Genomic DNA, 57,671 nt, shown 5'->3' with positions numbered 1-57,671 from the left:
CGATCATTGCCGTTAGCGCTAATCTTTCAATGACCGACAAGCTCGAGTGCTTGTCCGCTGGTATTTGTGATGCTTTGGCTAAACCGCTAAAAGCCAATGATTTAACGGCCTTGATAAACAAGTACTTTCCTAAAGCCTAATTATGGCGCTAAGCCATTGACTGCATTAGCCATTTCACGGGTAATACGATAAGCTAAGATTATCCTTTACCAGCTGGAATTGCTTATGAATGATACCTTACACCCTGCGCCGAAATGGTTCGCTCCTGTTGCCGTTGTAGCCCTGATCTGGAATTTAATGGGCGTCATGGCCTATTTGATGGGCCCAGTCAATAATGCTGACGTTATGTCCAGTCTTTCTGATGCGCAACAAGCATTTTATCAAACCATGCCAACGTGGGCTATGACTGCCTTTGCCATCGCCGTATTTGCCGGCAGCTTAGGCTGTTTAATGCTCGCTCTGCGCAAACGACTGGCGATTATTTTATTGTTGCTCAGTTTACTTGGCGTGATTGTGCAAAACGTACATACGTTTATGCTCAATGATGGCGTCGCTATCTTTGGACAATCAGCGATGGTCATGCCTTTATTGGTGATCATTATTGCCGTCGCCCTATTGTATTTGGCTAAACACGCCAATCAAAAAAACTGGCTCGACTAATATTACATGAGCTAGCAAGACTATAACCACCTAGCAATATTTATCCCCGCTAAATCGACGGTATTTACAGGACTAGGTTGGTAAGGCTAGTTTGGCGAATCTAGCTATACATTTTTGCGCTATTATCAAAAGTGCATTATTAATTAACTGTATTACTAATTAACGTAATATTTAAACGAGATAACTGGAATAAATGCCTCAATAACTTTTTAGATAAGAAAACACCAGTCGTTATAAAACCGAGCGTCATTGCATCTGAATTAAAGTGATGGTTGGGCCAAAGGTTTGTAAGGTATTAAAGAAGAGTATTCTTGTGAAAAATACTATCAAAAAAATTAGTATTGGCTTACTCGCATCAATGATGCATTAGCTTTGCTTGTGCAGCAGAGAAATCCAATTCTAAAGATCTCGCACAAGAGATTGCCACCCCCTTAACGACGATGGTTATCGTGCCTATTCAAATAGAGTACAACGACAATATCGGCCCTGAGGATGATGGAACCAGAACCACGATATTTGTCCAACCAATCATTCCTATTGAGCTTAATGAATATTGGAACTTAATAACACGTACTATTTTGCCAATTATTAAGCAGGACGATATTTTCCCAGGTGCGGGATCACAAAGCGGTATTGGTGATGTCTCTGAAAGCTTATTCTTTTCGCCCACTAAGCCAACCGACAATGGTTGGATCATGGGTTATGGGTTATGGACCGTATGTTCAGCTAGATACCGCAAGTGATGACTATTTAGGTTTTGACGAGCACGGTATCGGTGGTTCTTTTATCGCATTGACCGTCGATGGCCCTCGCACTTATGGTTTCCTAGCCACTCAGTATTATTCTGCTGAAGGAAGTATCGGTGACAGTTACAGTAATTTTTTTATTCAACCGTTTTATGATTACACCACCGAAGCTGCGATGACAATTGAATTGACCTCTGAGTCCAATTACAACTGGAATGAAGATCAATGGTCAATCCCTTTAACGATAACCGCTTCACAATATTTCGAAGTCAGCGGCCAACCCATTTTAATTGGTGGAGGTTTTAAATATTGGCTTGAATCTGCGCCAGGTGATCCCGAAGGATTGTCATTGAACTTAAATTTGTATTTGCTGTTTCCTAAATAGCGCACATTTTGTTTCAAGGGGTCAGATCACTTGTTTCAAGGGGTCAGATCACTTGAAACTAATAGTTTCCGCTTTGTGCCATTTGGAGTCGTTCATATATAGAAAGAATTCACCGTCATCCCATCATGCCTTTGGATGGGATCTCCCTTCGTTTCGAGGTGGCTTTGAGGGGCCGTTTTGTGCCATGAACTGCCGTTCAATGTAACTTATTAAACAATCAGTGTTAGCAAAATAAAAGTTGTCACAGAAATCAATAAAACTTTAAGTGATACAGGTAACTTTAATGGATTCGCTTTCTTTTTCTGCGATGCTTTTTCAAACTCCTTGAATTTGTCTTTTTGAAAAATTATCTGATAAGCACCATAAATAAAAGTGAACAATATCACTACTGATGTTAGAAAAATTGAGGTCGAATTCACAGAGCCAAAGCTTGTTACACCAACCCAATAAGATATTTCAGACTCTGATGTTGATTGAAGTATCTGATAACCGAGAGCGACAGTTAATAATAAAAATATCACGAATATTTTTATCAGAAATATAGTCGTTAACTTCTTATGGTTTTTAGACAATGCCACTACTAAGTTCCATTTTGATTATAGTAACCTGCTATCGCTCACTTGAGCCTTTAAGGAAATATTACTTTCCCATCTTTATCAAAGTGATGCGTAGGTATTTTTAAATTCATATCGCTATCACTTTTCGAATTAAATAGCCTGCCAGTAAAGTCATATTCTAAACCAAAACACTCATCCAACAAGCCACCATTTTCATGAACGTTTCGATATTCTATTGCCGCCTTACCTTTAGGTTTGAAACTAATAAAGCACCCTTTCGGTGTGACACAATCAAAAATAAAAAATTCTTCATTTTGGGAGCGAAGTGAAGCGTCTGATTCAGCGTACTTTTCTTTTAAATGCTTAATATCTTCGGGTGTTCTTCGGTATACACATATATTAACATCGTTAAATACCGTTCTTACTAATTGCCCATGAGGTAATTTAGGGGCGTTAAGAGAGTTCTCAGCAGCTACGTTCGAGCTTAAAAAGACCGTCGCTGATAATGCCGTCCATAGTAATTTTTTCATGTAACTCCCTCTTGATTTCAACGTCCGAGTATCGCTCAAACCGGACGTCACCTTCCGCCACTTTAAAAATATACTGTTGAAACTATGCTCGCTATAGAGCCATGTCATTGTCTTGCTTAAAGCAATAAATAGCAGATAAATGCCACCAGCATGGCAACCACAAAACTTAATATCGCCCCTTCTCTCACCATCTGGCCTATAGTAATTTTGCCTGTGCCATAGGCAATCGCATTTGGCGCCGTTGCCACCGGCAACATAAAGGCACAACTGGCACATATGGCTGCTGGGATCATAAATACTTTGGCATCAAAACCGGCAGAGAGAGCCGCCACAGCCAGTACTGGCATCAACAAGGTCGCCGTCGCTGTGTTACTGGTGATTTCGGTTAGATAAGTAACCACCCAGCAAATCAGCAACAACATTACAAGCAATGGAAGATGCGCTAACGAGGCAAGCCAGGTTCCCAGCATATCGGATAAACCTGAGGCAACAAAACCTTTGGCAATAACAATACCACCAGCAAACAACAATAGCATATCCCAAGGGATTTTCTTCGCCGTCTTCCAATCAAGCAAACGGCCTCCTTTGCCATTACTGATAGCAAACATCAGTACCACAGCGGCTAAAGCGACAGTGCTATCGCCGATACCTGCACCGTCTATAAGACCGCTCCAGCCACCAAACGGCTCTTTTCGAAAAATCCAGGCCAAGGCAGTCAAACCAAACACCCACAAAGTACGGGATTCTTCAATGCGCCACGCCCCTGGTTTTGGCAAGGTAATGGATTCATTGAGTTTCAAGCCGCGAGTTAACCAAACCGCCATTAACGGTACCGCCAAGAACACTACTGGTACACCAATTTTCATCCATTCTAAGAAACCAAATTCCTGACCGGTATGCTCTTCATAGATGCCGGCGAAGATTACATTAGGCGGTGTACCGATTAAGGTTCCCACGCCACCTACACTTGATGCGTAAGCAACACCAAGTATTAACGCTATCTTTAGGCGTTCATTATCAACGTGAGCCAATAAGGCCATGGCCATTGGCAACATAATCAATACCGTTGCGGTATTTGAAATCCACATGCTTAATATGGCGCTGGTTAACATAAACCCTAATACCAAACGACGTGCGCTAGACACGCCAATAAGGTTTACCATGTACACCGCCAATCGCTCATGCGCCCCGCTCTTTTCCAACGCTTTCGACAGCATAAAGGCGCCCATAAGCAATAGGATCACATGGGAGCCTAATGCCGATGCCGCGCCTTTGTGATCAAGCACGCCAAAGATAGGAAGCAATGCAAATGGAATAAGCGATGTCGCAGGAATAGGCAGTGCTTCAGTAACCCAAAATACCACGGTCAATAACGTGATCGCCGCGGTGACAGACGCTTCATGGGTTAAGCCGGTGCTGAGTAAGCTAAAGTAACAGAGCAGCGCCAATAAAGGCGCAATAAGTAACACTAGTCTGGATTTCATTGGTTTGTTTTTAATTATTTTTATATTTATCGGTGCCAACGGTTAAACCATTGCATTAAATGCCTGTAACTGTTGTCGACATGATTGCCATACAGCATCATCACCAAGTGATGACCACGGACGAGGTGTTGTATTTAACATCAGCTGAATTCGTTGCACTGACATAAGGTCGGAAGCATTGATACTCGCTTGCTCAATGGCTGCAATTGCACCTTGGCGATTATTACACACCAACAGCATATCACAACCCGCCGTCGCTGCCGCTTCACAGCGTTCGACAAAACCACCGACACCTGTAGCGCCTTGCATTGATAGATCATCACTAAACAGCACGCCATCAAAGCCCATTTGTTGGCGTAAAATATCCTGTAACCAGAGACGCGAAAAACCAACAGGGTGTTGATCAACGTTTGGGTAAATCACATGCGCAGGCATCATCGCATCAAGCATGCCTTTGTCATTGAGCTGCTCAAAGGTTTGAATATCCTTGGCAAATATTTGTTGTTTACTGCGCTTGTCAATCGGCATGGCAATATGTGAGTCTTCTTTAACGCTGCCGTGGCCTGGAAAGTGTTTCCCTGTGGCTTTCATACCGGCTAGATGCATGCCAACAATAAATGCATCGCCAAGTGCGTTAACTATGGCGGGATCGCGATGAAAACCGCGGTCACCGATCACTTCAGATACATCATCAAGATCTAACACCGGCGCAAAAGAGATATCGATACCGCTCGCTTGTACCTCGCGGGCCATCAAATATCCCATCGCTTGAGCAAACTGTTGAGATTTTTGCAGCGCTTCAGCTTGATCACAAATTTGTGCAAAGCTTGGAAAAATTTTTCCCATCGCAGGGATAGCTGAAAAGTCCTGTCGAAAGCGTTGTACCCTGCCGCCCTCTTGGTCCACGGCAATCAATAACTTGGGGTTAACCTGCTTTATGGCACGGGTTAACTGACATAACTGCTCGATGTCAGTGAAATTTCGGGAAAACAAAATAAGGCCACCAACTTTAGGGTGCGCCAAAATGTCTTTGTCTTCAGCGTTTAGCTCAACGCCGTCAACATCAACCATCAATAATGCCATGTTTAATCTCGGGTAATCGGAGCGCCAACACCTGACGCGACGTAAGGAATAATGCGTTTTATTACACCTGCCACATCAACTTTATTGCCAAAATCATTATCGGCGATATCGATCAATGCAGCAGACGATGACATGGTGAAAACCACGGTGCCCATTGTGAAATGCAGACGCCAGAATATTTCTTCACGGGTCAACTCTGGATAGGCTTTTTCAACCGCAATAACAAAATTATCGATGATGTGCGGGTAATTGGTGGTAATAAACCAACGTAAAAAGCCCTGACTATCGATATAGCTTCGTCCCAATAACTGTAAGAAGATACTGGTGCCGTTCTCACGAAACTCATTCAATGATAACAACGGTTCAACAAATGCCTCAAACACGTCATTCAATGACGGCTTAGGGGTTTGTTGGTTTACCGCATTCAATGACGCCACTAAAGGTGGATTCAGCTCATCGAGATAGCGTTTCATTAACGCTTTAATCAATTCTTTTTTAGAACCAAAATGATAATTGACCGCGGCCAGATTTACCTCTGCTTCACTGGTGATCTCTCGTAGCGAAGTTGATGTAAAGCCTTTATCAGCGAACAGGATTTCAGCTGCATTTAATATTTTTGTTTTCGTATCCATGGGTGCGCTTATTCTGTTATTTAATTTGTGAAACGACCACTAGCGGCCTAATTCAAACACCTGTTTAAAATGACAGGAAGCACTATTTCTGTCAAGTTTTATGTGCGCCTATCCGAGCTTAAAACACGATATGCTTTTTTCTATCAGGCAAGCAAAATTCAATTGAAAAAAATCGTACAAATATTAAGCAAAAATATACACAGCAACCATACTTAGTAAATCAGTGTTAAATCTGGTTTTAAATAACCGAACACGTTCTCCCTGGACCCAATGGCTCGATCTGTCAATATTGCCAATGGGTCTTTTTTTGTGCCTAACGCTTTAACCTCCATCACCATTATCCTATACTCATTGCGTCTAATAAAAATAGCTTGGCGTCCCGCTTCTACTATGACCACCAATGGGTTATCAACAATAACTCACCGAGATGACCAAGCATAACGAAAACATCAGGATACCTATGAAATTAATCAAAAGTTCTCTGGCGATAGTCATCGCTTCAGCACTTGCAACTACTGCATGTTCTGACGACACCGATAAAGTTGTAAGCAAAGCACCTATCGCTGCAAAAGCCGACCAATCAACCCAAGCAGACACCTTGCAACCTGTGGCAGAATTCCTTGTCGAAACCGAACAAGAAATGACGCGTTTAATTAATGAATCGTCGAAAATTGAATGGGTTTACCAAAATTTTATTACTGAAGATACCGCTGCATTAGCGGCGAGCGCAGGTAAAGAGTACTCTGAAGCAGGCGTGCGTTTTGCCTTACAAGCGGCTAAATATGATGGTCAACAAGTAAGCGCTGAGCAACGTCGAAAACTTGATATTTTAAAACAAGCGTTGGTTTTACCGGCACCTCAAGACTCTAAGAAAAGTGCCGAGTTGGCGAAAATCGCCTCAGATTTAGGCGGCATGTATGGTAAAGGTACGTACACCAACGAGGCAGGCGAAACATTCAATTTAGGTCAACTTTCAAAAGTGTTAGCAGAGTCCCGAGACTATGACGCACTGCTTGAAGCATGGCGCGGTTGGCGCACCGTAAGCCCAGAGATGAAACCATTGTTTGAACGTGAAGTCAAACTCGCTAATGAAGGTGCTCAAGGCTTAGGTTATAGCGATTTAGGCGCGATGTGGCGTTCAAATTATGATATGCCAGCTGACGAGTTCGGCCAAGAACTTGATCGCCTTTGGGGCCAAGTCAAACCACTTTACGATGCCTTGCATTGTCACGTACGCGCCAAATTAGGTGAACATTATGGTGAAGACAAAGTTCCTCAAGGTGGACCAATTCCAGCACATTTATTGGGTAATATGTGGGCACAAAGCTGGGGCAATGTTTACGATTTGGTCGCACCTGAAAACGCCGATCCAGGTTATGATGTCACTCAACAATTGCTTAAGCACAATTACAGCGAATTGGATATGGTCAAAGGCGCGGAGAACTTTTTCACGTCGCTAGGTTTTGCGCCACTACCAGACACATTCTGGCAACGTTCACTGTTTACCAAACCACAAGATAGAGACGTGGTATGTCACGCGTCAGCTTGGAATCTAGATTCGCAAGACGACATCCGAATCAAGATGTGTATCCAAAAAACAGGTGAAGAGTTTTCTACTATCCATCATGAGTTAGGTCATAACGTCTATCAACGCGCCTACAAAGTTCAATCCGTGCTATTTCAAAACAGTGCCAATGACGGATTTCATGAAGCTATTGGTGATACCATCGCTTTATCTGTAACCCCAGCCTATTTAAAAGAAATTGGATTAATTGATACCGTACCGGATGCCTCAAAAGACATCGGCTTATTAATGAAAATGGCGCTTGAGAAAGTGGCCTTTATTCCATTTGGTTTATTGGTTGATCAGTGGCGCTGGAAAGTATTTAACGGTGAAGTTACAGCTGAAAACTACAACACCGCATGGTGGCAATTACGTCAACAGTATCAAGGTGTTGGTGCACCAATTGCACGTGCTGCTGACGATTTTGATCCAGGTGCCAAGTACCATGTACCAGGGAACGTGCCATATTCACGTTATTTCTTGGCCCATATTCTTCAATTTGAATTCCATAAAGCGTTATGTGAAGTGGCCGGTTATGAAGGCCCTATCAACCGTTGTTCTATTTACAACAACAAGGAAGCCGGTGCTAAATTGAATCAAGTATTGGAAATGGGCTCTAGCCAGCCTTGGCAACAAGCGCATAAAATCTTAACCGGTAGTGAGCAAATGGATGCCAGCGCCATTTTAGACTACTTTGCTCCACTAAAAGCATGGTTAGACCAACAAAACCAAGGGCGTCAATGTGGTTTCTAAGCTAATCTAATCGTTTGATTATTTTTATCTAATCAAAAGGTGCCCTTTGGCGCCTTTTTTGTTGTCCTAATATATTGACTTCACGTCAGTCTATTTCACACTTAGTAGGTAACACCTCATCATTTGGGTTTGTCAGGATGACGAACCTTTGGCGATAAAACACCATGACAAGGAGGTCTGAATGACCAACACTAGCGAAGCAAAAATAACACACACAGCGACATCTAAACCTGCAGCCAAGACAATGACTCTTTTGAGCGAACATCAATGCCATATAATTGCTGGTGGTTTTAGCGGTAGCAGCTATACTGTGCCGCAACCAGATAGTCCTGAACTCGATGGCAGTCAGTTAGAAGACACGAATAAATTATCCGGTGACATGCGTGGTCGTCATTAATATCGCGCGTTAGGTAGATGTTTATATCCATAAAAAAGCGCAGCTGATGCTGCGCTTTTTATTTTGATTATGTATCGCTTGTCTTGCCATTCAGGTTTATTTACAAAGACGTTATTTGCAAACAAGACTTTAATGAAACTGAACAGTTAAGTTTTCAAGCGATATACCACCTAATTCGATGGCCGTCCTTTAAATTTCGTGGACAGGATGCAATTCAGGAAGATCCAATTCAAACACGGCTTTTTGTTGAGCTAGCTCAAAACGCCAGTTCTCTTTAATATGCTGTTGTGTTTGCACATCTTCAAAGTCATGAAAAGACTGATAGCCAAAGCCTACTTGCACTGTGCCTTGGTTTTGTTGGATATCGGCTGAGTCAACGTTGAAACTGTCCATGTCAACGACAGCCTTAGGACAAAATTGGTTAGACACACGCGCTAAACGCTCAACAAAATCGTCTTTTAAAGACAAAAGTTGTTGGCAAATCACATCACTTACCGTGTTCTTACAGTTTACATCGTGACCTGATAGGTCAATTTCGACTCGCATTTTATCCATTATGGTTTTCCCCAAACATAATTCAATTGTTGCATTATTAGCTAGCGCTATTTATAGATTCGCTCGTTATTTATTTTCTCGAGCGTTTATTGGCTACACGGCGATCCTAACATTGTTTTAACGGCCAATGGAATGGCGAATGAAAACTTTCATAAAACAGATCATTTATCTATCCGTTCACAATTAATTACACTGCAGGTCAGATAAAACCTGATGAAAACCTGATTTTTCTCTATAAGAATTTTATTATAAATCGAAGAAACAAACACTTAGCTGACAATAAAAAGCTTTTAGATTCCTCGCAATATCCATGTCCAGTTTTTAGCAATCTATGCCTACAATTAAAAGTGTTCAAAAGGAGAGGAAGAAACATGACCAAACGTATCTTAATTACCGTATCTGTTGTGTGTGCCTTCGTGGCGTGTTATTCCCTGGAAAGTGCGTTTGTTTCCTCGGTTGTTGGACTAGGAGGTTAAAGGATAGACCACTTCATCTTTCATCAAAGTTCACTGCAACGTGCTAGTTGCAATTAAGTTAACTTAGAGCAGGTATTCCCTGCTCTTTTTTTGTCTGGATTTTATTGCACGCTTGGTGCTGAGAGATGTTTAGGTATGACTAGATGTCGTATGTCGAAAATACTATTTGGTACCAAAGATCTTATCGCCCGCATCACCGAGCCCTGGCAAGATATAGCCATCCTCATTGAGTTTGTCATCAATTGCAGCAGTATAAAGCTCTACATCGGGGTGATGTTGCAGCAAAGCATCTATGCCTTCTGGCGCGGCAACTAAGACTAAGGCAATGATTTTGCGGCACCCACGTTGCTTAAGCAGATCAATCGTTGCCACCATAGAGCCACCCGTCGCTAACATAGGGTCAATAACCAAAGCAACGCGTTCATCAATCTCGCCGGCAAGCTTCTCGAAATAAAACACAGGCTCTAACGTTTCTTCGTTACGATACATGCCTACCACGGAAATTCGAGCATTAGGAATAAGTTTTAATACGCCATCCATCATGCCTAGACCCGCTCGAAGAATCGGCACCACGGTGACTTTTTTGCCTCGAATTTGGTCGACCTCTATCGGCCCATTCCAACTCTCAATCTTGGTTTTTTCTAAGGCAAAATTTTTGCATGCCTCGTATGTAAGTAAGCAACCAACTTCCGATGCTAGCTCACGAAAGTCCCTAGTACTGATGCCATCACATCGCATCAAGCCAAGTTTATGGCGGATCAATGGGTGATCAACTTCAACAACGGTCATTTGCTTTGTCCCTTTTTTACACGCGAATATCTTTCAGTATGGTAGAAAAGCAGTGAGGATCAACGCCTGCATTAAGAAAGCGCTTACAGTTACTGAATGAGCTTGCTAAATCTAAACCCAAGATGATACGGCAACACATTGATAATATACACTTTCAGCACAAGAAAAGAATAGCAAAACATATTTAACCGACGAGCTAGATTAATAGCTCACCCAAGCTAGATGGTCAGTTACCAATAACAACTTTAAAAATCTGAACTAAACTCTTAGTAGCTTTTAGCAACTTTATCTATTTTAGTCGCTTTGTATGTTTGCAAGGCTATTTAAGCCCGCTAACGCTTAACACCATAGCCAACAGAAAGATGAGAGACATTCAATGAAAGAAATCACCCCCCAAGGTGTCGGTATACGCTTCATATTTGCCTTAATATTGGTTTTATTGACCTATAACCCGAGTGGCTTTTCGTTTGTCCATTGGGCGGCAAACGCGGGCTTTGCACCGTTGGTTTTACTGGCCGGTGTGGCGTTATTGATTGGTTGGATCATTTATATTCGAGCGACCCTGCGCTCTCTTGGTACGATTGGTCTAATTTTAGCTGCGGTATTTTTTGGCGCCTTGGTATGGCTATTTATCTCCTGGGGCTGGATCAGCTTACAAGAAGCCGGTGGCTTTACCTGGGTAATATTAATCATATTGGCAGCGATTCTAGCCATAGGTATGTCGTGGTCGCACATTCGTCGCCGTATGTCAGGGCAAATGGATACTGACGACGTATAACTTACTAACTGAATACATGACCGTTAACCATATTCACAATACTTGCCTGATCGTCTAGGTGTTGTGTCACTGTTGACACTTGATTTTAACCTACAGAATCACCAACAAAGGGGTTACTGCGACGCTCTTCGCCAAACGTGCCCATAGGACCATGTCCAGGTATAAAGCGAACATCATCACCAAGTGGCCATAGTTTGGTTTTAATGGCGTTGATCAACGTGGCGTGATCGCCTTTTGGAAAGTCGGTGCGACCAATTGAGCCTTTAAATAAAACATCGCCTACTTGCGCAAGTTTGCTGTCCCGGTGAAAGAAAATCACATGGCCGGGGGTATGCCCAGGGCAAAAATAAACTTCAAGGGTTTCCTCGCCGACCGTTACTGTATCGCCTTCTTCCAGCCAGCGATTAGTGCTAAACACACGAGCGCCAGGAAAACCAAATTGCTGAATCTGCTGCTCAAAAATATCAATCCAAAATTGATCGTCGCGATGAGGCCCCTCAATCGGAAGGTTTAATGTGTCGGCAATATCTTGCGTGCCGCCAGCGTGATCAACATGGGAATGGGTTAATAATAGTTTGCTCAGTGTTATTCCCAATGCGCTCACTTCTGCGAGCAGGCATTCCGTTTCACCACCAGGGTCAATAATGGCTCCTTGCATGGTTTGGTCGCACCAAATAATGGTGGCATTTTGCATGAATGGCGTAACAGGAACGATTTTATATTGCAGCATAATCTATATTTCTAGCAGTTATATTTCAGGTTTACTTTTAGCTGTCGATATACAATGAGTGCATTACAGCCAATTAACGGCAAACATGATAATAAGCCGCTTTCGCGCTGACCAGCACTTTTTACTTCGCAACAGCAAATTTTACTATCTGCGCATATTTTCAACAATTGAAGCCGGTTTATTTGCAAAGCATTAAGTTTTGCTTGCCTATTGGCGTTAAATTGTGTGTTATTGACAACTGCTTTATTACAATAACAAAAATAATTTTCATTATGTCAGTAACTAGAGATTCATTTCATTCAAGAATAGGCTTTGTCCTTGCGGCAGCCGGCTCAGCTATCGGTCTAGGTAATGTATGGGGTTTTCCGACGCAAGCAGCAAACAATGGCGGTGGCGCCTTTGTCTTGGTTTACCTAATCGTAACCGTACTCCTGGCGTTTCCGGCTCTATTTGCGGAAATATATTTGGGTAACCAAGCGCAAAAAAACCCGGTTGGTGCGTTAGAAGATGCCTGTCAGGACGTGTCTAAACGATTAGGCCGTTACGCCGGCTTATTTGGCTTACTTGGCGCCATCTTAATGCTAAGCTTTTATTCCATTGTTGCCGGTTGGATGTTGTCGCACGCTCTGTCTCCGTTAATGTCATTGCTGGGTTTTGATAGTGCCGCTGCGTGGCTAGCCGATTCTAGTGTTGCTCGTAACTTGGCGTTTACGCCTATTTTTATTGTGCTCAGTGCGCTAATCATTAATCGTGGTGTTCACAGCGGTATTGAACGTTGGTCATCACGTTTGATGCCGGTACTGTTTGTGTTATTGATAGGTCTGATCATATATATTCTACAGCAACCGGGTGCGAGCGAAGGTGTCGCCATGTACCTGACCCCTGAGTTTTCACAAATTGGCGATCCTAAATTAATCATCTCGGCCATGGGGCAAGCGTTCTTCTCCTTGTCGATTGGTGTCGGTGGCATGATGGTATATGGCTCTTATATGAAAAAAGACGCCGATATTGGAAAATTAGTGATTTCTATTGGTGCGCTAGATACTTTAATCGCTTTTTTAGCGGGTTTATTGATCATCCCAACCTTGTTTGTTGCCCAACATATGGGCCAGCAAGTGTTCATTGATGGTCAATTAATTGGTGGTCCACAACTGATATTCTCAACTTTACCTGCCCTATTTGATTCTATGGGCGACATAGGTATTTATGTGTCCTTGGTATTCTTTACACTGATGTCGATGGCAGCGCTAACATCAACCATTTCCTCAACGGAAGTACCTGTCGCCTATTTGGTTGAAGACAAAAATTATTCACGCTTTAAGTCAACATGTATTGTCTCGCTTATTGTATTGGCAGCAAGTATGACCTTAGTGTTTAACTTTGATAGCTTATTTGGCGCGGTGATCAACTGGGTAAATTCATTCCAGTTACCAATCATGGGTCTGTTCTACTTTATCGTCGTCGGATGGATTTATAAGCGCGGTAACAAGCTCGCAGATAAAGCCGTACTGGCAGAAAAGCCATGGTTAAAAATATGGGCAAACTACTTACGTTACGTCTGCCCTATCTTATTGACGATGGTTTTTATCAACGTCATTTCAAATATATAGATTGCGTTAGTAAAATTAATTGCTAACTTACGGCGCCAGATTTTCTAACATGCTGGCGCTTTTGTTGTCGCTGTCATTATCAGCCAAATCGACCTGTTCAATTTTAGTAAAGCGACTACTGATTTTATTCGCCGATGTGTGTATCTGTTTGACGTCGGTCGCTGCTTGGTCAATATGGCGAGCGAGATTATCAAATCGGTCACGAAAACGACTAAAGTCTCCACCAAGTTTGTGCAAATGCTCTTGAATGATGTGGACTTGCTGGCGGGTTGCTTCATCTTTTAACACACTGCGAACCGTGGTTAATACCGCCATTAACGTCGTTGGTGAGGTAAGCCATACGCGAGAGCGATAGGCCAACTCAACTAATTCAGGGAAATGAGCATGGATTTCAGCAAAAATCGCTTCTGCGGGTAAAAACATAATGGCGCCATCGGCGGTTTCATTGTTTATGATGTACTTGTCGCTGATGTCATTAATGTGTTTTTTAATATCCTGTTTAAATTGGTTTTGGTAGCCCTTGCGTTCGACGTCGCTGATCCCCACTTCTGTCATCTTACGATAGCTTTCCAAAGGAAACTTCGAATCAATGACGATGTTACCGGTCGGTTGTGGCAAAAATAATATACAATCGGCTATTTTACTGTTCGACAAGGTATGCTGAATAGCAAAGTGTTTTTCTGGTAGTACATTACGTATCAACGCATTCAATTGCACCTCACCAAACGCACCACGAGAGCGCTTATCGGCAAGTACTTCCTGTAAACTCACCACATTGGTCGATAGCTCAGTGATTTTACGTTGAGCATCATCAATTAGCGCCAGTCGCTTAACAATGTCATTAAAGGTTTTGGTGGTTTTATCAAAGCCTTCTGATAAACGCTTTTCAACGCCCGCTGAGATATCTTGCAAGCGTTTGTCTGTACTTTGTGTTAACTCGTTCATGCGCTTAGCCAGCACCTCAGCATTGGCCTGCATCGATTTACTGAGCTCATCGCGGTTTTGTGCGGTACTCTTTTGCAAGTGCTCAACCAATTGATTGATGGCATCTATTTGATTTTTATTAAACTGCTCTTTGTGACCAGCTAATTGCTCGGTTAAGGTCAAACGCAGCTGGGTTAATGCCTGTTGCGTCGCCGTGACAAAGGCGCTTTGTAACTGACTTTGTTGACCTGTCGCTTTATTAATTTGCTCTAACTTTTCCGCTAATATCGCGTTGTCTTTATCGCTTTGCCCTGCTTGGCTTTTTAGTTGCTTCAATTGCATCAGCACAAGCGTTAGCATGATTAGTAGCAGCACACTGGCTGCGCTGATGAGCATCAAAAACATGTCTGTCGTCATGAGGTTTTCTTCTTATCAAGTATCTGCTTACAGATACTGTTTATATTTACAGTTATTAAAGCACGAATCCAAGTTTATGAAAAGCCAATAAAAAATCCCGCCATAACTGAGCTATGACGGGATTTTATGTTTTGCTGATGAAATGACCTTATTTCAGATTCTTTTCCATCCACGCAAATACTTCGCGGTACCACTCTTTTAGGTTATCTGGTTTGCGAATATGATGATCTTCATCTGGGAACATCACCAAACGTGACTCAATACCTTTGCGTTGTAGGGTCGTAAACGCCCCTAAAGATTGACCGTACGGTACACGATAATCCAATTCACCTTGGATCACTAACATTGGCATCTTCCAGTTATCAACAAAACGTGACGGGTCAAACTTGTCGTAGTTTTCTTTAAACTGCCAATATGGACCTGAAAAGTCATGTTCTGGGAACCACAATTCTTCGGTCACATTATAAAAGCTCTTCATGTCGAACAAGCCAGCGTGGTTGATAACACAGTTAAAACCGTCTGACCAATTACCCATGATCCAGTTCATCATGTAACCACCGTATGATGCGCCTAACGCACAGGCTTTATCGCGGTTTAACCAGCTTTGTTTGTCAACGATGTAATCCATACCTTTTTGCAGGTCTTCTAGTGGTTTACCACCCCAGTCACCTGAAATTGAATCGGTAAATGCCTGACCGTAGCCAGTTGAGCCGTGAAAGTCGACCATGACCACGCCGTAACCTTGCGCTGCCCAAAGTTGTGCATTCCAACGATAGTGGAACATGTTACCAAAGCTGCCTTGAGGGCCACCGTGAACTAGGAACGCTATTGGGTATTTTTCACCCTCTTTGAAGTTTGCCGGTTTTACCCAGTAACCATGTACGTCTTCGTTGTTCCAGCCTTTGAATTTAAATTGTTCAAATTCGCCCATGCTGATGTTCGCTAACTTGTCTTTATTGACATTGGTTAACTGTTTTAAGCCATAGCCATCTTTGGCAATGCTGTAGACATCGGTTGGGTTAGCAATGTTGTGGCGAGTGAAATACAACTGATCGCCGGCAATCGATACATTACCGGCATAACCGTCGTTAAATACGGTCGTAACTTCACCAAAGTTAATGTCGATTGAAAATATTGATTGTTGGCCTAAATCTTGGGCAATGGCGATAACCGAGCGATTGTCTTGGTCAAACTGGAAGCTTGAGATTGAACGATCCCACAATGAAGCAACTTGTTTAACATCACCGCTGCGTAGGTCTTTGACGTTTAGCGTGTACTTGTCTGACTCATATACTGGTGTTTGCATTGCTTTCCATGCCAAGTACTTACCGTCAGATGAATACACTGGCATAGCATCCCAGGCTTTATTGGCTTCAGTCAGGTTACTGATTTTGTAGCTTGCTAAATCAACCTCAAAGATATCCCAGTTAGTGTGCCATGCGTGGTCAACCCCGGGTGCTTTGGCTGAAAACGCCAATTTAGCACCATCAGCGCTGAACGATATTTGTGACATACCGGCAAAGTCCGTATCCCAATCAGCCATAACATCTTTGGCTTCTGTGGTGACTTTGTTTTTGCTGATATCGGCGACAAAAATGTGCGAGTTAAAGTTATCAAGCCACACATCCCAATGACGCACCATCAGCTTGTCATAAGCTCGGGTATTGTGTTTTTTACTTTGTTCTTTGGCAATTGCTTCTTGCGTACAAGCAAAACTTTCACAACCTGGCATAACGGTAAACGCAAACGCTGCTTTGCTTTCGTCTTGGTTTAACTTGTAGCCTTCGACGTTCAGCGGAAAGTTGGTTATTTGACGCGCTTCACCACCGGTTAGTGGCAAATACCACAATTGTGATGAGCCATTGCGAGACGATAGAAAATACACGCCTTTGCCATCTTTGCTCCAATTAACAGAGCTTTCAGATGCCTTGTGAGAGGTCAGTTGGCGTACTTCGCCTGATTTCACATCGTGCAGATAAAGGTGGTTATTGCCACGTTCTTGGCCTTTTTGGATACCGTAAACCAAGGTGCTGCCATCGGGAGAGATGGACACACTGTGGACTTGATTAAGACTGTTAAGTTTATCAACGGTCAAAACCTCAGTATCCGCCATTGCTTGTGGCATCAGTGCCATCAAGGCAAGCGCTAGACTGCTATTTATTAATGTTTTCATAGTACTCTTGTCGTTTGTTGTGTCGAATTATGTCTATTGTTAAATAAACAAAACGCACTCTTAGCGGTGCGTTTTTATGTTATTTCTGGATGACTAGACGCTCAGTTTTTCGTCCAGTTCGGCAATCTTCGCTTTCCAGATTGCCGGCCCAGTGACGTGCGCTGACTCGCCTTCGCTATCAACCGCCACGGTCACTGGCATGTCTTCTACGTCAAATTCGTAGATGGCTTCCATACCCAGCTCTTCAAAGGCTACCACGCGAGAGTTCTTAATCGCTTTTGATACCAAGTATGCTGCACCACCAACGGCCATCAAGTACACCGACTTATGGTTTTTGATGGTTTCTACGGTACTAGGACCACGTTCAGCTTTACCAATGGTGCCCAATAGGCCAGTATCGGCAAGCATCATTTCAGTGAACTTATCCATGCGAGTTGCTGTTGTTGGACCTGCAGGGCCAACCACTTCATCACCTACCGCATCAACTGGACCAACGTAGTAGATAAACTTGTTGGTAAAGTCGACGCCTTCTGGCAAGCCTTCACCTGATTCAAGCAGTTGTTGAATACGTTTATGTGCCGCATCACGACCGGTCAAGATTTTACCCGACAACAATACCGTTTCACCGGTTTTCCAGTCGGCGATATCGGCTTTGGTTAAGTCGTTAACATTTACACGACGAACGTTTTCACCAACTTCCCATGTCACTTCAGGCCATTCTTCCAATTTTGGTGGCTGTAAATTAGCAGGGCCCGAACCATCTAAATAAAAATGCACGTGACGCGTTGCCGCACAGTTAGGGATCATTACCACAGGCTTAGACGCGGCATGAGTTGGTACCGATTTGATTTTCACATCAACCACGGTGGTTAAACCACCAAGGCCTTGTGCACCAATACCTAGCTTATTGACACGGTCAAAGATTTCTAAACGCAATTCTTCTTCTGCATTTTCTGGGCCTCGGTCAATTAATTCTTGAATATCAACCGGATCCATTAGGCTTTCTTTAGCAAGTACACCAGCTTTTTCAGCGGTACCACCGATGCCTATACCTAACATGCCCGGTGGACACCAGCCAGCGCCCATGGTTGGCAACGTTTTTTCAACCCAATCAGCAATCGAGTCACTTGGGTTAAGCATCGCCATTTTGGTTTTGTTTTCAGACCCGCCGCCTTTGGCCGCGATCATGATTTCAATTTTGTCACCGGCGACCATATCGATATGCACAACAGACGGCGTGTTATCTTTGGTATTGGTGCGCTTGCCGGCAGGATCAGCAACAATAGAGGCTCTTAATGGGTTGTCAGGGTTGTTATAAGCTCGACGCGTACCTTCATCAACCATTTGCTGTACCGTTAAATCCGTTTTATCCCATTTAACGTCCATGCCGATTTTAACGAAACAAGTCACAATACCCGTATCCTGACAGATAGGTCGTTTACCTGTTGCTGACATGCGTGAGTTGATCAAAATCTGCGCGATTGCATCTTTCGCTGCTTGACTTTGCTCTTTATGATAAGCCTTTTCTAGCGCTTGGATGTAATCCAATGGATGGTAGTAAGAAATGTATTGCAACGCATCTTCGATGCTGTCGATAAAGTCTTGTTGCTTAATAACCGTCATAGTCTTCTCGTTTAAGTGTTCTCGTTTATATCTTGCTATCAGTGACCGTTCGTCACGAACCGTGGTGCAACCCGCATATCAGTGAGTGAACATACCAACTAAATGACATCCTTGGTATCGCAGGTCGGTTTTGTATATAAAAGTGCACGTATAATACTCCTGCAAGGCGTTTATCTCAATAACACATTGATGAAATTCATTATAACTCTGCTACAATAGCCGCCAGAAAATATCAAACCTTGTTGATTAGCCACGACCGTGAACCACCAAACAAGCAATAGCTATCAAACACGAACTTTATGTTTTGATAACGACATCAGCATTATTGAGCTTGCACGCGCCTTTGCAAGTGAACCCTGGAGCTTTTGGCTAGATTCTGGTGACAGCGCGCATCCAGATTGTCGCTTTGACATTCTGGTGTTTGATCCGCTTATCACCCTAACCACTTCGATTAATGTGACCAAAGTCTATGACCGTTACAATGACCAGCTGACCATCAGTCAAGACGATCCTCTTACCTTAGTCGACCAAGCCAGCGCTAGCGTGTTTGCCAACAACATTAAAGAACATGACAGCATCCCGTTTTGTGGCGGTGCATTAGGCTATTTTGCCTATGATTTAGGCCGTCGTTATGAATCATTACCGGCAACAGCACTGATGGATATCAGTTTGCCCGATATGGCGGTAGGCATATACAGCAAAGCAATCATCTTTGATCGCAAACAGCAAACCTATACACTAGTAAGCTGGCACGATGATATAGACGCCTTGGCGCAAGACATTAAACACAAAGTAAGCAGCGCGAAGACGAAATCAATCACGCCGTTTAGCTTGGCTTGTGATTGGCGAGCGAATATGAGCCAACAGCAATACAAGCAAAAATTTGCTCAAGTGCAACAATATTTACTGTCAGGTGATTGTTATCAAATCAACCTAGCACAGCGATTTAGCGCCTTGTATGAGGGCGATGAATTTGACGCCTACCTGACATTACGTAAGCACAACAATGCGCCGTTTTCAGCATTTATGCGATTCGATGACGGTGCCATTCTCAGCGTATCGCCAGAGCGCTTTTTGCAAATACATAATCAGCGCGTCGAAACAAAACCAATTAAAGGTACGCGACCGCGCTCTGACATTGTTGAATTTGACAACGCTCATGCCAAAGAACTGCAAAACGCCAGTAAAGATCGTGCCGAGAATTTAATGATTGTCGATTTACTGCGTAACGATATTTCTAAAGCATGTTTGCCCGGCAGCGTTAAAGTGCCATCGTTATTTGCCATTGAAAGCTTTCCCGCGGTGCATCATTTGGTCAGTACCGTTGAGGGCATGTTAAGCCCGAATAAATCCGCTACCGACTTGCTTCGAGGTGCCTTCCCTGGCGGCTCGATTACCGGCGCTCCAAAAATCCGCGCCATGCAGATTATTGAAGAGCTCGAACCCCATCGACGCAGTGTTTACTGTGGCTCGATTGGCTACTTATCGGCCTGTGGCAAAATGGATACATCAATAACCATTCGCACCTTAGTATGCGAACAAGACAAAATACATTGTTGGGCAGGTGGTGGTCTGGTAGCTGATTCGAAGGTTGATAGTGAATACCAAGAAACCTTTGATAAGGTCGCCAAAATCTTGCCTATTTTGGCCAATAACAACTGATCAAAATATGGTAACAGTGATTGCCTCTAAGCCCGGAATCGTCTCATGACGTATCCGGGCTTTCTTGTTATGATGAAATTATCATGTGATAAACGCCAATCTTAATTAAGGGCTTTTGATGAACAAGCAGCAGTTTTTGCAACGATTCAATTTTCAAAACCTGAGTAAAATAGAAAACGCCTATCAACACGCTGGTGACTTACGTCAAGCCAGCGTACTTATTCCATTAGTCGAAAACGGCGATCGCATTGAAGTAGTGTTAACCAAACGCGCCGCGCATTTAAAACATCACCCAGGGCAAATCAGTTTTCCAGGGGGCAAGGTCGAAGACGCCGATGCCAGTTTGTTACACGCCGCATTACGTGAAGCCGATGAGGAAATTGGCGTCAAACCAACGGATGTGCAAATTGTTGGCCAGTTAAAACCACACCATGTGATCACCGGTTATCAAATTACCCCGTATATTGGTTTTGTCCCCCAAAATTATCCGTTTGTTATTGACCATGGTGAAGTGGCCGAATTGTTTATTGTCCCTTTCGATCATTTTATTGATGAGGGTAATCACTTATCCTTTAACATCAGTCGCCGCGGCACTACGCATAACGTCCATTTTATGCCATATTTACACTACAACATTTGGGGTGCGACCGCAGCGATGCTCAAAGATCTGGTCCGACACCTCAAATAAAATCAATTTTACCCACAGTGTTGCTGTGATTATTTGGTAATTTACGGTAATATCCGAATATTATTTCAACAAAAAGCCTAACATCCAAATTTAGGCAGCAACAAGAGTTTCAGGTAACAAGATGATCAGTGTATTTGATATGTTCTCGATTGGCATCGGTCCATCGAGCTCTCACACCGTCGGCCCAATGCGTGCCGCAAACCGTTTTATCGAGTCGCTAAAACAAAACAATGTGTTTGATGACGTCACTCGTATCAAAGTAGAACTGTTTGGTTCTTTAGGGCAAACCGGTATTGGCCACGGTACAGGCAAAGCTTGCATTCTCGGTCTACATGGTGAGGCCCCTGAAAGCGTGGCCGTTGAGAATATCGACAAGATCCTCGAAAACACGGTAAAAAGCGAAAAGATCCAGCTTAATCATGAGCGTGAAATCGACTTCCCAAAAAGTGACGCCATTATTTATCATCGTCGCAAGACATTGCCTGCGCATGCCAATGCGATGACTATTTTTGCTTATGATGCTGACAACTTAGTTTTGGAAAAAACCTACTACTCAATTGGTGGCGGGTTTATCGTAGAAGACAGTGAGTTTGAAAAGGAGAAAGACAAAGCATTGTCGTTCCATGCCAACATCGAACGCCCATACCGTTTTTCCACCGCTGATGAGTTATTGAAACTGTGTGATGAAAGCGGGTTAAGCATTTCGTCGATTATGATGGCCAATGAAAAGTGCCTTAATGATGAAAGCTACATTCGTGATGAATTATTAAAAATTTGGCAATGCATGTATGCCTGTGTCGAGCGTGGCATGACTACCGAAGGCACCTTACCAGGAGGCTTAAACGTAAAACGACGTTCACCAAACTTACATCGCTTGCTGACTGTTGAAAAGAACGCCGATCCTTTACAAGCGATGGATTGGGTCAACCTATTTGCACTGGCGGTTAATGAAGAAAACGCCGCCGGTTCACAAGTGGTCACAGCACCAACAAACGGTGCCGCAGGTATCATCCCTGCCGTACTGTGTTACTACAATAAGTTTGTAAAACCGGTTTCCGATGACGATTGTATTCGTTATTTATTGACTGCCGCGGCGATAGGGATTTTGTATAAAACCAATGCTTCTATCTCTGGTGCTGAGGTGGGCTGTCAGGGTGAAGTTGGTGTTGCTTGTTCAATGGCCGCCGGTGCGTTAACTGAAATTATGGGTGGTTGCCCAAAACACGTAGAAAATGCCGCAGAAATCGGTATGGAACATAACCTTGGCCTCACCTGCGATCCTGTTGGTGGTTTGGTTCAAGTACCATGTATCGAGCGCAATGCAATGGGTGCGGTAAAAGCGATTAACGCGTCTCGCTTAGCCATGCGTGGCACTGGTACGCAGAAAGTCTCTTTGGATAAAGTGATCAAGACTATGTGGGACACAGGTCAAGATATGAAAACGAAATACAAAGAAACCTCACGTGGTGGTTTGGCGGTCAACATCATCGAATGTTAAGCCAACAAACGTCATAGGTAGACACAACAAAGGGCGGGTCAGTTTACTGAACCGCCCTTTTGTTTTCATAAAGAACCCAGCCGTCACCCAGCAAACAATTTGCAATAGTACATCCTGTGCCTCATTACGGCGACGGCCGCAACCTCTATCAGGTTCGAGGTGACTTTAAAATGCTGCACTCACCAGTTGAACTCACAGCTCATACAAGACATTAACCTTTTCAAACAGTTAACGTTAAATTAGTACCTATAGCGGCAGTTAACCATAAGCGAAGAAATCACAATACCTCTCTCCCCATGAAAGCTACAAAGCAGCATAGTCACATAAATCGCCAAATACCTTACAAAGTACAACTCATCGTCTTGTAGCTTGGGCGACATGGTGCTTAACAGCTGTTGCAGTTAGGTGATGCCTGACATAGTTCGATTCTTTTATTATTCCCTGCTCTTCTATATAAGCAGGGAATGCGTAGCAGCAACATTGGTGTGTGCTGCATTGGGTTTAATGGGTTATGAGCTCAGTATTTCGACGATCTCTCGAGTATTCTCAATCACCTTAAATACTTCGCCTTCAACGCTGATTGTGATCACACCATTGTCTTCTCGCGCCACAACCTTACCTTGGTTGTAGACAACCTCATCGACCACTTGGCCTACTTCGAGCTTCTTTTGCCAGCCAGGTGGTAATGCTTGGCCTCGTTCAGCCTTTTTCTTTAAGCCAGGTGGCAAGTCTTTGTGCTTATCATTTTTTGCATTAACAACATCACTTACACTAACGGCAAGAACCGCAGCAGTAACGAGTAGTTTAAAGTTTTTCATAATTAACCTTTTTATTATTTTAAATATTGCGTTTACTTTTTAGGCTTAGCTGCAGGTACAGAACAAACGAACGCTAATTTAGAGCTATCATCACTGACCACCATGCGAGTAATATTGCCTTGACACTGCTCGCCAAAGTCAGCAAACAACTGCCATTCATCCTTGTGCTGCCATTGGCGATTGACCATCACTTTGGCCTCGCTGGCTGAAAGCAAGCTGCCATCTGGGTGCCAAGCATAATACATGTTGTGACCCGGTAGCATGCTATGTTCGGTCACTGTTTTTGTATCAGCTTGATAAACCTTTAATTGCCAGCGGTCGCTTTTGGCCTTGGTGTAACTAAACTGTGGCGTTGACGCGACTGTCTCTGGCAGCGCACGCAAGGTACGACCGATATCGGTATCAATCATAGCCGTCTTGCCAGTTTCAACAGAGGCACGTTGCAACATCATCGGCTCACCAAGTACAAACAACAATAATTCGTCCTGATTTAGCCACACGTGATAGCCGACATCGAATACATCTTTAAGAATGGTTTCGCCTTGCAATTCAGCGTTATCGGCGGCGCTCTTATATGGGTAACGGTGCAACAGTTGACGGCCATCATTGCCAACTCGTATTACGGAAAAATGCTTACCATCAGGGGTAATCGTAGGCGAATATTCACTGGCTGAAGAGTTGGTTAAATTGCTGATCGCGGCGCTGTCGATTTGATAGCGCATGCTGTCGGTTTGCACTTTTTCAGCGTCTTTATCGGTTAGCTTGTCACTCACCGGATACATGGAGGTAAACAATAATGCCTTACCATCTTCAGAAAAATGCGGTTGATTGTCATACCCTGGTCGGTTAGTGACATTGATGACACTGCTAACCGTATTGTTTGTCAGCTCAGCCAAATATACGTCATCTTCTACCGCTAAGGTTGCAGCGCTAAATATCGCTATTGGCAACAGCGCCAAACGGGCAATATGATTAGGAATTTTATTAACGGCAGGAAAAGGAGAATGACTCATAATGTGTCCACGATTTATTTGCACGGGAAGATAAATTCACTTTCAACAAATACAACAATAAAGTCAAGCATTTAGTTATTTTCGGTTGCCTAATCTGGACGGCTCTAGTCTGACCCGCTCTCGTTTAGAGCCCTATTTGATACTCTGATTGATGCTCTGATTATTACCTTATTAGGAGTTCTGTTCGAGTTGTTGCTTAGCAATAAAATCGAGGTAGCGCTCAACCGCTAAAGGATCGCCCTTATTATTTTGTTTCACCCCTTTTTGATAACGGTAGGTAAACACATCAAACCATAGATGCAAATGTTGTGCGTTGACGCTTTCGCCAAACAGCGTCAAGACATGTGCTGCGACTTCAGCGGTAGCCAATTGACCATCAATGACCGCTTTGCGCAATTGGTAACGTGAGCCTTTTCCGGTGTCATCATGCACCGTTAAATCCAAACTTATCATGGGTAAATCATGTAAATATGAACTTTTTCGATACATTTTGCGGGCTTGGCGCCAAGTTGCATCAATAAAAATCAATAGTGGTATCTTGCCATTTTTTTTCTCAACCGCACGTTCATATACGGTTTGCTCTGGCATCGCGTAGGCTTTGGGAAAGACCACAAACGGCTGATAGCGGTTGTCTTTAAGCAAGGCATCAAGACTTGCATCAATGTCTTGTCGTTGCCACAAAAAAGCATGGGTATTGTCAATCACATCGGCAATGAGGCGGCCGGTGTTACTTGGTTTAAGTACTTCATCGTCATGCATCAGCAACGCTGTTGCGATATTGCTGTTGCTCAGCTTACGTAACGAACAAATACAATAATCTTGATGCAAACGGCAGGTCTCGCAACGAGGTACCTTTGCCCCTCTCGCGCGAAACTCACGGGTGCTGATGGATTTGCGGTAGCGATATAAACGGTTAACGGCGTGGGACATAGCGTTAGTCGATATCATCAACCGGCCAGCTGACAACATACTGATCGTAGTTTTGCATATTGACTTGGTCGTCTTTGATCACTTTGCCGCGCACCGACATACCCGCTTGGTGCATTGCCGATTTTTTGCCTTTGTTAAGTAATGGATGCCACGATGGCAATCCTCGACCTTCTTGTAAGCGTCGATAAGCGCAGCTTTGCGGCATAAAAAAGATATCACTTAAGTTTTTTTGGGTAAGCTTAACGCAATCTGGGACCAGTTTGGTGCGCTCGCTGTAACGGGTGCAGGTGCAACTTTTGTCGTTTAATAAATGACACACCACATTGGTATACAACATTTCTTCGCCTTCACGAATATAATCCGTTGGTGCCTGCAAGCCCTCATCGGGTAAATCGGCATCCTCGTCATGCTCTTCTTCAATGATTTTATGCAAGCAGCATTTTCCACAGCCATCACATAGCGACTCCCATTCTTGTTCGCTCATTTGCTCTAGTGATTTATGCAACCAAAATGGCTCTGTATCTGACGTTGCATTGCGACTCGCGGCTTTACTGCTTGATGCTTTGTGCATTGGCCGTTTTTTGGATTTTTTACTCACTGGCGTTTGGACTCTTATACAATGGGAGGGCTATATAAAGTGTACGCCATAACCACGTTGCAGACACGGTTATGGCGTAGATTGAATGATGATTTGCGTGTTAGCGACTGAATTTAATGCGATCAGCCAAGTGCCCGACCGAAGTCACAAAGTAATAGGACGTATTCCAATGCATCAAACTTTTGTAGTTATCATAGGCTAAGTAGGCACGGCCTTGCTCGCCATCAGGGAATACTAGGGCTGCTTTCATATCAACGTTAGGTAAATCACTGCCATCATAACGACGTACACCAACTTTTTGCCAATCACTTAACGACATCTCAGTGCGGCTCCAATGTTGTAACCACGGTTTACGACCACCGGTGCGTTGCGGTATGGCAAGCGAGTTATCAAAACCTTGTGGTAACTTAACCTGACGTGCCCAGGTAATGTCATTGTTCCAACCAACCTGGCTTAAATAATTGGCAATTGATGCAAACACGTCTGCGGTATTATTCCAGATGTCTTTTTTACCATCGCCATCACCATCGGCGGCAAAAGATAAAAACGAGCTTGGCATAAATTGGTTATGCCCCATAGCGCCAGCCCATGAACCTTTCATATCAGCTTTTTGGATGTGACCTTGTTGTAAGATAGTCAATGCATCAAATACTTGGCTTTTGAAAAACGCTTCACGGCGACCGTCATAGGCCATGGTTGATAACGCCGAAATCACGTCAAAATTACCTGTGATTTTTCCGAAGTTAGACTCTAACGCCCAAAGACTGACGATAAACCGCGGTTGCACACCGTATTGCTTGCCAACAGCCGTCAGTTCTTTATGATATTTTTTCATCATATCTTTGGCTTTGTTTACCTTCCAATCAGGTACCCGTTTTGGCAAATAGGTTTCTAAAGTTTCGACCACTTCCGGCTGATTACGATCCGCTTTAACGGCGCGTTTGTGGTAGCTAACATCGGCAAAACTTGAAGCTATGAGTTGCTCACTAAAGCCTTTTTCACGGGCTTCTTGTTTTAAACCTTCAATATACTGTTCGAAAGTCATCTTCTTGCTGGAATGCGGCTCTGCAGCGGTTTGTGCGCTTAGCGGTAACGCCAGTACACTGCCCAGAGCAAGTATGGATGCGGCTAGATGCTTTTTCATTATCATTATTACTCCATATCTTTGTCTTCAACACCCACGTCTTTGCGGTGTTGTTTTAATAAATCTTCTTTAGGTGGCGGTAATTGCAAATAGTAACCCTTGTCGGTCAATTCACTTTTAACCTTTTTAATATCAGCCAATGCTAACTTGTCACGCTTTGCTAAATTTACCATGGTAACCAAATTTGGCGTGCCAAACATTTGCATCAATGGCTCAGGCACGGTCGAGAAATCATCTCGCTTGGTAATATAAAGGTAGGTATCAGCTTTCTTCGAGCTGCGGTATATAACGCAAATCATAATTTTTAGAATGTGTTTAAGGTTTAATGCCAATATATCACCTAGCCCTTTATGCTTAAAGGGCTAATAGCTCTGACTGAGGTATTTTTCAAAGGTTCAACGTGTTACTGATGAGATTCAGCAACACCCGACGGTAAAAGGCTTATAGAGATTGTAAAAAGTCACGTATTGGCTGAGCAAACAACTCGCCTCGCCAACCTTGCAACAGCTCAACACTTTGTTCGCTTTGCTCGTTCAACTGCCAGTGCCAAGTAAGCAATTGATGTATTTGACGCTTACCGGCAACAACGGCGATATCAAGCTTATTCTGCGCAGCCAGTTCTGTGAGTTTTTGTTTTACCGCTTTAAAGGTGTTTTTGTAATTAGGGTAACTGTCTAAGCGAGACATTTGCTTTGGCAACTGGTCATCTGGCAACTCATTGACTTTGCGCATCACATTAAGCATGGCCTTGCCTTTATGGCGGATATCAAGAATATCAATACCTTCAAAGTTTGCCATCGCGCCAACGCTTTTCGGATTTTTATATGCCAATGTGAACAAGGTAGCGTCTTTTGCAACAAAGGTTAGCGGCAAATTACGACGCACCGCCTGTTCATAACGCCAAGCCAATAAATGCTGCAAAATAGCCAGGTTACGCGGCTGAAGTTTCCACGCGGATTTGTTATCTAAATACAGCTTCAGCGGCTCAATAGGGCTAAATTTCTTTTCGACTTGCCACTCGCTTTCCATCATCAAGGCTTGATAAAAACCAGCTTCGTTGATTTCGTCGATCACACGATCGCAGATTTGGTAGAGATGATAAACATCGGCTGCGGCGTATTCTAACTGACGCTGACTTAACGGGCGTTTAAGCCAATCGGTTCGCGATTCACTTTTATCTAATTCCAAACCAAGATAATGCTTGATCATTGCCGCATACCCCATCGACAAACCATGACCAAGAAATGCCATCGCTATTTGCGAGTCGAGCATATTGACCGGGCGACACTGCCCTGCTCTTAAGAAAACTTCTAAGTCTTCAGAGCATGAATGAATCACTTTCAATACATCAGGGTTTTGCAATAACTGCCAAAAAGGCGACAAATCAGCAATCGTTTGTGGATCAATCAGGGCAAGTTGCTCACCGTCATAGATTTGCAATAAACCAAGATTTGGAAATAAGGTACGGGTGCGTACAAACTCGGTATCAATACATACCAGGTCTTTGCTGGATGCCTGTTGGCAATATTGGACGAGTTCATTTTCGTCGCTAATGTAAGAAAACAGCACAATATACTCAGATTAAATAGGTTGCAGGCAAGTGTCGGACGAACGGGCGCAATTGTCAACTGCGAAAAAATGAGCAATTTTGCCACCTACAGGCAAATAAAAAGAGTGGCCTGGGCCACTCTGTTAATTTTTAATAACCACTATGCTGTATTAGCGTAATTCGCGGCGCAGTATTTTACCGACGTTGGTTTTTGGTAACTCGTCACGAAACTCAACCAACTTAGGCACTTTATAACCGGTAAGATTGGCTTTACAGTGTTTAATGATATCTTTTTCACAGACATCACCGTCGGCTTTGGTCACAAAAATCTTCACGATTTCACCGCTGACTTCATGTGGCACACCAATAGCTGCGCACTCATCAATCCCTGGATGAGTAACCACCACTTCTTCAATTTCGTTTGGAAACACATTAAAACCAGAGACTAAGATCATGTCTTTTTTGCGGTCAACAATTCTGAAATAACCACGCTCATCAACACAAGCAATATCACCGGTAGACAACCAACCGTCTTGTAAAATTTCCTCGGTTGCTTCTGGGCGATTGTAATAGCCTTTCATCACTTGCGGGCCTTTGACTTGCATTTCGCCCGACTCGCCCATGGCAACTTCATTACCTTCATCATCAACAATACGAATATAGGTTGACGGTGCTGGGATACCAATAGTGCCATCGTAAGCTTGTAGGTTGTATGGGCTGGTTGTCACCATAGGTGCACACTCAGTTAGGCCGTAACCTTCAAGCATGCGAGTTTTAGTGATTTGCTGCCAGCGTTCAGCCACAGGGCGTTGCACCGCCATGCCGCCGCCGAGTGACACCTTAAGTTTGCTAAAGTCTAAGTCTTTAAAACCAGGAGTGTTCAACAAACCATTGAATAAGGTATTTACCCCAGTCACGACGGTGAATTTGTACTTGCTTAACTCTTTAATAAAACCCGGCATATCTCTTGGGTTGGTGATCAACAGGTTACAGCCGCCCAAGGTAAAGAAGGTTAAGCAGTTCGCCGTTAACGCAAAGATATGATAGAGCGGTAAGGCTGTAACAATGGTTTCTTCACCTGGCACTAACAGCGGCTTTAACGCGCCTTTGGCTTGTTCTAGGTTTGCGACCATATTGCGATGGGTTAACATCGCGCCTTTTGAGACACCCGTTGTACCGCCGGTGTATTGTAAAAACGCTAAGTCTTCACCGTTAACATCGGTTTCTTTAAACAGATTTGCATTGCCTTGTTTGATCACATCATTAAACGCAATGGTATTGGCAAGGTTATACGCTGGTACCATCTTTTTGACATGACGAACCACCATATTGACGACAAAGCCTTTCACCAGACCTAAACGATCACCAAGCGAGGTTAAAATGACATGTTCAACCGGAGTATCATCAATAACCTCTTGCAATGTTTTCGCAAAGTTATCAATGATGACAATGGTTTTTACACCAGCATCTTGTAATTGGTGTTTAAGCTCACGAGCGGTGTACAACGGGTTAACGTTAACGATCGTGATGCCGGCAATCAAGCCACCAAATAACGCGATGGGGTATTGCAATGTATTGGGTACCATGATGGCCAGCTTATCGCCTTTTTTCATGCCCAATTGATTTTGTAAATAACTGGCAAAGCTCTTGGCTTGCTGCAGTAATTCACGATATGTAATGGACACATCCATATTAATGAATGCGGTATTGTCAGCATATTGTTCGGTGTATTTGAAAAACAACTCAGCTAACGATGCGTATTTATCCGCGTCGATGTCAAACGGCACCCCTGCTGGATAGCTTTTCTCAAGCCAGATTCTCTCCACAGCCCATCTCCTGATCACTCGGGTTTTTGCCTTGGCAACCCGTTATTATTGTTGTTGCCATCAACCTAAGTTCGTCGGTTTTAGTGACGTCAAAACGACAGTTTATCGGTTATTTTCTCCGATAATGCCGACAAGTATAGTTGATAGCTAGACATTTGGTTTAGCGGGGTATCATTCCACAACCGCGAGAAAAAGCAAGAGGTACGACCAGAAAAAACATCTGTTTGGATAATTGTTCACCAGTCCAAAAACGAAAATTTAGCCCAGAATCTTCTCTAAAAGTTGACTAAGTTGTTGAGCTTGTTGCATATGTACATGATGGCCACCAGCGAAAGTGATGGTGTTCAAGTTGCGCATTTTTTTGCCAAAAAATGTCAAACCTTGGTCAATCATGGCAAAACCTTTGTCACCTTTTATCAGCGTTACTGGTGCGCTGATCTGACTGACAATGTGTTGTGCTTGTGGCAAGGCGAAGCGCATCAAAGAAACAGTGCGAAGTCTAGGATCTGAACGCCAACGCACGCCGCCATCAACGTCAACCGTTGCACGAGAGACGATTTTTTGCGCTGAATCATAGTCAAGATCGGACACATTCATGCGTGCTTTAACAGCGCTATCTATATCTTTATGCAAGGTCTTATTTTTCTGCGATTGCTTGGCTCGACTTTCAATGCCCTGGCGCAGTAATTTGCCTGGCTCGTCGGTTTCAGTGATCAGGCCAACGGATTCAATCAGCAACAATTGCTCTACTTTTTCGGCAAATGTGCCGGCAAATAAGGTCGACACCATGCCGCCCATAGAGTGGCCAAGTAAAGTTATTTTTTGCAGTTTTAAATGGTGTAACAATTGGTATAGGTCATCAACGTAATCAACAAAATGATAATGCGCGTCGCCACCTCGGTGATCGCTTAAACCATGCCCTGGCCAATCAATGGCAATAAATCGACAGCGGCTTAACAACATCGATTGGCTTTGTTGTAATTGCTCAAAAAGCGGCAGAAAACTGGCGGCATTATCTAACCAGCCATGTAAACAAAGAATGGTTTTGCCATCTGGGTTACCAATCGCAAGACCGTGCAAGCTAATTTGCGGCAAGTCAAAACGTATTGCGCTGATGTCATGATTGTTATTGTTGTTTGCTTTATTAGTCGACACAAATATCTCTTTTAATGATTGGTTTTGTAGTTGTTATCGCTGTTACTTTTGCAGTTGCGTTCGCAGTTACTCTCGCTGTTAACATCGCATTGCACAGCACTCGATAAACATTTTTACTGGCTTTACGGCTGTTCTACCGTAACCGTAGTTGGGTATTGGTGCACTGGCGCATACTGCCAGTAATATGGCGAGTGCCACCACGGAGAATGCATAGTATGCACATTGATTTTAGTGACTTTCTTCCAAAGATATACCCGGTCACTTTTTAACACCGGAAACAAATAGGCATATTCGCCGATGGTGTCATTTTCACCTTCGCCAATGACGCCAACGGCAGTTATTTTTCGTCCTTCAGAGTAAATAACCGGGTCAAGAAACGCCTCGGTAATGACTCGAAATCGCCCTTCACTGCTATTTTTTGTTTTTGGTCGCATGTTTGAATTGAGTGGCATCGACACCACCTCTAATACGGTGCCATTTTCTTTGACATCGATACTGGCAATGATACCGCCCCAGCGTGCCGTTTCGCCAATATAGCCTTGAGGCATGGCACGAACGTCTGCAAAAGGAATCAACCGCGTTGTATCGTTGACTTCTAGGCTATCAGGTATGTTGGCACACCCCGTATTCAACAACGCAATCAGTAAGCTTGTGGCGATGAAACGAACAGAGTTCATGATACGGCTCCTTTAGCTGCTTTCGCCTTAGTTTTGAGTTTGCTGGTATGGGCTGAGCGCAACATACGATATAACGCAAACAAGCCAAACCCACACCAAAATAAGATCCATACGACCTCTGGCAGCATGGTCATTTGCTGCAACGCACTGGCGTCACCAATGGCACGGTTGTCCATCAAATACAACGGCGACTTGATAGCACTTAGCACCACACTTAAGGCGATTAACTGCAATACACCTTTAAGTATACCAAGGTGTTGAATTTTTATGCTCAACGCGAATACGCCGACTAAAATCAGGCAGATAAATAAGGTTAAAAAGTCGCGCACCCAAAAGATGATCGATGCCACAAGCAAGGCCACCAATAGATAACTTAAAACTCGACTAATTTTGTCATGCACGTTAGCCAGTGAAAATATCACCATCGCCCAAATAGCGGCGCCAAAGTAGCCGGCAAAGGCGATAAACATTGGGCTGCCACCTCGAGTGGTACACAAGCCTGCACCGTTAGCAAACAATTGGATTTGCACTATATGACCGCCGCTCAGTAAGGCAGCAATGCCATGGCTTATTTCATGAAAATAGCTTTCTAACCATTCAAAAGGAATTGAAACGATGGGTAGGTACTTGATGACAATGGCCAGCAGAAGCAACAAATAGACATTGGTAAACAGGCGCACAGAGGTGGATGATGTAGTGTTGCTTGATTGACTCATCTCACCTCCTAAATATCATAATTGGTTTATTCGCGACCAGGCAGCTTTTTCCAAGTAACGGTGTCTCGAACATAAACAGGTTGCGCATGTTCGGCATCGACGCCATTGCCTTTGGCAAATTCCGCGGCGCCTAACTTTAACATCGCTAACGCATGTGGGAACTTCACTTTCTCATCAACAACAATATCTCCCAATGAGGCCATTTTGTCTTGATACGAATCCCAAGCACTGCCAGCACCGTGCAAATCATCATTGATCACATCGTCAATATGCGCCTTAATTAAATCCGGTGCCATCACCGCTTCATTTAACAGCGGTTGCATCAGCTGGTTTTCGTCCACTTGAAACAAACCAACGTAGGCTTCGCTCATGCGCGCATCAATAGCAGACAATACGTTGCGGTGAGAAAAATGATCATAAGCTTGTTGTGCCATAGCTTGTAATGTAGAAACACCGACAACGGGTATATCCGCCGCAAATGCCAAACCTTGTGCCACACCAATCCCAATGCGAACGCCGGTAAAACTGCCAGGACCACGACCAAAAATAAGGCCATCCAAATCAGCGATGCTGACCTTGGCTTCTTTTAAGACGTCATCAACCATAGGTAATAGCAACAAACTATGGGATTGCGGGCACATATCAAAACGATGATAAATTTTGTCGTTAAATGATAACGCCACAGATGCGGCTTCGGTCGAGGCGTCGATGGCCAGATAATTCACGTGTGCTCTCTCTTTATTAAAACGGGTGAAAATTAGTTATATTGGCTATTGTAACTTACTTTTTTATATCTTGATGCAGCGATTTTAAAAATTTAACTGCCTGATTTAGCTCACGAGTGCGGCTCATATTTGGCAGTGATGCCAAAAACACCGCACCATATGGACGGTTTACAATTCGCGTATCACAAATCGCCAAAACACCTTTATCGCTGACGTCACGAATCAAACGGCCTACCCCTTGCTTTAAGGAGATTACCGCTTCAGGTAACTGAATTTGCTTAAACGGGTCGCCGCCTTTGCGTCGAACATCATCACTTTTTGCCTGCAATAACGGTTCATCCGGGGCGCTAAACGGTAATTTATCAATCAATACGCAGGTTAAGCTGTCTCCACGTACATCGACCCCTTCCCAAAAACTGGCGGTGCCCAGTAAAACCGCGTGCGGATCATCAATAAACTGATCGAGCAAGGTCGATTTTGCCGTTTGACCTTGCACTAATAAGGTGTTGTCTATCTCTTCACTTAACAACTCGGCGACTTGATTTAACATGCGATAAGAGGTGAATAATAAAAAGCAGTTACCTTTACTGGCATTAATTAATGGAATGGCAATATTTGCCAAGGCCTGGGCTCGATTTCGATCATTATTCTGTGGTAAATAACGAGGCACCAATAATTTTGATTGGCTCTGATAATCAAACGGACTTTCCAGCATCAATTGCTGCGCATTATCTAAGCCCAAAGCTTTAGTAAAATGAGCAAAATCACCATTAACCGACAAGGTTGCCGAGGTGAAAATAAAGGCTCCTTGGCTGCTGTCGGTGTGCTCTGAAAACTTATCCGCTACCGACAACGGTGTTTGGTGCAAGACCACATGACGTCGGGTGGTTTCGTACCACAAGCTCATGCCAAACGCTTGGGTGTCCTGCATAACCTCATATTTGGCCAACAACTCAGTGCAACGTTCAAAACAGTTATCAATGACTTCGCTGCGCGAAATGCACATTTTTAACACATCGTATAAAAACTTTAAATCGTCATAAAGCTGGGCAAAACCGCGAGAAAACTGACTGTATTGTACCTGCTCGCGCCAATTGCCACGACTTGGATCCATGGCAAACAGTAAACGAAAGTCCCCTGCCGAGCGAGCCAGTTTTTCACTGGCTTTGAGCAGTTGCTTAACGTCGGTTAATTCAACACGATACTGCTGCATACAATCGCTGGCCAATTCTAGTAACTGGCGGGTGGAGAATGACTTACCAAAATATTCGCTGGCAATGTCTCCTATTTGATGCGCCTCATCAAACACCACAACATCCGCTTTTGGGATCAGCTCGCCAAAGCCGGTGTCTTTTAACGCCATATCGGCAAAATATAAATGATGGTTTACCACCACTAAGTCCGCATCGATGGCTTTTTCACGGGCTTTAACCAAATAACAGGCGTCATAATCAGGGCAATTACGACCGAGGCAGTTATCGACGGTCGAAGTGATCAATGGCAAAATCATCGAATCTTCACTAACCTCAGTTAACTCGCCAATATCACCGCGTTCGGTGCGACTTGACCATTCTCTAACCTTAACCAGATCGTTCAAGCCTTGGCTGTCTAATGTCACCGCTGATTTTTGTCGACGCTCCGGTGCACTGGAGAAATTTTCCTCCAAACGAAACGAACATAAATAGTTCGAGCGGCCTTTTAATAACGCCACTTTAACACCAGACTGCAAAGCGTTTTTTACGACCGGCAAGTCTTTATGGAACAGTTGCTCTTGCAGGTTTTTGGTCCCCGTTGAGACAATAACTTTTTTACCACTGAGAATGCTTGGCAATAAATAAGCAAAGGTTTTACCGGTACCTGTTCCTGCCTCCACAACCAAATGTTGCTGTGTTTCTATGGCTCGGGCCACATGGTTGGCCATATCCAATTGCGCTTGGCGTGGCTTAAAACCGTCAATGACTTTCGCCAGAGCACCTTGCTCGGCAAAAGATTCGTGAACGCTTTTGATAAATAAAGTCTGACTACTCAACCGCTTATGTCTGCATATTGGAATGGTTTATGCTGAGCATTATAACAAGGTTAATGCGCTTTTATAATGCTAAACAACAACAATAATCTGTGAACAAATATTTCAACAACGCCCTTCATTTTTGGTTAAGTCAGCTGTATAAATATGACAATATGATGAATTAATATTAAATAGAACCAACTAGGGGTTGCGCTAAAATTTTCACATGATAAAGTGTTAATCAAAGGTTAATAGCAAGTCTTTGCAGCGTATTCTGTTAACTTTATTGATAAACGAATATAAGCAATTACATTTTAATACAAGAGAGACTCTTGTGATCTTGATTAAAATGAGACTAGTATAAAGAGCAAGCACAACACATGAGTCGTGCCTCAATAGCTAAGAGAATATTATGAATAACTTGAACTTACACCATCATCACCACATTTGCGGTTAGCCCTCAGGTTATTCGCTGAGGGGCTATGGGCTCTTCAGCAAGGTAAATAATACCCGCCCCGAAAGAGTCCAAACTTTCGGGGCTTTTTTATGAGTTAAATAAAAGCCCACGAAATTTGCTAACGACATAGAACAATCAGGTGAAAACACCATGACACTAGATAAAAATAGATTAACCATTGCAATACAAAAATCCGGCCGTTTGAGCGATGAATCGCAAAAGCTCTTTAAATTATGCGGCATGAAACTCAACTTAGCGGATCGTAAATTACTCGCTCATGTCGCCAATATGCCGATCGATATTATGTTGGTGCGTTCATCAGACATCCCAGGGTTAGTCATGGATGGCGTATGTGACCTTGGTATTGTTGGCGACAACTCGCTAGAAGAGCACGCTCTGCAACGTCAATTAACCCAAGAAGCCAGCGAGTATGAAAAAATCTGCTCGTTACAATTTGGCGGTTGTCGTTTATCCATTGCTGTGCCAGAAGAGTTCGATTATCAAGGTATTGCCAGTCTTGATGGTTTGCGTCTTGCCACTACCTACCCAAGGTTATTAAATCGTTTTGCAACAGACAATGGCATTTCTTTTGAAATTGCCAAGCTAAATGGCTCAGTTGAAGTAGCGCCGCGAGTTGGCTTGGCCGATGGCATTTGCGATTTGGTATCAACCGGTACCACGCTAGAAGCCAATGGCTTAAAAGAAGTGGAAGTCATTTACACGTCAAAAGCCGCATTAATTAAGGGCCCAAATACCCTTTCATCAACCAAACAACAAACCATCGATACGCTATTACCTCGCATCAAAGGTGTTTTAAAAGCACGTGAAAGCAAATACATTATGTTGCACGCACCAAAAAATCGACTAAATGATGTTTCAGCCTTGTTGCCAGGCAGCGAGACACCAACGGTATTGCCTTTAGCAGAGCGCGATGATCTGGTTGCCGTTCACATGGTCAGCAGCGAGACCATCTTTTGGGAAACCATGGAACAACTTAAAGCACTGGGTTGTAACTCCATCCTTGTCATGCCAATTGAAAAGATGATGGGGTAAGCCATGATCACCTGGTCTCAACTTAGTGCTAATGACAAGCAAAAAACTCTAGCACGCCCTGCAATTAGTGACAGCAATACACTGCGAGACAATGTCGCTGATATCATTAATAAGGTCAGACGCAACGGCGATGACGCCCTATTTGCACTGACCCAAAAATTTGACGGCGTAAGCTTAGCGACTTTACGCTTGACCGACAAAGCGGTTGTCAAAGCAACGCAAAGCTTATCGGCAGAACGCAAACTGGCAATCCAAACCGCCTACAGTCAAATTGAAGCATTTCACAGCGCGCAAAAGGCACAAGATATTCGGGTCGAAACCATGCCTGGTGTTGAATGCATCTTAAAAACAGAAGCCATCGACAGTGTCGGTTTGTACATTCCCGCTGGTTCAGCACCGCTGCCATCGACAGTGTTAATGTTAGGCGTTCCAGCAAAGCTTGCGGGTTGTCGCCGTGTAGTATTGGTATGCCCACCTGACAAAAATGGTGATATTGCCGATGAGATTATATACGCTGCTAAGTTGTGCCAAATAGGTGAGATTTATACCATTGGCGGCGCGCAAGCAGTGGCGGCATTGGCTCTGGGTACCAAGTCGATAGCAGCGGTAAATAAGGTGTTTGGCCCTGGCAATCGATTTGTCACCGAAGCCAAATCACAATTATCGCAACAGGTGCCAGGCTTTGCCATAGATATGCCTGCGGGGCCGTCAGAATTATTGGTTATTGCCGATGACAGTGCCAACCCAGCCTATGTTGCTGCCGACCTATTATCGCAGGCGGAACATGGTATAGACTCACAAGTTATTCTGCTAAGCGACAGTGAATCGGTTGCCAAAACGGTAAAACAACACGTCGAGTCACAATTGCAAAGCCTGTCTCGTAAAGCGATTGCCGAGCAAGCACTTAAGCAAAGCCGCTTTATTGTGACCGACTCTTTGCAACAAGCCGCCGAAGTATCCAACCTTTATGGGCCAGAGCATTTGAGCATTCAAACACGCGATAATGACACGTTATTGACACAGCTGCGTGGCGCAGGTTCTATCTTTGTTGGCGACTTTACCCCTGAATCGGCTGGTGATTACGCCAGTGGCACTAACCATGTGCTACCCACCTATGGCTATTCAAAGGTATTGTCGTCTCTGAGTTTGGCTGACTTTTCCCGTCGTTATACGGTACAAACGTTAAGCCGACAAGGCCTTACCGCGTTGGCGCCAACCATCGTCGAGTTAACCGATGCTGAAGGTTTAGATGCCCATCAGCGTGCCGTCACCATTCGAGTTAACCAAGAGGTGGAACGTAAGTTAGCGAGTGAATTGGCAGCAAAGCCAAAAGACCAAGACCAAGACCAAGACCAAGACCAAGACCAAAATAACGCGCCCATCAAGGACAATACGACACAGGACGCAACTGCACAGGACAAAGCCGATGAGTAATGTTGACGATAAAGCCTCACGCCTTAACCAGTATCAAAACAACCTTGAGGTCTGTCAGGCGCAAAAGCTTGCCAATAAATTAGTGCGCCGCGACATCAAAGATATGGTGCCTTATCAATCGGCAAGACGTGAACAATCCCAAGGTAAAGTCTGGCTCAATGCCAATGAAGCCGGTGACAGTAGTACAATAAGACTGTCTTTAGATGCGCTCAATCGCTACCCAGACTTCCAACCGCAAGCCTTGATTGATGCCTACAGTGACTATTGCAACATCGACAATCGATATTTGCTCGCTACTCGCGGCGCTGATGAAGGTATCGAAGTGCTTATTCGCACTTTTTGCCAATCGGCACAAGACAGTATTTTAATTTGTCCACCGACCTATGGCATGTACGCTATCAGCGCCGAAGCCCACAATACTCATGTGCGTCACGCACCGCTGTTAACAGACAACATGCAATTAGATATTAGTGCCATAAGGCAACACGTTGGCAAGGTGAAATTGGTGTTCATTTGTTCTCCTAATAACCCTACTGGTAACAACATCGACTTGGTCGACATTGTTACCACACTCGAATTATACAAGGACAGCGCTTTGGTGGTGGTTGATGAAGCCTATATCGAATACTGCCCGGAACAAACCTTAGTACCATTACTGCATAAATATGCCAACTTGGTAATATTGCGTACCTTAAGTAAGGCCTTTGCTCTGGCCGGTTTGCGTTGCGGTTTTACGCTAGCGAATCCCCCCATCATTGACCAGTTGTGCAAAGTGATTGCGCCCTACCCAATCAGCCAACCCGTTGCCATGATTGCTAGCCAAGCACTGACGCAACGCAGTGATATGCAAAATAGAGTGGCAAGCTCCAAGCAACTTAGAGATAAAACCCAAGACTTTTTGCAACAACAACCTTGGCTGGTGCAACTATTTGAGTCAAACAGCAATTATTTACTGTTTCGTGTCGATAATAGCCAAGCGTTATTTACCAGCTTGCTTGAGCAAGGGGTGGTCATTCGTAACCAATCCAAACAGCTTGGGCTGGATGATTGCCTTAGAGTCAGTATTGGCAGTGAAGCCGAGTTACAACAATTTTTCATCGCCGTATTAAGCTTTAACGAGCAGTTCTATGGCACCAGTACCGCCAATCTATTTAATAAAGAAACACAGGAATAACCATGAGTCAGGCCCTCGATTTTATAAAAAACAACAGCAATATTTTATTTATCGACCGCGACGGAACCTTGATAGAGGAACCGCCAATCGATAAGCAAGTCGACAGTTTGGCAAAACTGGTGTTTGAACCATCGGTAATTCCGGCTCTATTGCAACTGCAAACCGCGGGCTACATTCTGGTGATGGTATCGAACCAAGATGGCTTAGGCACAAGCAGCTATCCTCAAGCCGACTTTGACCAGGCTCACGATAAAATGATGGCGTTATTTGCATCACAAGGTGTGCAGTTTGCTGATGTGCTTATTTGCCCACATTTTGATGAAGATAACTGCAGTTGTCGTAAGCCTAAACTCGGTTTGGTCAGCGATTACTTGCAGCAGCAGAAAATAAATTTTGCTAACTCGTTTGTTATTGGTGATCGAGACACCGATGTGCAATTGGCCAGCAACATGGGCTTGCGAGCTTTTAAATACGATAGACAGCAAGTTAACTGGAATGATATCTGCAATCAGTTACTGCGCAATGACCGTATTGCCAGCGTTACCCGTACCACCAAAGAAACCGACATTCATGTTGAGGTAAACCTTGATCGCCAAGGTGGCTCACAAATAAGCACCGGCATCGACTTTTTCGATCACATGCTTGATCAAATCGCCACCCACGGTGGTTTTTACCTCAATTGTCAGGTAATGGGCGACTTGCATATAGACGATCATCACAGCGTTGAAGACACCGCGTTAGCGTTAGGTGAGGCACTAAAACAAGCCCTTGGTAATAAGCGTGGTATCGACCGCTTTGGTTTTGTGTTGCCGATGGATGAGTGTCGAGCCGAGTGCAGCATTGATTTATCTGGCCGACCGCATATCGAGTTTAACGCCGAGTTTAGCGACAACCGTGTTGGTGAAATGTCGACGCAAATGGTCAGTCACTTTTTTAAAAGTTTGACCGATGCCATGGCCGTCACCCTGCACCTTTCGACCAGCCAAGGTAACTGTCATCATCAAGTGGAAAGTTTATTTAAAGTGTTCGGCCGTGCGTTAGGCCAAGCCATTAAGGTCAGTGGAGACGCATTACCAAGCTCAAAAGGCGTTTTGTAATGGTTGCCTAGCGATATCTCAGCTTAGCTATTTAAACGTTAGCTGGTTAGGCTTTAGCGATATGTGCATTAACATAGTTTTTATATAGGAAAACACCACGTGATAACAGATTCCGACATCAATACATCAACGCCAGACGCGCTGATCATCGATACCGGTTGTGCCAACATCAATTCATTGAAGTTTGCCTTGCAGCGCCTCGGTTATAACATCGTAGTCAGTGATGATCACGACGCCATAAAAGCCGCTAAAAAAGTGTTTTTACCTGGCGTTGGTGCCGCCGCCTACGCGATGGCAGGAATCAAACAAAAGCGTCTCGACGCCTTGGTTCCAACACTAAGCCAACCTTTGCTCGGTATTTGTTTGGGAATGCAATTATTAACCAACCAATCGACTGAAAATGAACAAGCGACTGATTGTTTAGGCATTATTGATAGCCAGATAAACGCGATAGAGAACACCACAGAGCAGGCTTTACGCATGCCTCATATGGGCTGGAACAACCTGGGTTCTATCGCCAATTCGCCGCTGTTTACTGGTATTACTGAGCAAGATTACTTTTATTTTGTGCATAGCTATTGTGCTCCTGTAGGCGATACAACCCTTGCCCAGTGTCACTATGGCCAAACGTTTTCTGCAAGCTTAGTTCGCGATAACTTTTATGGGGTGCAATTTCACCCTGAGCGCTCCGGTAAAAGCGGAGCCAAACTTCTCAAAAACTTTATGGAGAATTGCTGATGATCATTCCGGCAATTGATTTAATCGATGGTAAAACCGTACGCTTATATCAAGGTGATTACGGTCAAAAAACCGAATATAAACAAACGCCAGAAGCGCTTGTGGAACAGTACTTTAGCGATGGTGGTCAACGTTTACACTTGGTTGATTTAGACGGTGCAAAAAACAGTGATAATCGTCAAACCAAACGGTTAAGTGAGATCATTGCCATGGCACCTATGCCTGTGCAAGTTGGTGGTGGTGTGCGTAAGCAAAAAGACGTCGACACCTTGCTTGAACTCGGCGCCAGTGCCGTGGTGATCGGCAGTTTGGCGATCAAACAACCACAGTTGGTTAAAGATTGGTTGCAGCAATACGGCAAGCAACGCATTGTCTTAGCGCTGGATGTGCAAATAAATGAGCTTGGTGAAAAACGCTTACCGACCCACGGTTGGATCGAACAAAGCGAGCAAACCTTAGAGCAATTAATTCGCTTTTACGGCGCCGACAATATCGCTCAGATTTTATGTACCGACATTTCCAAAGACGGCACCTTGCAAGGCTCTAATGTCGACTTATATCAACAAATGAAACAAGCCTTCCCACAAATATTCTGGCAAGCATCTGGCGGCATTGGCAGCTTAAATGACATCAAACAAGTCGCTACATCTGGCGCCGATGGTATTATTTTAGGTCGTGCCTTATTAGAAGGTAAATTTACCGTCAAGGAGGCTATCACATGCTGGCAAGACGCATAATTCCTTGTTTAGATGTTCGTGATGGCGTGGTGGTCAAAGGCGTCAAATTTCGCAATCATGAAATCATCGGTGACATCGTACCGCTAGCACAGCGCTACGCCGCCGAAGGTGCCGATGAATTGGTATTTTACGATATTACCGCCAGCTCAGATGCCCGTGTTGTAGATAAAAGCTGGGTTGAGAAAATAGCCCGCGTTATCGACATTCCCTTTTGTGTCGCCGGTGGCATCAAAACCGAGCAAGATGCGCAAACCTTGTTAGCGATGGGCGCAGATAAGATTTCAATTAACTCACCGGCGCTAAACGACCCGGATTTGATCTCACGCTTAACGGCACAATTTGGTCAACAATGTGTGGTGGTTGGCATTGACTCGTATTTTGATCAAGACACAGGTCAATATCAAGTATACCAATACACTGGTGATGAAAGTAAAACCGCCAAAACCCGATGGAATACTCATGACTGGGTCAAAGAAGTGCAACAACGTGGCGCCGGCGAAATCGTACTAAATGTGATGAACCAAGATGGCGTGCGCCAAGGTTACGATATAAAACAGCTGAGTTCGGTGCGAGCGGTGTGTAAAATACCCCTTATCGCCTCAGGTGGCGCCGGTACGATGGCGCACTTTAAAGAGGCCTTTATTGATGCCGATGTTGATGGTGCGTTAGCGGCGAGCGTGTTTCATAAAGGCATCATAGACATAAACGATTTAAAAGATTACCTACGCGGGCAAGGCATTGCCATGCGCAGCTAGCGCAAGCGCCGCGGCTAAGAGCTAACCATATTAAAGGAAACAACATGCTTGTAACGAACCATAATATCGATTCACTTTCCTGGGACAAAATGGATAATCTTGTCCCAGCAATCGTTCAGCACGCCGATACCGGTAACGTATTGATGCAAGGTTATATGAGCCAAGAGGCGTTAAGTGCAACGTTATCCAACAATAAAGCCACCTTTTTTTCTCGCTCAAAACAGCGTCTATGGCAAAAAGGTGAATCCTCAGGCAATACCTTAGATGTAGTTAGAGTCGTCGCCGATTGTGACCTAGACAGCCTGTTGATATTGGCACGGCCTCATGGACCAACGTGCCACTTAGGCACAGATTCATGTTTTCCAGAGCAAGATATAGCGGATAAAAACTTCCTTGCTTACCTAGAGCAGGTCATACAATCACGCAAAAACGACAAACCGGAAGACAGTTATACAGCGAAATTATTAGCCAGCGGTACCAAACGCTGTGCGCAAAAAGTTGGTGAAGAAGGCGTCGAAGTCGCACTTGCTGCTGCCACCAACGACCGTGACGAGTTGCTTAATGAGTGTGCGGATTTGTTTTATCACAGCTTAGTTTTGCTTGCTGAGCAAAATGTTGATTTAAAAGAAGTGATGAAGGTATTACAATCACGCCATCAATAATATTTTAAATGCATCCCCAATGAGTAAGACAATGTACTGGCAGGCTAAGACTTTTCAACAGTTGAGCACCAACGAGCTTTATGACGCGTTAAAATTGCGAGTCGATATTTTTGTGGTTGAACAAGAGTGTTACTACCCCGAACTTGATGATGCCGATCGCCATCCACAAACCTTGCATTTGCTAGCCTATGATGATGACACCCTAGCCTGTTATTTACGCATTTTGGCAAAAGGCGTGTCTTATGATGATTACGTCAGTATTGGCCGTGTTGCTACCGCCGAGAGTCACCGTGGGCGTGGTCTGGGTAAAGAGATGATGGTTCAGGCATTAGAGTTGTGCAACCAGCATTTTGCTGGACAAGATATCAAAATTTCTGCGCAGCAATACCTAGAAAAGTTTTATCAAGACTTAGGGTTTGCTACCGTCTCAGAGATGTACCTCGAAGACGGTATTCCACATATTGGCATGCTCAAGCCGTGTCAGCCTGTTTAACTTGCATTGTGTTTTTCAAGGCTCAATTTTTAAAGCTAGCTGGGTAGCAACTAGATCGATAATTTGTAAATCACATGAATGGTTTTTGATATCTCGATAAACTGCGGCTCAAAGACTGTAATCGGCGCCGCTTTGCGAGCAAACGAACCGTATTGTACGTATCTGTCGGCAACCGCAAATGACGCTAAGGCATTGTTAAATGAGCCGCTATCATTGATAGCAAACACCGACTCAATATCAACCCCTAACCCTTTCGCCAAACGTTGCGCTTTTAGTTTGGCTTTCTTGCCCGCGTCAAATACTAGCTCGGCGCTGATCTGTTCGCGTTCGCTATGATCAAAACGTGATTCGATGTCTTGCACATGTTCAGCCTTATACAAAATATTGACGATGTCGCTGTATTGGCTTAACTCAGACAGTTCAAGTTTAAATGCCTGCCTGACTTCATAACCCAGTATATCCAACGAGTTATAATCATCATCACGTTTGCGCTTTGCCCGTTTACTGATTTCAAACGAGGTGATTTGTTCAGTTTTTATGCCAAGCTTGGTTAACTGCTCAAGCATTGTGGTAACACTCATATGCAGTTGTTCACTGGCGACATCCGCTTGATTGTCGAAGGTTAACAACTGAAACGATAGACTTGCTTGATTCGGTTGCACTTGACGCTCGCTTGTCACCTCAACCGTCACAAACGGAAATTCCGGTAGAGCTTGTGCTGCTGTTTGCATTGCTGTGATTGACATCAACCAAAATAAAACCACAATAACACCATGGGTCGTTTTCATACTGTGTCCTTTTTATTGGTAAATTACATTGTCTGATTGACGCGCTGTTAGCTATAGGTAATTGATACTGTCTACGATTGCAGCGATAAAGACGGTGTATGAAAATGCTTACCGTTGTGAATCAGCATCATTCATGCACTTCATCACATTGATGCACATGTTCGTTATTTAATAACGCCAACACCGTATTACCATTGGCATATAAATCCACATACTGGCCTTCTCTGGTTTCGTCCAATAACGGCTCCGCCAGCAAATATTGCTCAACCTCTTCAAACGCCAGCAATTGCAAATTCTTATCGCAAAACTCAATAAACCACATGTCCTTTTCTTTGATCAAACGGCCGGTCACAACCTGATTGGCATAAAGCGTCTGCTGTTGATCAGCAAACACGTGTTGCTGCTCTTGAAAGTACTCACTGACTTGCTGATTAAAGGCATCAATTTTAGCGGCATCGTCGATGGCAGCAATGGCATTAAATTGCATCGGGCGCTTATTAACCGCTTGAAATTCCGGCAATGTCATACTGGCAAGCTGCCCAGCATCTTCAATTTGCGAACCGTCTGTTACCGGTTGTTCAAGTACCACCACATCAAGTTTTTTCACCGCCACGGTATCCAACTGCTGCTTGAGTTGGTCAAACAGTGGCACCGCAACGACAAACATCAATGCCGCAAAACCAGCCACTTTAAACAACGACCAACTTTGGTATTTGTGATGTAACCGAGTACTTATATCGTCGCTGTTTTGCATACGAGCAGACAGGTCATCCTTTATCTGTTGTTGCTGCTTGCCACTCGCCTGATTGGCTTGCTTACGACCTTGGTATAGTGCATCGAGTTGTTGTTCAAATTTATCATTGTGGTTACTCATGGTAACCTCCTAAAAGCTGTTTAAAGGTGTTGCGGGCATAACGCAACCGAGATTTGATGGTTTCTGATTTTTCTTGGCAAATCTCACTGATCTCGATAATTGAAAAGCCTTCTTGTTGCAATACAAATGCTTCACGTTGAGCAAATGGCAGATTGGCTAAAACGTTATTAAAGGCCTGTTGTAAATCGGCATCTTGCTCGAGTGTTTGCAAACTCTCTTGATTTGCCACGTGTACTTCATCAAGTGTTTCAAACTGCCAACGTTGTTGGCTTCGTAACTCATCAATTAACGCATTACGAGCAATACGATACACCCAGGCTTTACCACTATTACCGCCTTTATCAACAAATAAAGTTGCCTTGTCCAACACTTTTAGCCAGGTAATTTGAGTGATGTCTTGCGCCAGTGTTTTATCACTTTGGCTAAGCACGTAATGAAACACATCTTGATGTAAACGATCGACCAACAGATGCAGTGCTGTTTCGTCCTGTCGCTTGGCAAATGCTCGAATCAATTGCTCGTTAGAGGCCGACGATAGTCCGTGCAATGCTTGCCGTAAGCCTTGCCAAAACGAGGTGCGGGTATTCGCGCTAGCGTTATCCATATCGCGCCCCGCATCTCGTCTTGACCAACGTAAAGAGGATATTTTGATCAAAGGCAATCCCTTTTATCGACTTGTTATTATTCTAATAATCAACAGATTATCACCTAACCATTAGCCTGGTCTAATGTAAAATCTAGCTGCACTGTCATACCATGTTGTGCAACCGGTTGACCGTCAACGAGCTTGGCTTTGTACTTCCATTTTTTCAGTGCCCGCTTGGCCTCTTTATCAAAGGTACGCTTAGGGTTAGACTCTAATATTTCAATATTGGTTACCGTCCCAAGCTCATTAATACTAAACGATAAGATCACCCAGCCCTCTTTACCTTCACGCGCCGCAATTGCGGGATACTTAGGCGATACGCGCACAATGGGTCGCGCCTCATGGTCCGCCATAACAAAATTATCCATACCGTCCAATGATGTATCGTCCATACTCGGTCCAGGTACGGATATATCGATATCAATACCTTGCGATGTACTTACCACAGGTGCTGGTGATGGTGGCGTTGTTCTTGGCTCTGGCGGCGGCTTTATTTTTCTTTTATTGGTTTTCACTGTGCTGTCTTTGGGTGGCTCGACAAACTCAATGGGCGTGTAAGCTAATGGTTTATTAACTCCACCTTGCTTTGGTGTGACTAACGAGGCCATGACCACAAATAGTGCGAATACAACCATACTGGTGATGGTTAACAAAGATACGAGTTTTTTCATCTTATTCTCCTGCCTGGAACATCTATGTTTAGGGCCATGCCCTGGTGATGGTCTGGTACCAGTCAGCGCGCAAAACATCCTGTTTTACTCATCGCCTTCAGCTCATGCATTATGTTAACGCTTTGCCAAACGCCATATTAATAACCTTATTAAACATCATATAAATGGTTTTGTTTATGGCACTTAATGAAGTGGATGCACTGTTATAGAAAAAACGCTGGAGCATTAAGAAAGGGGTTAAAGAAAGTTAAATAAATTTAAACAAATTTGCAAAACATTTATATTATTTTTTACCAAAGTCGATACGCACAGACATACCTTCTTGACGTACGGTTTTGCCATCGATAACTTTGGCCTGATATTTCCAACGCTGTAATGCGTCAATAGCGGCTTGATCAAATATTTCTGGTGGGCTGGCATCAAGTACTTCAATGTTTTCGATTTTGCCGTAACGATTGACCGCAAATTTCAGCTTTACCCAACCGCGAATCTGTTCTCGGGCGGCTTCAATGGGGTAACGCGGTAAAGCACGATAGATTGGTCTTGCGTCGTTATCTTTAATGGCACCAACCGCAAACTCTTGCGACTCAAGTGAGCCATCAACGTCGATTTGAGGCATAGTGACATTCGGCAACTTGGTTTTGGTACTCACTTTTGGCATATCAACGGCAATCAAGCCACTGGGTTTTTGTAATGGTTCAGGTGGTGGATCGAGTATGCGTTTTTTCCGGGCGACGGCAGAGTCTTCAGGTAGTTTAACGATGGTAATTATGGGATTGTCTTCAACTTCTTCAATATAGACCTCTTCTGTGGCAACCAGAGACGCCATGATCGCGAACAGGGCGAACGAGATGAATGCTCCTAAAATAATTGGCACAAAAAACTTCACTTCTCCCCCATATCTTGTCTTTATTGATTCAGCTTGCCTGGCTATAAAGCTCTCCCGCAGAAAATGGTGCTATAAGTATAGCCCTAGATGCTAAAAGCCAAAATATCTTGCAAAAAATGCAGAAACTGGTTTTCGGAAAGATTGCTTTGCACTAACATAGTAACCGATATTCATTAACGAGAACAAAAACTTATGCAAACAGCTTCTTTAGCCATTACTGGCTTTTATACAGGCATACTCGCGATCTTATATATTGCCCTGTCCTTCAAAGTCATTGGCCAGCGTCGTAACAAGCGTGTCGGTATTGGTGATGGCGGTGGTGAACACCCAGAGCTGGCTCAAGCGATACGTGTGCACGCGAACTTCATTGAGTACGTGCCAATTGCTTTATTACTATTAGCAATTTACGAATTGGGCGGTGGCAATGTAATGTTTGTACACGCCTTTGGTGGTTTATTGGTAACCGCTCGCTTTTTACATGCCATAGGCCTTGGCAAGAGTATTGGTACCTCATGGCAGCGTTTCGCCGGCACATTAAGCACTTTTATAATTATTTTGGTTCTGGCGATTATGAACATTATTGCCATATTCTAACGACAAACGTCTCAGATAACATTTAAATTCGTCCTTAGGAGCTTGTCAGGAAAGTGATAACGTCACAAATTTTTTTGATGGAGAATGACTACATCTGCATCCATTTGCTTTGTTCTAACTTCCCTGACAAAGCTCTGAACTGTTCAAATAATTATTTTAATTGGTATTAGTACTCGATAGCAGGAGCAGTTTCATCTCGTTCCAACGACGGTTAATTTCACTGCTACACCAATACAAACTAGGTACAAATATCAAGGTGATAATCATCGCCATTAAAACGCCGTAAGCAAGAGAAACGACCATAGGGATCAAAAACTTTGCCTGTACCGATTGCGCGGATAACATTGGCAAAAGACCAACAAAGGTGGTTACTGAGGTTAGTACTATAGGCCTAAAGCGCAGCTTACAGGCATTCAACACCGCTAGTTTGCAATCTAAGCCTTGCTGTTTAAAGCGATTTATTGCATCAACTAAGACGATATTGTCATTGATCACCACCCCGGATGCCGCAAGTATACCCAGCATGGAAAACATGCCGTAGCTGACATCATGAATAAGATGGCCAAGCAAGGCGCCAACAAAAGCGAATGGAATGGCCACCATAATCAGTAATGGTTGTAAGTATGATTTAAACGCTATGGCAATTAAGATGTAGGCGAATAAAATCGCCAGACCTTGATACACCATGACCGTTTGCGTAAATTCATCTTCCTCTTGATTGCTATCGCCTAAGCCAAAATTCACTTGTGGATGCTGCTTTCTAAATTGACGGAGGTAGTTTTCGTATAAGTCATTGAGAATAATACGGCGATCATCACCGGAATATTTTGCAGTTCTTTACAAAAACGCTTCTATTCGTTTTTTGACTAGATAAAGTAAGATAAATAATAAGGTAATACAGAATAGAAATGAGTCGTGGATATGCAAATGGCTTGAATCAATCTTTGCCAAGACTCCTTGCTAGCCGAGAAGTATAAATGCATAAGTTCAGACAATAAAAAAGGTCAGAGTAATTCATTACTCTAACCTTTTTCTAATTCTTGGCGTTTAGCGATTTATTACGCTAACTGCTCAGCAAGCTCAGCGCTTACTTGATCAACAGGCTTAGTACCGTCGATGGTGATATATTTGCAGTTACCGGCGTTAGCTTCGGCTTGATAGTAATCTACTAGCGGCTTGGTTTGCTCGTGGTAGATACCTAAACGCTTACGAACGGTTGCTTCTTCGTCGTCTGGACGAACCACTAAGTCTTCGCCAGACACATCGTCTTTGCCTTCAACTTTAGGTGGGTTGTATACGATGTGGTAAACACGACCAGAGCCTGGGTGCACACGACGGCCGCCCATACGTTGGACGATAACTTCATCAGCTACGTCAAATTCAATAACAGAATCAACAGAGACACCATTTTCTTTCATTGCGTCGGCCTGTGGAATAGTACGCGGGAAACCATCAAGCAAGAAACCGTCTTTACAGTCGTCTTGAGCGATGCGTTCTTTAACCAAACCAATGATTAACTCATCAGAAACCAATTGACCAGCATCCATAACTTTTTTCGCTTCCAAACCCAGCTCCGTACCAGCTTTGATCGCCGCACGTAGCATGTCGCCTGTTGAAATTTGTGGAATACCGTATTTGCTCATCAAAAATTGAGCTTGAGTACCTTTACCAGCACCCGGTGCACCTAAAAGAATAATGCGCATAAACAGACCTTTAAATGTCGTAACTCAGACACGAATTGCATCGGAGTCAAAAATTTATATTTATAAAAACGCAATGATACTTGCTGACCAGTTTGCAAACAAGTGTTTCAACCCAAATGTTTCATAAAAGGTTCATCTTTTTCCAATAAGATTTGCGGTAAGTCAGCAAAAATAAACGACGAGCAACACAATAGTGATAAAACTCAATGGCTCACGAGCCATTGTCTGACAATAAAAAGGCCAGCATTTGCTGACCTTTTACGCGATTTAACCGTCGGCTTATTGCCGAAACGCCCCTGTTAAGGCGTTACTTGGTTAAGCTCATCATCAATTTGTTAAGTTTGCTAACAAACGATGCTGGGTCTTTCAAACTGCCGCGTTCCGCGAGCATAGCTTGTTCGAATAAAACCTCAGTCCACTCGTTGAATTTGTCTGCATCACTTTCATCGGCAATGTGTTTGACCAAATCGTGTTCGGCGTTGATTTCAAATATAGGTTTGCTTTCAGGCACTTCCTGACCAACTGATTGCATCAATTTGATCATTTGACTGCTCATGTCTTGCTCATCGGTAACAATACACGCCGGTGAATCGGTTAGGCGATGGGTAATACGAACATCCTTTACTTTGTCACCTAGGCTGTCTTTAAGGCGACCGATCACTGAATCAAACTCTTTTTCCAGCTTCTGTTGCGCTTCTTTAGTTTCCGCGTCGTCCATGTCGCCTAAGTCTAGGTCACCGCGAGTTACCGAAGAGAACTGTTTTGAATCAAAATCAGTGAAGTGACTCATCAACCATTCATCGATACGATCGCTCATCAATAATACTTCGATGCCCTTCTTACGGAACACTTCTAAATGCGGGCTGTTTTTCGCCGCTTCAAAACTGTCGGCAACGACATAGAAAATTTTGTCCTGATCTTCAGGCATACGCTCTATATAATCAGTTAACGATACATTTTGCACCGCACTGTCAGTGTGCGTCGAGCTAAAGCGCAATAGCTTGCCAATGGCTTCCTTGTTGGCCATATCTTCAGCTGGGCCTTCTTTTAGAACTTGACCAAACTCATCCCAAAAGGACTGGTATTTTTCAGCGTCTTTTTTACCCAGCTTGTCTAACATACCCAATACGCGTTTTGTACAACCTTTGCGCATCGCTTGGGTAACTTTGTTATCTTGCAAGATTTCACGCGATACATTCAACGGTAAGTCGTTTGAATCAAGTAAACCTTTAACAAAGCGCAGGTAAGTTGGCATAAATTGTTCAGCGTCGTCCATTATAAACACACGTTGTACGTATAACTTTAAGCCGTGTTGGCGCTCGCGGTTATACATATCAAATGGTGCTTTGCTTGGTACGTACAATAGCGAAGTGTATTCTGTGTTACCTTCAACCTTATTGTGCGCCCATAAAAGCGGCTCAGCAAAGTCATGTGATACATGCTTATAGAACTCTTTGTACTCATCATCAGACACATCCGATTTTTCACGAGTCCAAAGTGCTTCGGCTTTGTTCACTCCTTCCCATTCAGCTGGTTTTGCTTCAATAGCAGGACGAATAACATTGCCTTCTTCATCTTTTTCTTCATCCACTGCATCAACAGCTGGAGTCAGCATCTCAACTGGAATTGAGATGTGATCTGAGTATTTGGTGACAATTGACTTTAAGCGCCAATCATCTAGGAATTCTTTTTCATCTTCTTTTAACACCAAGATGATGTCAGTACCGCGGTTGGCCTTTTCAATGTTTTCAACGCTAAAATCACCTTCACCAGCTGAAGTCCACTCAACACCATCGGCTGCGTCTGTGCCGGCAGCACGGGTACGCACAATCACTTTATCAGCAACAATAAAAGCAGAATAAAAACCAACACCAAACTGACCGATAAGTTGCGAGTCAGACGCTTGATCGCCTGACAAACGTGAGAAGAAATCCGCTGTACCTGATTTGGCAATGGTACCTAGGTTGGCAATAACATCATCACGAGTCATACCGATACCATTATCAGAAATGGTGATGGTATTGGCATCACTGTCCGCAGACACACGCACACGCAAGTTACCGTCACCTTCATAAAGATCGGCATTTTCTAGCGCTTTAAAACGTAATTTATCGGCAGCATCTGCCGAGTTTGATACTAACTCACGTAGGAAAATTTCTTTATTAGAATAAAGTGAGTGGATCATAAGCTGCAGAAGTTGTTTAACTTCTGTTTGAAAACCGTGAACTTCTTTATGACTTTGGTCAGACATAAAAAACATCTCCTGAGAATACACTTAACAACACACCGCAAAACAGCAATAACACCTTATGTTAGGCATCTCACTGTGCGGTAACAGATGAAAATTAAGTGGGGATAATTATTTTCGATTTAAAGGGGCAAGTGGAAAATTTATGAAAATATTTTCTCAAATAACCTTCAAGGGGTCAGAACACTTGAACGTTTCAAGTGTTCTGACCCCTTGAAAAAAAAGCGTTAGATGGTTTTACGGCCGCTAAAGGCATGCGATAAGGTGTTGCCATCAACGTATTCTAATTCGCCGCCAACCGGCACACCATGGGCAATACGTGAGGTGGAAATATCGTATCGTTTTGCCATATCAGCAATAAAGTGCGCCGTCGCTTCCCCTTCTACCGTTGGGTTAGTGGCTAGTATGAGTTCGTCAAACTGACCGTTTTGCAGTTGGCTATCCAATATATCCAAACCAAGTTGTTCTGGACCGACCCCATCAATTGGCGACAAGTGCCCCATTAACACAAAGTATCGACCGGTAAATTCGCCGGTTTGTTCGATGGCGATAATATCTGAAGGCGATTCAACTACGCACATTTGTCGTTTTTCTGCGCGCGATGGGCTTTGACAAATATCACAATAATCGTTTTCAGTGAAGGTTCGACAGCTTTTGCAATGGCCGACATCTTCCATTGCCATCGCTAACGCCGTTGCCAGTTTCGCGCCACCGATACGATTGCGCTCGAGCAAATGAAATGCCATACGTTGTGCTGATTTTGGGCCTACGCCAGGTAAGCATCTTAAACCGTCAATTAGGTCCTGAACCAAAGGGCTGAGTTTCATAGTCAATCTGTTGTAAAAACGTTTATTGCATACTAGCAAACAACGGCAGTGCATTTCATCCTGTGTTATCTGGAAATCACAAGAAAATGCGTAAAAAGTGTTAACCCGTTCATTTTTCGTAACATTTAATGTAAATAAAATGTTAACAAACTGCTAGACAGTGGCCATTTAATGTTCAACTATAATGCTAGTTTCTCGATTAAGGGTAACGTAAACGGTTAAAAGAACATGGATATACAGTGATGGAATGCAATTCGTAACAACGACTCCCTCGGTTAACGACTACCCCATCTACCCGTATATATGCTAAGCGCTTAAGAAAACTAAGTCATATTTCATTAGCGTCTTTTTTCTTGTTTTAACGTCCTTTTTATATCGTGACACGAAACTTTTGTGAGCGTGCGAATGAAGCAGTATCCATGTTTACAGGGGACTAATAAATATAAGCATAAGGGATCGAAAACTATGACGATGTTTAGAAAAAGTTCACTAGCTATGGCATTAACAAGCGCCGTATTAGCAAACCTAAGTTTCACTGCACAGGCCGCTGATGAGGCAGTCGAAGGTGATATTGAAACGATTGAAGTTACCGGCTCACACATTAAACGCACCAATATGGAAGGCCCTTCTCCGGTCACCAGTTTAAACAGCGATGACATCGCTCGTACCGGTGCGACTGACCTGATTGGTGTATTCGCCAAATTGCCAATTTCCGGCCAAGGTACCTTTTCAACCCAAGCAAACAGCTCAGATGACACCGCCAATGGTGGTTCATCAGTTTCATTGCGCGGCTTAGGTGCTGATTCAACGTTGATTTTGGTAAACGGTCGCCGTGTATCAGTAAGCCCATTTGCTAAAGGCATAGATACAGCGTTTGTTGATATCAATAATATTCCGGTATCGGCCATTAAGCGCATTGATATTCTTAAAGATGGCGCATCGGCAATTTATGGTTCTGACGCGATTGCTGGTGTAATCAACATTGTCTTACGTGATGACATTGATGGCGCAGAAGTCACCGTTAAATATGGTGATACAGCCGACGGTGGTGGTGAAGAGCAAAACGTAAGCTTAGTATTTGGTCACCAGACAGATAAATCTAGCCATACCTTCATTGTTGACTATTTTGATCGCGAAGAAGTGTTGTACGCGGATCGAGATTATTCAAAAACAGCTAACCAAGCGGCACGTACAGGCGACTCTTTGGCAACGGATTTCCGTTCATCCTCGGGTATCCCTGGCACCATTGCCCTGGCTGCTGACCCATCAAATCGTTTGATTGATTTGTACGGCAATGATACCTGTCCTGAAGCGGATCGTGATTTTGCTAACAACCTGTGTCGTTACGATTATGCACCGCACATGACTATGTTTCCTGACGTTGAACGTTTTAGCTACAACTATATGGGGAATTATCAAATTTCTGACACCTTACGCGGATTTGCGGAGTTAAATGGTCAGAATGCAAAATCCATAATACGTGGTGCCGGTAGCCCAAGCTTTAATGAGCTGTTTATGGCTGGTGATAATCCAAACCACCCATTTGCGGATATGCCAAGCCATGAGTTTTTTGGTCAAGATTTAACCATGCGTCGTCGTACAGTTGATATTGGCAACCGTGAGAAACGTGTCGATGCTGATTACTACCGATTGATCTTAGGTTTACAAGGTGACATTGGTGACTGGAACTGGGAAGCAGCATACAGTTACATTAAAAGTGAGTCGACAGAACGTGGCGTAGACGGTTTCCCGAATTCACTACGAATTCAAGAAGCCATAGACAGCGGTTTGTGGAACCCTTTTGAACCGTCATCTAACTCGCAAGAGTCGTTAGATTACATTGAAACCACCACCACGCGTGTTGGTAAGTCCACCAATAAATCCCTTGATATCAAATTCTCTGGTCCTGTATTTGAACTACCGGCGGGTGATTTGATGTTAGCAATAGGTGCAGAGTATCGTGAAGAGAAAATCTCTGATAACCCAGATGATCAGTTCTTGCGCGGTAATGTTTTTGGTACCGAGGCAACACAAGCCAATGGCGATCGCGACAACACGGCCATTTTTGGCGAAGTAGCGATCCCAGTATTTGATTCATTGGAAGTTCAAATTGCAGTACGTTATGAAGATTACAGTGACTTTGGTACGACAACCGATCCAAAAGTCTCGTTCTTATGGACACCAACCGATGATTTAAGTATTCGTGGTTCTTACGGCACCGCCTTTAGAGCACCGTCGTTACACCAATTAGGTTTAGGTACCACCGATGAATCACCAAACTTAGTCGATACCTTGCGTTGTGACGCTATTGGTAACCAAGACAGAGCTTGTGAACCACAAGAATACACTGCGGTATTTGAAGGTAACCCAGATCTTGGTCCAGAAGAATCAACCAGTTATAACGTTGGTATCATTTACAATATCACAGATAACTTGAACTTCTCGGTTGATTACTACGATTATCAAATTGAAGACATCATTGATGCTGATACGCAATTTGTGATGGATAACTTTGGTTTGGATCCAGATATCGTCGAGCGCCGTCCTACCAGCATCGCAAACGATCCAGGTGAGGTTATTCGTGTTAATGACAGTTACCAAAACATTGGTGACTTGGATACCTCAGGCTTAGACGTTGATATTCGTTACAACCTAGAAACCGGCTTTGGTCAGTTCCGTTTTGGCTATGTGATGAACTACGTTTTAGAGTTTGAAGATTACAAAGGCACTGAAGAAGGTGGATTTGAGCAACCAGAAATCCGTTGGACAACCTCGGTAGACTGGATGTTAGATAATTTCACCTCGACCTTAGCGGTTAACTTCATTGACGAATTCGAACAAGAAGCATCGCTTGGCATAGACAAGAAAGTGGATTCGATGACCACAGTAGACGCGGCAGTTAACTACTTTGGCTTTGAAGACGTCACCTTAACCTTAGGTGCGACCAATTTGCTTGATGAAGAACCGCCATTTGCCTATCACGACTTTATGGGCTTTGTTGTTAACGTGCACAGCGGTCAAGGCCGTTTCATGTACGCACAAGCGACATATAAGTTCTAATGTTAATGTATTAGCACAAACAAAAGCGGCGCTTCACGCGCCGTTTTTTTTATGGTCTTATTTGATGCTGTTAGATAGAGCTATAGCGTATTGCAGTAAGATATCGCGTCGACTATTTTTTTAAAAATAACACTAGACCTACCACGAAGCACACACCGCCTGCGATATAAAACATCATTACTTCATCAGTTGGTGAACCACTTACCGCCTCTGATACTTGTGCAGTGAATTCACCCTGTTGTTGATGTCCCCATACTGCCAGTGCCACACCAACGATCATCAATATTACACTTGCTAATTTTCCTGACATAGCGTTTCCCTCAACGTTGTAAATAAAATGTTAACCATGACTGTTAGATTACGACAACCACCGACGTTGTGCAAATTTGCCGAAATACCAATGCTGAGTTAGGCTTAAATGCATACAGCGAAACACTATATTGACCATTTTTCTCTGCTAGCCAAAGCCACAACACATCAATCAAATAAGGACTTATTATGCTTATAAAAGTATATAATATTACGCGAATATTTAACTATCCTATTGCCTTATTATCCATATTAATGGGCATGTGTGGCTCGGCTCAGGCTGAACAGAAGACACCCAAACTGGTATTACAAATCACGGTTGATCAATTAAGAGCAGATCTGCCGTATCGCTATCAAGATCGCTTCGTTAAAAATGGCTTTAATTATCTCTTCGATAATGGCGTCGTTTACAAAGATGCACACCACCCGCATGCCAATACCGAAACCATTGTTGGACACGTCACTCTAGCAACAGGCGCCACGCCGGCCACACATGGATTAATTGCCAATATGTGGTTTGATCGTAACGCTCAGCGTCAAGTCTATAATATTGAAGACGACAACTATGTGCTGTTAAGCAAAGGTGCTG

At 43.7% G+C, this 57,671-nt stretch carries 56 protein-coding genes (2 of these 56 running past the window's edge); 23 read left to right on the top strand and 33 right to left on the bottom strand.

Translation table 11 applies throughout. The features are described from left to right. The 4 genes from HII16_RS09715 to HII16_RS09700 all read left to right on the top strand — a co-directional run. Positions 1–140 carry the 3' end of an ATP-binding protein gene (locus HII16_RS09715; RefSeq protein WP_169129675.1) on the top strand. It extends 1,492 nt beyond the left edge of the window, so 140 of the gene's 1,632 nt are visible here — the last part of the coding sequence; its start codon lies beyond the left edge, outside the window; its stop codon occupies positions 138–140. A gap of 85 nt (positions 141–225) precedes the next feature. Then, the gene (locus HII16_RS09710; protein ID WP_169129673.1) at positions 226–660 is read left to right on the top strand and encodes a hypothetical protein; all 435 of its coding nucleotides are present in this window, start codon (positions 226–228) and stop codon (positions 658–660) included. Positions 661–1,109: 449 nt separating this feature from the next. Continuing rightward, positions 1,110–1,403, top strand: a complete 294-nt coding sequence (locus tag HII16_RS09705; protein ID WP_169129671.1) for a hypothetical protein — start codon at positions 1,110–1,112, stop codon at positions 1,401–1,403. After that, positions 1,363–1,791: a hypothetical protein gene (locus tag HII16_RS09700; RefSeq protein ID WP_169129669.1), complete on the top strand. Its 429-nt coding sequence runs from the start codon at positions 1,363–1,365 to the stop codon at positions 1,789–1,791. The genes HII16_RS09705 and HII16_RS09700 overlap by 41 nt, the downstream gene beginning before the upstream one ends. A gap of 628 nt (positions 1,792–2,419) precedes the next feature. Here HII16_RS09700 and HII16_RS09695 read toward each other — a convergent pair. The 4 genes from HII16_RS09695 to HII16_RS09680 form a co-directional block, all read right to left on the bottom strand. Further along, on the bottom strand, positions 2,420–2,878 hold the full coding sequence (locus tag HII16_RS09695) for a hypothetical protein (protein WP_169129667.1): 459 nt from the start codon (positions 2,876–2,878) through the stop codon (positions 2,420–2,422). 116 nt (positions 2,879–2,994) lie between these two features. Further along, entirely contained in the window at positions 2,995–4,362 is a 1,368-nt protein-coding gene (locus HII16_RS09690) for an SLC13 family permease (protein ID WP_169129665.1), read from the bottom strand. 42 nt (positions 4,363–4,404) lie between these two features. Beyond that, entirely contained in the window at positions 4,405–5,445 is a 1,041-nt protein-coding gene (nagZ, locus tag HII16_RS09685; protein WP_248289570.1) for a beta-N-acetylhexosaminidase, read from the bottom strand. A 2-nt stretch (positions 5,446–5,447) separates the two neighbouring features. Continuing rightward, positions 5,448–6,077 carry a TetR/AcrR family transcriptional regulator gene (locus HII16_RS09680; RefSeq protein WP_135437305.1) on the bottom strand — a complete coding sequence of 210 codons (630 nt, stop codon included), beginning with the start codon at positions 6,075–6,077 and terminating at the stop codon, positions 5,448–5,450. Positions 6,078–6,537: 460 nt separating this feature from the next. Here HII16_RS09680 and HII16_RS09675 point away from each other — a divergent pair, with 460 nt between their 5' ends. Next, on the top strand, positions 6,538–8,394 hold the full coding sequence (locus tag HII16_RS09675) for a M2 family metallopeptidase (protein ID WP_169129663.1): 1,857 nt from the start codon (positions 6,538–6,540) through the stop codon (positions 8,392–8,394). A gap of 181 nt (positions 8,395–8,575) precedes the next feature. Further along, on the top strand, positions 8,576–8,791 hold the full coding sequence (locus HII16_RS09670) for a hypothetical protein (RefSeq protein ID WP_169129661.1): 216 nt from the start codon (positions 8,576–8,578) through the stop codon (positions 8,789–8,791). Between the two features lie 189 nt (positions 8,792–8,980). Here the strand turns inward: HII16_RS09670 and HII16_RS09665 are convergent, their stop codons facing one another. Continuing rightward, complete coding sequence (locus HII16_RS09665; protein ID WP_169129659.1) at positions 8,981–9,346, bottom strand: hypothetical protein; 366 nt, start codon at positions 9,344–9,346, stop codon at positions 8,981–8,983. A 638-nt stretch (positions 9,347–9,984) separates the two neighbouring features. Beyond that, the gene (gene upp, locus HII16_RS09660) at positions 9,985–10,611 is read right to left on the bottom strand and encodes a uracil phosphoribosyltransferase (protein ID WP_169129657.1); all 627 of its coding nucleotides are present in this window, start codon (positions 10,609–10,611) and stop codon (positions 9,985–9,987) included. Between the two features lie 376 nt (positions 10,612–10,987). On the opposite strand from upp, the gene HII16_RS09655 reads away from it, so the two are divergent. Further along, entirely contained in the window at positions 10,988–11,389 is a 402-nt protein-coding gene (locus tag HII16_RS09655) for a DUF6524 family protein (RefSeq protein WP_169129655.1), read from the top strand. 85 nt (positions 11,390–11,474) lie between these two features. Here HII16_RS09655 and HII16_RS09650 read toward each other — a convergent pair whose 3' ends face one another. Further along, positions 11,475–12,116 carry an MBL fold metallo-hydrolase gene (locus HII16_RS09650; RefSeq protein WP_211183484.1) on the bottom strand — a complete coding sequence of 214 codons (642 nt, stop codon included), beginning with the start codon at positions 12,114–12,116 and terminating at the stop codon, positions 11,475–11,477. Positions 12,117–12,391: 275 nt separating this feature from the next. Here HII16_RS09650 and HII16_RS09645 point away from each other — a divergent pair, with 275 nt between their 5' ends. Continuing rightward, complete coding sequence (locus HII16_RS09645) at positions 12,392–13,729, top strand: sodium-dependent transporter (RefSeq protein WP_169129651.1); 1,338 nt, start codon at positions 12,392–12,394, stop codon at positions 13,727–13,729. Between the two features lie 27 nt (positions 13,730–13,756). Here HII16_RS09645 and HII16_RS09640 read toward each other — a convergent pair whose 3' ends face one another. The 3 genes from HII16_RS09640 to HII16_RS09630 form a co-directional block, all read right to left on the bottom strand. Next, the gene (locus HII16_RS09640) at positions 13,757–15,070 is read right to left on the bottom strand and encodes a DNA recombination protein RmuC (RefSeq protein WP_169129649.1); all 1,314 of its coding nucleotides are present in this window, start codon (positions 15,068–15,070) and stop codon (positions 13,757–13,759) included. 148 nt (positions 15,071–15,218) lie between these two features. Next, positions 15,219–17,243 (bottom strand): S9 family peptidase, encoded by a 2,025-nt coding sequence (locus HII16_RS09635; protein ID WP_169129647.1) that lies wholly within the window; start codon positions 17,241–17,243, stop codon positions 15,219–15,221. A 93-nt stretch (positions 17,244–17,336) separates the two neighbouring features. Continuing rightward, the gene (locus HII16_RS09630) at positions 17,337–18,866 is read right to left on the bottom strand and encodes a fumarate hydratase (RefSeq protein ID WP_169129645.1); all 1,530 of its coding nucleotides are present in this window, start codon (positions 18,864–18,866) and stop codon (positions 17,337–17,339) included. A gap of 258 nt (positions 18,867–19,124) precedes the next feature. Here HII16_RS09630 and pabB point away from each other — a divergent pair, with 258 nt between their 5' ends. From pabB to HII16_RS09615, 3 genes are all read left to right on the top strand, one after another. Next, entirely contained in the window at positions 19,125–20,528 is a 1,404-nt protein-coding gene (gene pabB, locus HII16_RS09625; RefSeq protein ID WP_169129643.1) for an aminodeoxychorismate synthase component I, read from the top strand. A 118-nt stretch (positions 20,529–20,646) separates the two neighbouring features. Further along, positions 20,647–21,216, top strand: a complete 570-nt coding sequence (locus HII16_RS09620) for a CoA pyrophosphatase (RefSeq protein ID WP_169129641.1) — start codon at positions 20,647–20,649, stop codon at positions 21,214–21,216. 121 nt (positions 21,217–21,337) lie between these two features. Next, entirely contained in the window at positions 21,338–22,714 is a 1,377-nt protein-coding gene (locus HII16_RS09615) for an L-serine ammonia-lyase (protein ID WP_169129639.1), read from the top strand. Between the two features lie 509 nt (positions 22,715–23,223). Here HII16_RS09615 and HII16_RS09610 read toward each other — a convergent pair. The 13 genes from HII16_RS09610 to HII16_RS09550 form a co-directional block, all read right to left on the bottom strand. Further along, entirely contained in the window at positions 23,224–23,532 is a 309-nt protein-coding gene (locus tag HII16_RS09610; RefSeq protein ID WP_169129637.1) for a hypothetical protein, read from the bottom strand. A 32-nt stretch (positions 23,533–23,564) separates the two neighbouring features. After that, entirely contained in the window at positions 23,565–24,545 is a 981-nt protein-coding gene (locus HII16_RS09605; RefSeq protein WP_169129635.1) for a PD40 domain-containing protein, read from the bottom strand. Positions 24,546–24,716: 171 nt separating this feature from the next. After that, on the bottom strand, positions 24,717–25,493 hold the full coding sequence (locus HII16_RS09600; RefSeq protein WP_248289569.1) for a DTW domain-containing protein: 777 nt from the start codon (positions 25,491–25,493) through the stop codon (positions 24,717–24,719). Further along, positions 25,480–25,959: a YcgN family cysteine cluster protein gene (locus HII16_RS09595; RefSeq protein ID WP_282434738.1), complete on the bottom strand. Its 480-nt coding sequence runs from the start codon at positions 25,957–25,959 to the stop codon at positions 25,480–25,482. Before HII16_RS09595 ends, HII16_RS09600 begins: the two co-directional genes overlap by 14 nt. Positions 25,960–26,173: 214 nt before the next feature. Continuing rightward, a complete protein-coding gene (locus HII16_RS09590; protein WP_169129633.1) occupies positions 26,174–27,217 on the bottom strand; it encodes a lytic murein transglycosylase in 1,044 nt (347 codons plus the stop codon). Positions 27,218–27,225: 8 nt separating this feature from the next. Further along, positions 27,226–27,516: a YcgL domain-containing protein gene (locus tag HII16_RS09585; protein ID WP_135437324.1), complete on the bottom strand. Its 291-nt coding sequence runs from the start codon at positions 27,514–27,516 to the stop codon at positions 27,226–27,228. 142 nt (positions 27,517–27,658) lie between these two features. Then, the gene (gene rnd / locus HII16_RS09580) at positions 27,659–28,786 is read right to left on the bottom strand and encodes a ribonuclease D (protein WP_169129631.1); all 1,128 of its coding nucleotides are present in this window, start codon (positions 28,784–28,786) and stop codon (positions 27,659–27,661) included. Between the two features lie 150 nt (positions 28,787–28,936). Further along, the gene (gene fadD / locus HII16_RS09575) at positions 28,937–30,592 is read right to left on the bottom strand and encodes a long-chain-fatty-acid--CoA ligase FadD (RefSeq protein WP_169129629.1); all 1,656 of its coding nucleotides are present in this window, start codon (positions 30,590–30,592) and stop codon (positions 28,937–28,939) included. 258 nt (positions 30,593–30,850) lie between these two features. Further along, on the bottom strand, positions 30,851–31,747 hold the full coding sequence (locus HII16_RS09570) for an alpha/beta hydrolase (RefSeq protein WP_169129627.1): 897 nt from the start codon (positions 31,745–31,747) through the stop codon (positions 30,851–30,853). 122 nt (positions 31,748–31,869) lie between these two features. Beyond that, positions 31,870–32,424, bottom strand: a complete 555-nt coding sequence (locus HII16_RS09565; RefSeq protein ID WP_169129625.1) for a Slp family lipoprotein — start codon at positions 32,422–32,424, stop codon at positions 31,870–31,872. Beyond that, on the bottom strand, positions 32,421–33,140 hold the full coding sequence (locus HII16_RS09560; protein WP_169129623.1) for a M50 family metallopeptidase: 720 nt from the start codon (positions 33,138–33,140) through the stop codon (positions 32,421–32,423). The genes HII16_RS09565 and HII16_RS09560 overlap by 4 nt, the downstream gene beginning before the upstream one ends. A gap of 26 nt (positions 33,141–33,166) precedes the next feature. Next, on the bottom strand, positions 33,167–33,865 hold the full coding sequence (gene tsaB, locus HII16_RS09555; RefSeq protein ID WP_169129621.1) for a tRNA (adenosine(37)-N6)-threonylcarbamoyltransferase complex dimerization subunit type 1 TsaB: 699 nt from the start codon (positions 33,863–33,865) through the stop codon (positions 33,167–33,169). Positions 33,866–33,920: 55 nt separating this feature from the next. Further along, positions 33,921–35,894, bottom strand: a complete 1,974-nt coding sequence (locus HII16_RS09550) for an ATP-dependent DNA helicase (RefSeq protein ID WP_248289568.1) — start codon at positions 35,892–35,894, stop codon at positions 33,921–33,923. A 586-nt stretch (positions 35,895–36,480) separates the two neighbouring features. Here HII16_RS09550 and hisG point away from each other — a divergent pair. The 9 genes from hisG (at position 36,481) to HII16_RS09505 (ending at position 44,473) form a co-directional block, all read left to right on the top strand. Continuing rightward, a complete protein-coding gene (gene hisG / locus HII16_RS09545; protein WP_169129619.1) occupies positions 36,481–37,383 on the top strand; it encodes an ATP phosphoribosyltransferase in 903 nt (300 codons plus the stop codon). Positions 37,384–37,386: 3 nt separating this feature from the next. Next, a complete protein-coding gene (gene hisD / locus HII16_RS09540) occupies positions 37,387–38,817 on the top strand; it encodes a histidinol dehydrogenase (RefSeq protein ID WP_169129617.1) in 1,431 nt (476 codons plus the stop codon). Continuing rightward, the gene (gene hisC / locus HII16_RS09535; RefSeq protein ID WP_169129615.1) at positions 38,810–39,991 is read left to right on the top strand and encodes a histidinol-phosphate transaminase; all 1,182 of its coding nucleotides are present in this window, start codon (positions 38,810–38,812) and stop codon (positions 39,989–39,991) included. The genes hisD and hisC overlap by 8 nt, the downstream gene beginning before the upstream one ends. 2 nt (positions 39,992–39,993) lie before the next feature. Beyond that, entirely contained in the window at positions 39,994–41,088 is a 1,095-nt protein-coding gene (gene hisB, locus HII16_RS09530; RefSeq protein WP_169129613.1) for a bifunctional histidinol-phosphatase/imidazoleglycerol-phosphate dehydratase HisB, read from the top strand. A gap of 99 nt (positions 41,089–41,187) precedes the next feature. Further along, the gene (gene hisH, locus HII16_RS09525) at positions 41,188–41,826 is read left to right on the top strand and encodes an imidazole glycerol phosphate synthase subunit HisH (RefSeq protein ID WP_348981403.1); all 639 of its coding nucleotides are present in this window, start codon (positions 41,188–41,190) and stop codon (positions 41,824–41,826) included. Further along, positions 41,826–42,563 carry a 1-(5-phosphoribosyl)-5-[(5-phosphoribosylamino)methylideneamino]imidazole-4-carboxamide isomerase gene (gene hisA / locus HII16_RS09520; RefSeq protein ID WP_169129611.1) on the top strand — a complete coding sequence of 246 codons (738 nt, stop codon included), beginning with the start codon at positions 41,826–41,828 and terminating at the stop codon, positions 42,561–42,563. Before hisH ends, hisA begins: the two co-directional genes overlap by 1 nt. After that, entirely contained in the window at positions 42,545–43,318 is a 774-nt protein-coding gene (hisF, locus tag HII16_RS09515; protein ID WP_169129609.1) for an imidazole glycerol phosphate synthase subunit HisF, read from the top strand. Before hisA ends, hisF begins: the two co-directional genes overlap by 19 nt. Before the next feature lie 44 nt (positions 43,319–43,362). Beyond that, on the top strand, positions 43,363–43,980 hold the full coding sequence (hisIE, locus tag HII16_RS09510) for a bifunctional phosphoribosyl-AMP cyclohydrolase/phosphoribosyl-ATP diphosphatase HisIE (protein WP_169129607.1): 618 nt from the start codon (positions 43,363–43,365) through the stop codon (positions 43,978–43,980). A gap of 19 nt (positions 43,981–43,999) precedes the next feature. Then, on the top strand, positions 44,000–44,473 hold the full coding sequence (locus HII16_RS09505) for a GNAT family N-acetyltransferase (RefSeq protein WP_248289567.1): 474 nt from the start codon (positions 44,000–44,002) through the stop codon (positions 44,471–44,473). 50 nt (positions 44,474–44,523) lie between these two features. Here HII16_RS09505 and HII16_RS09500 read toward each other — a convergent pair whose 3' ends face one another. From HII16_RS09500 to HII16_RS17140, 5 genes are all read right to left on the bottom strand, one after another. Continuing rightward, positions 44,524–45,261 (bottom strand): SIMPL domain-containing protein, encoded by a 738-nt coding sequence (locus HII16_RS09500; RefSeq protein ID WP_169129605.1) that lies wholly within the window; start codon positions 45,259–45,261, stop codon positions 44,524–44,526. Positions 45,262–45,388: 127 nt separating this feature from the next. Next, on the bottom strand, positions 45,389–46,135 hold the full coding sequence (locus tag HII16_RS09495; RefSeq protein ID WP_169129603.1) for a hypothetical protein: 747 nt from the start codon (positions 46,133–46,135) through the stop codon (positions 45,389–45,391). Then, positions 46,128–46,790 (bottom strand): RNA polymerase sigma factor, encoded by a 663-nt coding sequence (locus HII16_RS09490; protein ID WP_169129601.1) that lies wholly within the window; start codon positions 46,788–46,790, stop codon positions 46,128–46,130. The genes HII16_RS09495 and HII16_RS09490 overlap by 8 nt, the downstream gene beginning before the upstream one ends. Before the next feature lie 53 nt (positions 46,791–46,843). Then, positions 46,844–47,452: an energy transducer TonB gene (locus tag HII16_RS09485; RefSeq protein WP_169129599.1), complete on the bottom strand. Its 609-nt coding sequence runs from the start codon at positions 47,450–47,452 to the stop codon at positions 46,844–46,846. A gap of 283 nt (positions 47,453–47,735) precedes the next feature. Beyond that, positions 47,736–48,341: an energy transducer TonB gene (locus HII16_RS17140; RefSeq protein WP_169129597.1), complete on the bottom strand. Its 606-nt coding sequence runs from the start codon at positions 48,339–48,341 to the stop codon at positions 47,736–47,738. Between the two features lie 192 nt (positions 48,342–48,533). On the opposite strand from HII16_RS17140, the gene HII16_RS09475 reads away from it, so the two are divergent. After that, complete coding sequence (locus HII16_RS09475; RefSeq protein ID WP_169129596.1) at positions 48,534–48,935, top strand: MAPEG family protein; 402 nt, start codon at positions 48,534–48,536, stop codon at positions 48,933–48,935. A 156-nt stretch (positions 48,936–49,091) separates the two neighbouring features. Here HII16_RS09475 and HII16_RS09470 read toward each other — a convergent pair whose 3' ends face one another. The 4 genes from HII16_RS09470 to recR all read right to left on the bottom strand — a co-directional run bounded on the left by HII16_RS09470 (position 49,092) and on the right by recR (position 53,713). After that, positions 49,092–49,679: an efflux RND transporter permease subunit gene (locus HII16_RS09470; protein ID WP_169129595.1), complete on the bottom strand. Its 588-nt coding sequence runs from the start codon at positions 49,677–49,679 to the stop codon at positions 49,092–49,094. Positions 49,680–49,993: 314 nt separating this feature from the next. Beyond that, complete coding sequence (gene adk / locus HII16_RS09465) at positions 49,994–50,638, bottom strand: adenylate kinase (RefSeq protein ID WP_169129594.1); 645 nt, start codon at positions 50,636–50,638, stop codon at positions 49,994–49,996. A gap of 307 nt (positions 50,639–50,945) precedes the next feature. Continuing rightward, positions 50,946–52,889, bottom strand: a complete 1,944-nt coding sequence (gene htpG, locus HII16_RS09460; RefSeq protein ID WP_169129593.1) for a molecular chaperone HtpG — start codon at positions 52,887–52,889, stop codon at positions 50,946–50,948. Positions 52,890–53,113: 224 nt separating this feature from the next. Beyond that, the gene (gene recR / locus HII16_RS09455; RefSeq protein ID WP_169129592.1) at positions 53,114–53,713 is read right to left on the bottom strand and encodes a recombination mediator RecR; all 600 of its coding nucleotides are present in this window, start codon (positions 53,711–53,713) and stop codon (positions 53,114–53,116) included. A 465-nt stretch (positions 53,714–54,178) separates the two neighbouring features. Between recR and HII16_RS09450 the strand changes: the two genes are divergently transcribed. Further along, complete coding sequence (locus HII16_RS09450; RefSeq protein ID WP_248289566.1) at positions 54,179–56,773, top strand: TonB-dependent receptor; 2,595 nt, start codon at positions 54,179–54,181, stop codon at positions 56,771–56,773. A 112-nt stretch (positions 56,774–56,885) separates the two neighbouring features. Here HII16_RS09450 and HII16_RS09445 read toward each other — a convergent pair whose 3' ends face one another. Further along, on the bottom strand, positions 56,886–57,083 hold the full coding sequence (locus tag HII16_RS09445) for a DUF3185 family protein (protein WP_135437347.1): 198 nt from the start codon (positions 57,081–57,083) through the stop codon (positions 56,886–56,888). 188 nt (positions 57,084–57,271) lie between these two features. Here HII16_RS09445 and HII16_RS09440 point away from each other — a divergent pair, with 188 nt between their 5' ends. After that, positions 57,272–57,671: the start of an alkaline phosphatase family protein gene (locus tag HII16_RS09440; protein ID WP_248289565.1), read on the top strand. The gene runs 1,322 nt beyond the window's last position; the window shows 400 of its 1,722 coding nt (coding positions 1–400); the start codon lies at positions 57,272–57,274; its stop codon lies off the right edge, out of view.

Origin of the sequence: Thalassotalea sp. Y01 (genome assembly GCF_012932945.1) — a bacterium.
GTDB lineage: Bacteria > Pseudomonadota > Gammaproteobacteria > Enterobacterales > Alteromonadaceae > Thalassotalea_A.
The sequence above is the reverse complement of the archived record's forward strand: the minus strand, read 5'-3'. Positions and strand labels throughout refer to the sequence as shown.

Excerpts from the sequence above, each read along its gene's own strand:
- hisB (WP_169129613.1), top strand. The coding sequence starts at position 39,994 with ATGAGTCAGGCCCTCGATTTTATAAAAAACAACAGCAATATTTTATTT.
- HII16_RS09495 (WP_169129603.1), bottom strand. The coding sequence starts at position 46,135 with ATGAGTAACCACAATGATAAATTTGAACAACAACTCGATGCACTATAC.
- HII16_RS09585 (WP_135437324.1), bottom strand. The coding sequence starts at position 27,516 with ATGATTTGCGTTATATACCGCAGCTCGAAGAAAGCTGATACCTACCTT.
- HII16_RS09695 (WP_169129667.1), bottom strand. The coding sequence starts at position 2,878 with ATGAAAAAATTACTATGGACGGCATTATCAGCGACGGTCTTTTTAAGC.
- HII16_RS09505 (WP_248289567.1), top strand. The coding sequence starts at position 44,000 with ATGAGTAAGACAATGTACTGGCAGGCTAAGACTTTTCAACAGTTGAGC.
- HII16_RS09595 (WP_282434738.1), bottom strand. The coding sequence starts at position 25,959 with ATGAGCGAACAAGAATGGGAGTCGCTATGTGATGGCTGTGGAAAATGC.
- HII16_RS09620 (WP_169129641.1), top strand. The coding sequence starts at position 20,647 with ATGAACAAGCAGCAGTTTTTGCAACGATTCAATTTTCAAAACCTGAGT.
- HII16_RS09615 (WP_169129639.1), top strand. The coding sequence starts at position 21,338 with ATGATCAGTGTATTTGATATGTTCTCGATTGGCATCGGTCCATCGAGC.
- HII16_RS09565 (WP_169129625.1), bottom strand. The coding sequence starts at position 32,424 with ATGAACTCTGTTCGTTTCATCGCCACAAGCTTACTGATTGCGTTGTTG.
- HII16_RS09445 (WP_135437347.1), bottom strand. The coding sequence starts at position 57,083 with ATGTCAGGAAAATTAGCAAGTGTAATATTGATGATCGTTGGTGTGGCA.
- HII16_RS09640 (WP_169129649.1), bottom strand. The coding sequence starts at position 15,070 with ATGACGACAGACATGTTTTTGATGCTCATCAGCGCAGCCAGTGTGCTG.
- hisA (WP_169129611.1), top strand. The coding sequence starts at position 41,826 with ATGATCATTCCGGCAATTGATTTAATCGATGGTAAAACCGTACGCTTA.
- adk (WP_169129594.1), bottom strand. The coding sequence starts at position 50,638 with ATGCGCATTATTCTTTTAGGTGCACCGGGTGCTGGTAAAGGTACTCAA.
- HII16_RS09645 (WP_169129651.1), top strand. The coding sequence starts at position 12,392 with ATGTCAGTAACTAGAGATTCATTTCATTCAAGAATAGGCTTTGTCCTT.
- HII16_RS09600 (WP_248289569.1), bottom strand. The coding sequence starts at position 25,493 with ATGATATCGACTAACGCTATGTCCCACGCCGTTAACCGTTTATATCGC.
- HII16_RS09675 (WP_169129663.1), top strand. The coding sequence starts at position 6,538 with ATGAAATTAATCAAAAGTTCTCTGGCGATAGTCATCGCTTCAGCACTT.
- upp (WP_169129657.1), bottom strand. The coding sequence starts at position 10,611 with ATGACCGTTGTTGAAGTTGATCACCCATTGATCCGCCATAAACTTGGC.
- HII16_RS09500 (WP_169129605.1), bottom strand. The coding sequence starts at position 45,261 with ATGAAAACGACCCATGGTGTTATTGTGGTTTTATTTTGGTTGATGTCA.
- HII16_RS09665 (WP_169129659.1), bottom strand. The coding sequence starts at position 9,346 with ATGGATAAAATGCGAGTCGAAATTGACCTATCAGGTCACGATGTAAAC.
- HII16_RS09450 (WP_248289566.1), top strand. The coding sequence starts at position 54,179 with ATGACGATGTTTAGAAAAAGTTCACTAGCTATGGCATTAACAAGCGCC.
- HII16_RS09680 (WP_135437305.1), bottom strand. The coding sequence starts at position 6,077 with ATGGATACGAAAACAAAAATATTAAATGCAGCTGAAATCCTGTTCGCT.
- hisF (WP_169129609.1), top strand. The coding sequence starts at position 42,545 with ATGCTGGCAAGACGCATAATTCCTTGTTTAGATGTTCGTGATGGCGTG.
- hisD (WP_169129617.1), top strand. The coding sequence starts at position 37,387 with ATGATCACCTGGTCTCAACTTAGTGCTAATGACAAGCAAAAAACTCTA.
- HII16_RS09690 (WP_169129665.1), bottom strand. The coding sequence starts at position 4,362 with ATGAAATCCAGACTAGTGTTACTTATTGCGCCTTTATTGGCGCTGCTC.
- HII16_RS09560 (WP_169129623.1), bottom strand. The coding sequence starts at position 33,140 with ATGAGTCAATCAAGCAACACTACATCATCCACCTCTGTGCGCCTGTTT.
- HII16_RS09485 (WP_169129599.1), bottom strand. The coding sequence starts at position 47,452 with ATGAAAAAACTCGTATCTTTGTTAACCATCACCAGTATGGTTGTATTC.
- recR (WP_169129592.1), bottom strand. The coding sequence starts at position 53,713 with ATGAAACTCAGCCCTTTGGTTCAGGACCTAATTGACGGTTTAAGATGC.
- HII16_RS09475 (WP_169129596.1), top strand. The coding sequence starts at position 48,534 with ATGCAAACAGCTTCTTTAGCCATTACTGGCTTTTATACAGGCATACTC.
- HII16_RS09670 (WP_169129661.1), top strand. The coding sequence starts at position 8,576 with ATGACCAACACTAGCGAAGCAAAAATAACACACACAGCGACATCTAAA.
- HII16_RS09610 (WP_169129637.1), bottom strand. The coding sequence starts at position 23,532 with ATGAAAAACTTTAAACTACTCGTTACTGCTGCGGTTCTTGCCGTTAGT.
- HII16_RS09630 (WP_169129645.1), bottom strand. The coding sequence starts at position 18,866 with ATGACGGTTATTAAGCAACAAGACTTTATCGACAGCATCGAAGATGCG.
- HII16_RS09655 (WP_169129655.1), top strand. The coding sequence starts at position 10,988 with ATGAAAGAAATCACCCCCCAAGGTGTCGGTATACGCTTCATATTTGCC.
- HII16_RS09710 (WP_169129673.1), top strand. The coding sequence starts at position 226 with ATGAATGATACCTTACACCCTGCGCCGAAATGGTTCGCTCCTGTTGCC.
- HII16_RS09590 (WP_169129633.1), bottom strand. The coding sequence starts at position 27,217 with ATGAAAAAGCATCTAGCCGCATCCATACTTGCTCTGGGCAGTGTACTG.
- nagZ (WP_248289570.1), bottom strand. The coding sequence starts at position 5,445 with ATGGCATTATTGATGGTTGATGTTGACGGCGTTGAGCTAAACGCTGAA.
- hisG (WP_169129619.1), top strand. The coding sequence starts at position 36,481 with ATGACACTAGATAAAAATAGATTAACCATTGCAATACAAAAATCCGGC.
- HII16_RS09635 (WP_169129647.1), bottom strand. The coding sequence starts at position 17,243 with ATGAAAACATTAATAAATAGCAGTCTAGCGCTTGCCTTGATGGCACTG.
- hisIE (WP_169129607.1), top strand. The coding sequence starts at position 43,363 with ATGCTTGTAACGAACCATAATATCGATTCACTTTCCTGGGACAAAATG.
- htpG (WP_169129593.1), bottom strand. The coding sequence starts at position 52,889 with ATGTCTGACCAAAGTCATAAAGAAGTTCACGGTTTTCAAACAGAAGTT.
- HII16_RS09605 (WP_169129635.1), bottom strand. The coding sequence starts at position 24,545 with ATGAGTCATTCTCCTTTTCCTGCCGTTAATAAAATTCCTAATCATATT.
- hisC (WP_169129615.1), top strand. The coding sequence starts at position 38,810 with ATGAGTAATGTTGACGATAAAGCCTCACGCCTTAACCAGTATCAAAAC.
- HII16_RS09700 (WP_169129669.1), top strand. The coding sequence starts at position 1,363 with ATGGGTTATGGACCGTATGTTCAGCTAGATACCGCAAGTGATGACTAT.